At 59.1% G+C, this 57,671-nt stretch carries 47 protein-coding genes and 1 pseudogene (1 of these 48 cut by a window edge); 28 read left to right on the top strand and 20 right to left on the bottom strand.

Features of this window, described 5'->3' with window-relative positions:
• The 10 genes from tssH to GYA95_RS10315 form a co-directional block, all read right to left on the bottom strand.
• Positions 1-615, bottom strand: the 5' portion of a protein-coding gene (tssH, locus tag GYA95_RS10360) for a type VI secretion system ATPase TssH (RefSeq protein WP_015270494.1). It extends 1,983 nt beyond the left edge of the window; only the first 615 of its 2,598 coding nucleotides appear in the window; the start codon lies at positions 613-615; its stop codon lies off the left edge, out of view.
• Positions 612-1,682, bottom strand: a complete 1,071-nt coding sequence (tssG, locus tag GYA95_RS10355) for a type VI secretion system baseplate subunit TssG (protein ID WP_015270493.1) — start codon at positions 1,680-1,682, stop codon at positions 612-614. The genes tssH and tssG overlap by 4 nt, the downstream gene beginning before the upstream one ends.
• Positions 1,646-3,466 carry a type VI secretion system baseplate subunit TssF gene (tssF, locus tag GYA95_RS10350; protein WP_161551386.1) on the bottom strand — a complete coding sequence of 607 codons (1,821 nt, stop codon included), beginning with the start codon at positions 3,464-3,466 and terminating at the stop codon, positions 1,646-1,648. The genes tssG and tssF overlap by 37 nt, the downstream gene beginning before the upstream one ends.
• The gene (gene tssE, locus GYA95_RS10345; protein ID WP_013972749.1) at positions 3,466-3,948 is read right to left on the bottom strand and encodes a type VI secretion system baseplate subunit TssE; all 483 of its coding nucleotides are present in this window, start codon (positions 3,946-3,948) and stop codon (positions 3,466-3,468) included. The genes tssF and tssE overlap by 1 nt, the downstream gene beginning before the upstream one ends.
• 26 nt (positions 3,949-3,974) lie before the next feature.
• Positions 3,975-5,477 carry a type VI secretion system contractile sheath large subunit gene (gene tssC / locus GYA95_RS10340; RefSeq protein WP_015270492.1) on the bottom strand — a complete coding sequence of 501 codons (1,503 nt, stop codon included), beginning with the start codon at positions 5,475-5,477 and terminating at the stop codon, positions 3,975-3,977.
• Between the two features lie 14 nt (positions 5,478-5,491).
• Positions 5,492-6,031 carry a type VI secretion system contractile sheath small subunit gene (gene tssB / locus GYA95_RS10335; RefSeq protein ID WP_012272397.1) on the bottom strand — a complete coding sequence of 180 codons (540 nt, stop codon included), beginning with the start codon at positions 6,029-6,031 and terminating at the stop codon, positions 5,492-5,494.
• 64 nt (positions 6,032-6,095) lie between these two features.
• Positions 6,096-6,845, bottom strand: coding sequence for a hypothetical protein (locus GYA95_RS10330; RefSeq protein ID WP_043936170.1), 750 nt, complete (start codon positions 6,843-6,845; stop codon positions 6,096-6,098).
• A 438-nt stretch (positions 6,846-7,283) separates the two neighbouring features.
• Complete coding sequence (locus GYA95_RS10325) at positions 7,284-7,853, bottom strand: hypothetical protein (protein WP_015270490.1); 570 nt, start codon at positions 7,851-7,853, stop codon at positions 7,284-7,286.
• A gap of 27 nt (positions 7,854-7,880) precedes the next feature.
• Positions 7,881-8,429 carry a hypothetical protein gene (locus tag GYA95_RS10320; protein WP_015270489.1) on the bottom strand — a complete coding sequence of 183 codons (549 nt, stop codon included), beginning with the start codon at positions 8,427-8,429 and terminating at the stop codon, positions 7,881-7,883.
• Between the two features lie 197 nt (positions 8,430-8,626).
• Positions 8,627-8,929, bottom strand: coding sequence for an immunity protein Tsi6 family protein (locus GYA95_RS10315; protein ID WP_015270488.1), 303 nt, complete (start codon positions 8,927-8,929; stop codon positions 8,627-8,629).
• A gap of 614 nt (positions 8,930-9,543) precedes the next feature.
• Here GYA95_RS10315 and GYA95_RS10310 point away from each other — a divergent pair.
• From GYA95_RS10310 to GYA95_RS10235, 15 genes and pseudogenes are all read left to right on the top strand, one after another.
• The gene (locus tag GYA95_RS10310) at positions 9,544-11,397 is read left to right on the top strand and encodes a type VI secretion system Vgr family protein (protein WP_015270487.1); all 1,854 of its coding nucleotides are present in this window, start codon (positions 9,544-9,546) and stop codon (positions 11,395-11,397) included.
• Positions 11,398-11,408: 11 nt separating this feature from the next.
• A complete protein-coding gene (locus GYA95_RS10305) occupies positions 11,409-11,996 on the top strand; it encodes a DcrB-related protein (RefSeq protein ID WP_043935662.1) in 588 nt (195 codons plus the stop codon).
• A gap of 40 nt (positions 11,997-12,036) precedes the next feature.
• Positions 12,037-12,498, top strand: a complete 462-nt coding sequence (locus GYA95_RS10300; RefSeq protein ID WP_015270485.1) for a DcrB-related protein — start codon at positions 12,037-12,039, stop codon at positions 12,496-12,498.
• A gap of 4 nt (positions 12,499-12,502) precedes the next feature.
• Positions 12,503-16,738: an RHS repeat-associated core domain-containing protein gene (locus GYA95_RS10295; RefSeq protein WP_015270484.1), complete on the top strand. Its 4,236-nt coding sequence runs from the start codon at positions 12,503-12,505 to the stop codon at positions 16,736-16,738.
• A gap of 19 nt (positions 16,739-16,757) precedes the next feature.
• A complete protein-coding gene (locus tag GYA95_RS10290) occupies positions 16,758-17,549 on the top strand; it encodes a hypothetical protein (RefSeq protein WP_102096048.1) in 792 nt (263 codons plus the stop codon).
• Positions 17,550-17,652: 103 nt separating this feature from the next.
• Positions 17,653-21,566: pseudogene (locus GYA95_RS10285) on the top strand (RHS repeat-associated core domain-containing protein).
• Between the two features lie 6 nt (positions 21,567-21,572).
• Entirely contained in the window at positions 21,573-22,169 is a 597-nt protein-coding gene (locus GYA95_RS10275) for a hypothetical protein (protein ID WP_043935660.1), read from the top strand.
• A gap of 317 nt (positions 22,170-22,486) precedes the next feature.
• The gene (locus GYA95_RS10270) at positions 22,487-23,173 is read left to right on the top strand and encodes an SMI1/KNR4 family protein (protein ID WP_145994174.1); all 687 of its coding nucleotides are present in this window, start codon (positions 22,487-22,489) and stop codon (positions 23,171-23,173) included.
• 66 nt (positions 23,174-23,239) lie between these two features.
• Positions 23,240-24,085, top strand: coding sequence for a hypothetical protein (locus GYA95_RS10265; protein WP_137188718.1), 846 nt, complete (start codon positions 23,240-23,242; stop codon positions 24,083-24,085).
• A gap of 192 nt (positions 24,086-24,277) precedes the next feature.
• Complete coding sequence (locus GYA95_RS10260; protein WP_137138408.1) at positions 24,278-24,862, top strand: imm11 family protein; 585 nt, start codon at positions 24,278-24,280, stop codon at positions 24,860-24,862.
• A gap of 207 nt (positions 24,863-25,069) precedes the next feature.
• On the top strand, positions 25,070-25,438 hold the full coding sequence (locus GYA95_RS10255; protein ID WP_015270480.1) for a hypothetical protein: 369 nt from the start codon (positions 25,070-25,072) through the stop codon (positions 25,436-25,438).
• Positions 25,439-25,844: 406 nt separating this feature from the next.
• Positions 25,845-27,020: a M20 aminoacylase family protein gene (locus tag GYA95_RS10250; protein WP_015270479.1), complete on the top strand. Its 1,176-nt coding sequence runs from the start codon at positions 25,845-25,847 to the stop codon at positions 27,018-27,020.
• Between the two features lie 82 nt (positions 27,021-27,102).
• Positions 27,103-28,413: a citrate-proton symporter gene (locus GYA95_RS10245; RefSeq protein ID WP_015270478.1), complete on the top strand. Its 1,311-nt coding sequence runs from the start codon at positions 27,103-27,105 to the stop codon at positions 28,411-28,413.
• Complete coding sequence (locus tag GYA95_RS10240; protein ID WP_161551473.1) at positions 28,413-29,867, top strand: amidase; 1,455 nt, start codon at positions 28,413-28,415, stop codon at positions 29,865-29,867. The genes GYA95_RS10245 and GYA95_RS10240 overlap by 1 nt, the downstream gene beginning before the upstream one ends.
• A gap of 65 nt (positions 29,868-29,932) precedes the next feature.
• Complete coding sequence (locus GYA95_RS10235) at positions 29,933-30,706, top strand: IclR family transcriptional regulator (protein WP_015270476.1); 774 nt, start codon at positions 29,933-29,935, stop codon at positions 30,704-30,706.
• A 147-nt stretch (positions 30,707-30,853) separates the two neighbouring features.
• Here the strand turns inward: GYA95_RS10235 and GYA95_RS10230 are convergent, their stop codons facing one another.
• From GYA95_RS10230 to GYA95_RS10220, 3 genes are all read right to left on the bottom strand, one after another.
• The gene (locus GYA95_RS10230; protein ID WP_003260483.1) at positions 30,854-31,765 is read right to left on the bottom strand and encodes a LysR family transcriptional regulator; all 912 of its coding nucleotides are present in this window, start codon (positions 31,763-31,765) and stop codon (positions 30,854-30,856) included.
• Between the two features lie 178 nt (positions 31,766-31,943).
• Positions 31,944-32,600, bottom strand: coding sequence for an HAD family hydrolase (locus GYA95_RS10225; protein WP_024087169.1), 657 nt, complete (start codon positions 32,598-32,600; stop codon positions 31,944-31,946).
• Between the two features lie 225 nt (positions 32,601-32,825).
• A complete protein-coding gene (locus GYA95_RS10220; protein ID WP_015270475.1) occupies positions 32,826-33,071 on the bottom strand; it encodes a DUF2790 domain-containing protein in 246 nt (81 codons plus the stop codon).
• A 219-nt stretch (positions 33,072-33,290) separates the two neighbouring features.
• Between GYA95_RS10220 and GYA95_RS10215 the strand changes: the two genes are divergently transcribed.
• The 5 genes from GYA95_RS10215 to GYA95_RS10195 all read left to right on the top strand — a co-directional run bounded on the left by GYA95_RS10215 (position 33,291) and on the right by GYA95_RS10195 (position 40,804).
• Complete coding sequence (locus GYA95_RS10215) at positions 33,291-34,340, top strand: alpha/beta hydrolase family protein (RefSeq protein ID WP_015270474.1); 1,050 nt, start codon at positions 33,291-33,293, stop codon at positions 34,338-34,340.
• Positions 34,341-35,966: 1,626 nt separating this feature from the next.
• The gene (locus GYA95_RS10210; RefSeq protein ID WP_015270473.1) at positions 35,967-36,665 is read left to right on the top strand and encodes a hypothetical protein; all 699 of its coding nucleotides are present in this window, start codon (positions 35,967-35,969) and stop codon (positions 36,663-36,665) included.
• A 113-nt stretch (positions 36,666-36,778) separates the two neighbouring features.
• Entirely contained in the window at positions 36,779-38,575 is a 1,797-nt protein-coding gene (locus GYA95_RS10205; RefSeq protein ID WP_137188717.1) for a hypothetical protein, read from the top strand.
• Positions 38,572-39,486 carry an ATP-binding protein gene (locus GYA95_RS10200; RefSeq protein ID WP_080604879.1) on the top strand — a complete coding sequence of 305 codons (915 nt, stop codon included), beginning with the start codon at positions 38,572-38,574 and terminating at the stop codon, positions 39,484-39,486. The genes GYA95_RS10205 and GYA95_RS10200 overlap by 4 nt, the downstream gene beginning before the upstream one ends.
• A complete protein-coding gene (locus GYA95_RS10195) occupies positions 39,476-40,804 on the top strand; it encodes a hypothetical protein (RefSeq protein WP_144050974.1) in 1,329 nt (442 codons plus the stop codon). The genes GYA95_RS10200 and GYA95_RS10195 overlap by 11 nt, the downstream gene beginning before the upstream one ends.
• 45 nt (positions 40,805-40,849) lie before the next feature.
• On the opposite strand, the gene GYA95_RS10190 is transcribed toward GYA95_RS10195, so the two are convergent.
• From GYA95_RS10190 to GYA95_RS10165, 4 genes are all read right to left on the bottom strand, one after another.
• On the bottom strand, positions 40,850-41,941 hold the full coding sequence (locus GYA95_RS10190; RefSeq protein ID WP_015270469.1) for a site-specific integrase: 1,092 nt from the start codon (positions 41,939-41,941) through the stop codon (positions 40,850-40,852).
• A gap of 797 nt (positions 41,942-42,738) precedes the next feature.
• The gene (locus tag GYA95_RS10175) at positions 42,739-43,644 is read right to left on the bottom strand and encodes a plasmid partitioning protein RepB C-terminal domain-containing protein (RefSeq protein WP_015270467.1); all 906 of its coding nucleotides are present in this window, start codon (positions 43,642-43,644) and stop codon (positions 42,739-42,741) included.
• Positions 43,641-44,534, bottom strand: a complete 894-nt coding sequence (locus GYA95_RS10170; protein WP_015270466.1) for a ParB/RepB/Spo0J family partition protein — start codon at positions 44,532-44,534, stop codon at positions 43,641-43,643. Before GYA95_RS10170 ends, GYA95_RS10175 begins: the two co-directional genes overlap by 4 nt.
• On the bottom strand, positions 44,534-46,087 hold the full coding sequence (locus tag GYA95_RS10165; RefSeq protein ID WP_080604877.1) for a recombinase family protein: 1,554 nt from the start codon (positions 46,085-46,087) through the stop codon (positions 44,534-44,536). The genes GYA95_RS10170 and GYA95_RS10165 overlap by 1 nt, the downstream gene beginning before the upstream one ends.
• 122 nt (positions 46,088-46,209) lie before the next feature.
• Between GYA95_RS10165 and GYA95_RS10160 the strand changes: the two genes are divergently transcribed.
• Positions 46,210-46,563: a hypothetical protein gene (locus GYA95_RS10160; RefSeq protein ID WP_015270464.1), complete on the top strand. Its 354-nt coding sequence runs from the start codon at positions 46,210-46,212 to the stop codon at positions 46,561-46,563.
• Positions 46,564-47,123: 560 nt separating this feature from the next.
• Here the strand turns inward: GYA95_RS10160 and prpR are convergent.
• A complete protein-coding gene (prpR, locus tag GYA95_RS10155; RefSeq protein ID WP_015270463.1) occupies positions 47,124-49,076 on the bottom strand; it encodes a propionate catabolism operon regulatory protein PrpR in 1,953 nt (650 codons plus the stop codon).
• Positions 49,077-49,278: 202 nt separating this feature from the next.
• Here prpR and GYA95_RS10150 point away from each other — a divergent pair, with 202 nt between their 5' ends.
• The 7 genes from GYA95_RS10150 to GYA95_RS10120 all read left to right on the top strand — a co-directional run bounded on the left by GYA95_RS10150 (position 49,279) and on the right by GYA95_RS10120 (position 56,454).
• Positions 49,279-50,337 (top strand): phosphotransferase family protein, encoded by a 1,059-nt coding sequence (locus tag GYA95_RS10150; protein ID WP_161551385.1) that lies wholly within the window; start codon positions 49,279-49,281, stop codon positions 50,335-50,337.
• Complete coding sequence (gene lvaB / locus GYA95_RS10145; RefSeq protein ID WP_015270461.1) at positions 50,334-50,690, top strand: 4-hydroxypentanoyl-CoA kinase subunit LvaB; 357 nt, start codon at positions 50,334-50,336, stop codon at positions 50,688-50,690. The genes GYA95_RS10150 and lvaB overlap by 4 nt, the downstream gene beginning before the upstream one ends.
• Before the next feature lie 53 nt (positions 50,691-50,743).
• Positions 50,744-51,916, top strand: a complete 1,173-nt coding sequence (locus tag GYA95_RS10140; protein WP_015270460.1) for an acyl-CoA dehydrogenase family protein — start codon at positions 50,744-50,746, stop codon at positions 51,914-51,916.
• Positions 51,916-52,683, top strand: a complete 768-nt coding sequence (locus GYA95_RS10135) for an SDR family NAD(P)-dependent oxidoreductase (protein WP_015270459.1) — start codon at positions 51,916-51,918, stop codon at positions 52,681-52,683. The genes GYA95_RS10140 and GYA95_RS10135 overlap by 1 nt, the downstream gene beginning before the upstream one ends.
• 83 nt (positions 52,684-52,766) lie before the next feature.
• Positions 52,767-54,419, top strand: a complete 1,653-nt coding sequence (locus tag GYA95_RS10130) for an acyl-CoA synthetase (protein WP_043936168.1) — start codon at positions 52,767-52,769, stop codon at positions 54,417-54,419.
• A 56-nt stretch (positions 54,420-54,475) separates the two neighbouring features.
• Complete coding sequence (locus GYA95_RS10125) at positions 54,476-54,799, top strand: DUF485 domain-containing protein (RefSeq protein WP_015270457.1); 324 nt, start codon at positions 54,476-54,478, stop codon at positions 54,797-54,799.
• Complete coding sequence (locus tag GYA95_RS10120) at positions 54,796-56,454, top strand: cation acetate symporter (protein WP_015270456.1); 1,659 nt, start codon at positions 54,796-54,798, stop codon at positions 56,452-56,454. The genes GYA95_RS10125 and GYA95_RS10120 overlap by 4 nt, the downstream gene beginning before the upstream one ends.
• A 49-nt stretch (positions 56,455-56,503) precedes the next feature.
• Here the strand turns inward: GYA95_RS10120 and GYA95_RS10115 are convergent, their stop codons facing one another.
• Both GYA95_RS10115 and GYA95_RS10110 read right to left on the bottom strand, forming a co-directional pair.
• Positions 56,504-56,656 (bottom strand): hypothetical protein, encoded by a 153-nt coding sequence (locus tag GYA95_RS10115; RefSeq protein ID WP_043935652.1) that lies wholly within the window; start codon positions 56,654-56,656, stop codon positions 56,504-56,506.
• A gap of 66 nt (positions 56,657-56,722) precedes the next feature.
• Positions 56,723-57,631 (bottom strand): NAD(P)-dependent oxidoreductase, encoded by a 909-nt coding sequence (locus tag GYA95_RS10110; RefSeq protein WP_015270455.1) that lies wholly within the window; start codon positions 57,629-57,631, stop codon positions 56,723-56,725.
• Between the last annotated feature and the right edge of the window lie 40 nt (positions 57,632-57,671).

The raw sequence follows: 57,671 nt of genomic DNA, 5'->3' as shown, positions 1-57,671 counted from the left end.
GCGGCCCAGCACCGGGTCGATGCGGCCTTCGCGGGCGCTCTGGGTGAGGTTGACCGTGTACTGGTCCAGCGCCGGGGTCTTGCCGCCGGCCTTGCTCGCACTGTTCACTGGCGCTGCCGGGCTGGCCAGCGGGCTGGCCTGCCGGGACTCGGCGCTGCCTTCCACCAGCGCGGCAAGGTTCAGGCGCAGGTCATCGGCGTTGATTTTCTCCAGCTCCGGCGCCGAGGCGATCACCACGCGACGCAGTTCGGCATCGTCGAGCAGGGCCTGCAGCAGGTGAGCGCTGCGCACCTGGCCGACGCCGTATTCGATCGACGCCAGCAACCAGGCCTGTTCGATCATGCGGGTGATGTGCGGCGACAGCGCCGGGGTGCGGGTATTACCTTTCTTGAAGGTGCCCAGGGCCGTGACCAGCTGCGCCTGCAAGCGCTCGGCGACTACTTCGTAGTGGCGCAGGATCGGCGCCAGGTCGCTGTCGCTGTTATCGAGCAACTGCAGCAGCAGATGCTCCACCTCCACGTCGTAATGGTGCTCCGACAGGCACAGGGCCGCCGCGCTTTCCGTGGCCGTGCGGCTGGTTTCGTTGAGCTTGGCGAACAGAGACTTCAGGTTCACAAGGCGACCCCATCGTAAGGAATGTGGAAGACGGCGCAACGCGAAGGCTCCGCGTCACGACCAGGGCGTTTGAGCCAGCCCAGCCAGCCCAGGGCGACATTGCCACTGCGGCCCAGCTGGGCGCGTGGCACCGCCTCGCGCTTGAGGCGCGGGGCAATTTCGAAATCCAGTTCGGCGCCTATATAGAAGCGCACCAGCTCGACCAGCTTGCGGTAGCACGCGGTGCCCGGCTGGAAGCGCTGGTAATCGGCCAGGCTCAGCGGCCCCAGCTCGATGCGGATGCACGACTGGTAGTCCCAGACCCGGTTGCCGGCTACGGCGCTGTGGCCGAGCTGGGCATTGCGGCGGCCAAGCTGGGTGCATTGTTCGGGCTGCAGGTGCAGCCAGCGCCCGGCGAACTGGCGGACCTTGATCGGCAGCGAGAAATAGAAGCCGAGCATGCGTTCGAGGTTCAACGCGTTGCGCGGCTTCTGGCTGAGCAGGCCGGCAAAGTAGCTGAACAGCTCGCGGCGCAGCGCGGTTGGTTGCTGCTCGAACTTGAGTTGCTGCGCGCGCGGGCCGAGGCCGACCAGGTTGAGCAGGTAGCCATCGAAGCCCGAAGTGCCATTGCGCTCGTGCTCGATATGAAATTTGTACTTCTGCCAGGCCTCGTAGAACAGCGTGGTCATGCGGTGCGAGAAGATGTCGAGAAACGCGTGGGCGGCATCGTCGCGATACTGCACGTGGCGCTCCAGCAGCAGCTCGGTATACGGGCGCGGCAGTACGCCCGACGGCCCGACCAGGCCCATGAAGGTGACCTGCACTTCCGACAGCGGCAAGCCGGCCGGCGACACCTTGCCTTCGCGCTCGAAGTGCAGGTCGCTGACCTCGCTGGCCGGGAACGCCAGCGAAAGCTGGGTACGAAAACGCAGCGGGTCTTCGTGCGGCCGGGTTGCCAGGTCCATGCGCCCGGTACGGCTGTAGTGCAGGCGGAGCAGGCGCACCAATTGAAAGAATTCGAATCGGTGCGGCTCGGCTCGGGCCTGATCGATCAGACCAGGGGCTGATCGCCGGTGCGTGCTGGCCATTGGACGACTCTCTTTTCTCGTTGTTGGGTGCGCAGGGTCAGTTGGGTGAAGCTGTTCATCGAGCAGTACTGGCCGAAGAAGTGGTCCAGCACCATGCCGAACAGGTACACGCCACTGCCGATGAACTGGCTTTCATCCAGGGTCAGCGTGATGCCGACGCCACGTACGAAGTTCGGCCGCGGGTGGCCGATGCGTGCGACCACCGGCTCGCTGCTGATCGCCTTGATGCCGTTGATCTGTTTGCGAATGGCGGAAACATTGCGGTAGTTGTACAGCGACAACAGCTCCAGCAGCACTTCGCGGCCCTGGCTGACCAGCGACATATGGTTCAGCGACAGGTGGGCGATCAACCGCCAGATCAGGCCCTTGCCCAGGGGCACACGCACCGTGGCGGTGGGCTTGCGCAGGCAGCGGATATCCTTGATCACCGAGTTGGCGGGAATGTTGAAGTCACCACGTTCGCCCCCGAACGGCAGCATCAGCGGTACATCGCGGTTGCTGCAGGTAAGGCCGATGCTGAGGGTGTCGCTGCTGGCGTCGATCAGCTCCAGGTCGCGGTCGACCACGCGGATGCTCATGGCGGTGGCGTCACCCTGGATGCGCCGGCGCGCCACCCAGAAGCTGCTGTGCGGGTTCTGCTCGCCACGGGGTTCGAAAAACGGGTGGCAGGTGGCGACCTGGTCGATGCCGCCGAGTTTGCGCACCCGCCGTACGCGGTCGATCGAGACGACTTCGGCAGCGTTGTGCAGCCGTGTATCGGGAGTGACCGGGTATTCGTGCTGGGTGTGGGTCAGCTTGATCGGCTCGGCTTGCTGGCGGAACAGGTTGATGATCGGTGTGCAGTTGAGCTTGAAGTTGTTGCGCCCGATGTTCTGGGTCAGCCGCGCCAGGCGCTCGCTGAGGTCGTAGTCGGAAAAATAGAAGTTGATCTCGACCTGCTCGATGGCCTTGCCCTGAAGAATGCGGGCAAAGCCGTTCAGGTCGAAGAACATGAACTTGTCGGGGAAGGTGAAGTACTCGTGCAGCAGGCGGTAGCCCAGGAACGAGCGCTCGGAGTAGTCCACCAGGCCTTCGTCACGGGCGTAGCCCACGGCTTTCAGGGCATCGGCCGGCAAGGCCACTTCGCGGCTGCGGCCCTGGTCCTGGAAGCTCAGGGTGGCCTTGGCCAGGTTGTTGAACAGCAGCTCGTACAGCTGCAGCATCAGGGTCGCCTCGCCGTCGAGGAAGAACCGCAGGCGGTCCAGTTCCATCTGCCCGAACAGGGCATCGCCGGTGGCTGCCAGGCGGATGCGCAGGCGTGCGACCAGGTCGGCGCTGTGGCCGTTGAAGGCCGAACGCTCCAGTTCGGCGAACGAGGCCTGCTGCACGGCAATCGGCCACAGCTCTACCGGGTAGCAGGTGCGGAACTTGCACACCACACCTTCCACGGCATTGGCATGCATCTCGGTATGGCGCGCCACCCGGTAGGCTTCGGTGACTTTCTCGTGCTTGCCCAGGCTCAGCTCGGCAATCGACATCGATGGGGTAGGGCGCAGGTAGTGTGGGTACAGCACCTCAAGGAAGGATTCGACGATTTCCGGAAACTCGTCATCGAGCTTCTTGTGCACCCGCGCAGACAGGAACGAGAACGCTTCGATCAGGCGCTCGGTGTGCGGGTCTTCGCAGTTGTCACCCTCGATCAACAGCCGCGAAGCGATTTTCGGGTACTGCGCGGCAAACTCCTGGCCGAGGAAGCGCAGGTGCGACAGTTCCTTTTCGTAGTAGGGCAGCAGTTCGTCGAGCATCAGTTGAGGTTCTGCACTTTGTATTCCTGGGTGTTGACCTGCAGCACGGCGTCGAATGACACCTGGCGGCTGATGTCCTGCAGACGCAACACGGCGTCCACGCGGAAGGTCAACATGCGGTGGCCGTTCTGCTGGGCCAGCAGCTGCACGCGGACACGGCGAAAGCGCCGGTCCCCTGTGCTGATCGCCCGCTCCAGTTGCTGCTGGATCAGGCGCCGATCATGCGGGTCGAGCACGCTGCGGCTGATGAAGTCGGGCATGCCGTATTCGAGGATGGAGCCACCGAGCTGGCTGTAGCCCTCCAGCTCTTCGGCGACCAGGCTCTGGCGAGTGTTCACCAGTACCTCCAGGTCACGGACGATGCTGGCCTTGTACTCGCTCAACGAGCAGGTGCGTTGCACGGCTGGCTCGGCCGACTGGTACGGACGGTCGTCCAGCAGTCGGTCGAGCAGCGAGGGCAGCAGGCGGGCCTGGTTACTCATGTGTCATCCCTGTACACACCGGCCTGTCAGCCGCGCGCGCCCTGTGGCAGCTCGGCAACCAGGCGCAGCGAAGCGGTCAGCTCATCCAGCTGGTAGTGCGGGCGCAGGTAGGTCACGGCCTTGTACACACCTGGCTTGCCCGGCACTTCGAACACCTCGGCGCGGGCTTCGCGCAGCGGGAACTTGGCCTTGGCTTCCTGGCTGGCGGTGTCGTCGAGCAGCACGTAGCTGGCCAGCCACTGGTTGAGGAAGCGCTCCACATCCATGCGCGAGGCGAAGCTACCGATCTTGTCGCGCATGATGGCCTTCATGTAGTGGGCGATGCGCGAAGTGGCGAAGATGTACTGCAGTTGGGCCGACAGGCGCGCGTTGGCGTTGGCGATGTCGGTGTTGTACTGCTTCTGCTTCTGCGCCGACTGGGTGCCGAAGAACGCGGCATAGTCGGTGCCCTTGCAGTGCACCAGGGGAATGAAGCCCAGGTCCGACAGCTCTTTTTCGCGGCGGTCGGTGATGGCGATTTCGGTCGGGCACTTGAGGGCGATTTCGCCGTCGTCGGTCTTGAAGGTGTGGGTTGGCAAACCTTCGACCAGGCCGCCACCTTCCACGCCGCGGATGGCCACGCACCAGCCGTAGCGGGCGAAGGCATCGGTAACGCGGGTGCCGAGGGCATAGGCAGCGTTCATCCACAGGTACTTGTTGTGGTCGCGGCCATCGACGCTTTCGACGAAGTTGAATTCCTCCACCGGGGTGGTGTCCGGGCCATACGGCAGGCGACCGAGCACGTGCGGCAGGGTAAGGCCGACGTAGCGCGAGTCTTCCGAAGCGCGGAACGACTTCCACTTGGCGTATTCCACGGTGTCGAAGATCTTCGCCAGGTCACGCGGGCCGGACATCTCGGTGAACGAGTCCCAGCCGAACAGCTCGGGGGAGGCGGCCGAAATGAACGGGGCATGGGCTGCTGCGGCGACGTGCGAGATCTCCTCCAGCAGGTACATGTCTTCGGGGTTGCGGTTGAACTCGTAATCACCGATCAGCATGCCGAAAGGCGCGCCGCCGAAGGTGCCGTACTCTTCTTCGTAGACCTTCTTGAACAGCGCGCTCTGGTCGAATTCGCTGGCGGCCTTCAGGTCGCGTACCAGGTCTTTCTTCGAGGCATTGAGCAGGTGGATCTTCAGCGTGGTGCTGGTCTCGGTCTGGTCTACCTGGTATTTCAGGCCGCGCCAGGAGGCTTCCAGCTGTTGGAACTCACGGGCGTGCATGATTTCGTTCATCTGCTCGGAAAGCATCGAATCGATCTCGGCGATACGCGAATCGAGCACGGCGATCAGGTCCTTGCTCGGGGTCATCTCGCCCTCGAGCACCTGGTTCACCAGTTCGCCAATCAGGTCGCGGGTGCGGTTGCGCTCGGTGTCGGAGCGGGCCACGCGGCTTTGCGAAATGATGCTGTCGAGCAACGATGCCTGTGGCGCGAAGTTTTCCACTTCGACCAGGTCGCCGGCCTGTTGCGGTGCGGTTTGCTTGTCGGTCATGTTCGGGCTCCTGCTCAGGCGCGATCGCTGCTGGATGGGTCTTTCACTTCGGCTTCACGGCCGAATTCCTTGCCCAGGGTCTTGAGCTTCTCGGTGTTCTGCAGCACGTCCATCAGCAGCTCTTCGAGCTTGTCGTTGCCGCCCATCTTGTTGCGCAGGTCGGCCAGCTTGTTGCGCACTTCCAGCAGCTTGCGCAGCGGCTCCACCTGCTTGACCACGTTCTGTGGCTCGAAGTCTTCGAGGCTGTTGAAGTTCAGCTCCACGCCCAGCTGGGTGCCGTTCTTGGCCAGGGTGTTGTCGACGCGGTAGGTCAGGCGTGGCTTGATGCCCTTGAGCACGCCGTTGAAGTTGTCGCGGTCGATGAACACGAACTTGCGGTCCTTGAGCTTGGGCAGGGGCTCCAGCGGGTTGCCGGAGAAGTCGCCCAGTACGCCGACGACGAAGGGCAGCTCCTTTTTCTCGATGGCATCGCCGATGTCCACGTCGTAGGTGATATGGACCCGAGGCGCGCGAACGCGGTCGAGTTTGTGCTGAGTGCTTTCCTTCTTCGCCATCGTGTTCTCCAGTGCGAGCAATTCGCTGCGAATCATTGCGCGGCCCGTTGCCGGGCGCTGCGCGTTACAGTCCTTCGATCGTCAGCAGCAGGCGCTGACGGATTTCGTCGTTCATTTCCAGGATGTTGTCGCGGCCCACCAGCTCTTCGAAGCTGGTGTTGCCGGCAATCTGCGTGCTGCTGCGGATGACCGAGTCGTCGGGCAGTTCAGAGCGCACCGGCGAGCTGATGACGCAGAACGGCAGGTCGCCAAAGCCCTTGAGGCGCTCGAAGCTGAGGTTGTAGCGCAGGCCCTCGAACAGCCGGCCAAGGCCAGGCGACTTGCTCAGGCAGTAGAACAGCACCAGGTAGTGCACCACGAAGCGGTACAGCTCGGCGCTGCTGCGGTTGGGGTCTTTGATGACGTTGCGAAACCGCGCCAGGTCGAAGGCGTGGAAGCCCACCACCCAGCGGGTCGGGCTGGTGATGCGGATGACCTGGCCGCTGTGCTCCAGGGCCTTGTCGTATTCCAGCGGGAACAGTTCGGGGGTGGTGCTGATCAGGTTCAGCGGTACTTCCAGCTCGGTGACCAGCTGGAACGGCGCGGCCGAGCCGATACGTTCGTAGAGTTCGACCAGGGCCTGGAAGTGGCCCTGGGTTTCGCGCCCGCTGCTGCGCTGGGCGCCTTGCAGGTATTCGCCAAACAGGGTTTGCGGACGGATCAGCGGTGCCACGGTGGCGAGGTAATCCGCCGCCTGCGCCTTCAGCGCATCGGAGATCGCCCGCGTCTGGCTACGCAGCTTGATCAGTGCTTCGACATCGAATGTCTGTGTCATCGGTGCATCGTCCATGTGCCTGCTTGATCGTCCTGAAACGCCAATGGCGTGGACCTGAAATTGCGCCTCTCGACGGCGGCAAACTTGAGTGCTGGCACATGAATATCGTGTTGCCAGCAATGCCGAGTAGGGCACCTCGCTGCGGAAGAAGTTCCCGCGAGGGGGGCGATTTTTTCCCTGTTTTGTGATGTGACGCAATGATGGCGCCATGCCATTGGTGAAGGGTTTCGAGTACGGGAAATGGGACTTTGGCCCCTAAAGTCAGGGGGCGGAAGTACTAAAAGGTCGGTAAAAATTGGCGTAAAAAGTTTTTTTCAAAAAGTGAAGCGGGTCTCATTTTTTGGCGTCGAGGTGATGGCATTCGACTGTCATCGCGACACGTTTCAATGATGGCAATGCGACGGAATATGCCGCGTTAAAGCGGTTTGGCATGGGTTGCTACAGCGGCTTTGCAGCGGCCATGCGACCCTCGATTCCCCACTCCCGCAACCACCCGAGCAAGGCGTGTAATTCATCGGTGGCCTCGATCAAAAGCGAGCCGTTTTCATACAGGACGGCATCGCTGAGCGTGCCCATGCCGTAGGGCATTTCGAAAACGCTCAAACGGACCTGCTCGGGGTCGCTGTGCACCCGTGAGTGGTAGCCTAGGAGCGTGTTGGCCCAGCTTGAGTAACCACCATCGCGCAGCAGCAAGGTTGCTGCTCGTGCCAGTACCGCCGAGATTTCGGTCAGATCCCAGGTGCAGGGGGCAGCCGTGCCTCGCTGGGTGCCAGGTTGCATCATCAAGAGGTGGTCCAGTTCGCGGCGGCGGCATCGGACGACCATGGGCAGTGCAGCCGATGGATCCTGTAGCCATGCCGTGTATCGGGCCTTGTCGATACAGTAATACTCTTCGTAATCGGCCAGTGCGTTGCTGACCGGGATCGACAGGTAGCACTGCTGTGAAGTCAGTTCTATCCCTAGCGAAAAGCGGTGCTCGCGGCTGGTGTAGGTGTCGTTGAATTTCATGCTGGGAAGCGCCTTCGAGGTAAGCAGCTAGCGGCCATCCACCTGGACGCAGATGTTCTGCTTGCCCACGATCTTGCATGGCCAGTTATCGTTGATGTAGCTGTCTGGCGTGAAGCACACGCGCTCATCGTTAACCCAGAACATTTGCCATCCAGAACCCGAGATGCGCAGCTTGGGGCACGACCAGTAGCCTTTGGCGGAGAGTGTGGCAGTGGTCAGCGCGATCATGACAGGCGCTACGACCATGAGTGCACCCGTCAATTGCATCGAGCGTAGTTGGAACGCGTAGAGCCAGGACTTTTTGGGCGGGTCGAATTTCTGACCGGTCCAGGCGGCGATCAAGCATCCCGCCACCATTATCGGCGTGAACGGCAATGCCGCGATCGAGAAGAATGACATCAGGGGCGTTTCCACGACCGGTGCATGCCTCCAGATACGACCGTAAAGCGGGACGATTTCAGTCCAGAGCACGTAGACGCCAAGTGCCCCTACGGCCAGTAGGCAAAGGGCCAGGCCAATGCCCGCCAGTTTGAAAAGGAACGGGGATCGTACATGGAGTTCGGCATGATTCTTCACGGTAGCCTCTGCGTTCCTTTCTGCATCGGTCTAGTCTCTGCTGCTGCCTGCACGGGGCGTTGTCAGTGAGCAACCGGTTCAGCAGCAGGCTTTTTGCTGTCAGAGCGAACGGCGAGTGAGGAGTATTAGCGCTGCGCTGATGGATTGAGAAAAACACGAAGCCTGAATGCTTTTGGCGGTCCGCGTCCCCTCGGTAGTTATTTTTCTCCAGGCAGGCGAATCTTCAGGCCGTTGGCGGATTGCTTTGCAATGTAATAAACATGAAGCAATGCCTCGGCGAGGGCTTCGTCCGTGGGTTCAAATTCTTTAGCCGCGATAGCACCAATCGTCAGTCTGTGCAGCTTCGATTTATCCTTCTCCGTACCGTCGAACACGGCCCTGATGTACTTCAGTTGATCGATGACGGTGGCGTAGACAGTAAAGCCAGGGGGGCGATTTTGGCGGTCAATGGCGAGTGCGAGCGCTTTGTCTACATACTCGAGTGGTGTAGTAGGTTTCATGTTAATCACCTGGGCTTACCAACTTGAATGTAGTGATCCGGCTTGAAGCACACCCGGTCATCATTGACCGCGTCCCGCAAGTGCCATTACGGCCGCGTTCGCGATGGCCATTTGCCGGAATTGGCCAGTGGCGAAAAATTTGAACCAATCCACGTTATGAAACATTTTTCTCCGCCAGTGGAGCTGATGCGTCAGGTAGCGAGACAGTTCGAGTTGGAGCTGTCAGGCATGGGCTCTGATCGACACCTCAAGGACCTTCTGCGACGGGCCGTTCGGCGATAGCCGGGGCGCTTCCGGGCGCCAGTGAGGAATATCAAAGATGGCGATATGACATTGCCTTGCAGGGCGGTATTGCCCGGTTTTCTAGGCCTGTAGTGAGTTGACAGGGCAGCTTTTGCCGGTGTTTCCTTTGGGCCTTTCTGCCTGCCTGGCATTCGGGAATGTGAACCATGTCGCATTAATTTCAATGCATGATGGCACTTTCCTTTCTGCAGGCAGTCGCATGATTCCGCAGAGCACGCGCGTTATGCGCGCATGCAGAATACGCCCGCAAGATCAGGGTTGCAGCTGAGCATCGCAAGCGCGTGCTGGCCGTGTTTTCAAGGAGATTTCGCATGATCATGGACCTGGCCTCCGCGCTGCTGTCGCCGCAGAACCGCCGCCTGTTCAAGTTTCACAACCTGGCCAACCCCGAGCAGGAACTGCTGCTGGAAACCTTCAAGGGCACCGAAGCCCTGTCGCGGGCGTTCAACTACGAACTGCTGCTGGTCTGCGAAGACTCCGGCGTGCCGCTCAAATCCATGATGGGCCAGCATGTCAGCATCGAGATCGAACTGGCCGAAGGCGGCCCGCGCTACATAACCGGCTACCTCACACGCTTTGCCAGCATTGGTAGCGACGGCGGCATGGCGCGTTATACCGCAACCCTCAACCCGTGGTTCTCGATGCTGAAGAACCGCTTCGACACGCGGATCTTCCAGGGCAACACGGTCGAGGAAGTGGTTACCGAAGTGTTCGCCCTGTGCCCGGCGTTCTCTCGTCACGAGTTCCGCCTGACCCGTCCGCAGAAGCGCTACACCTACATCACCCAGTACCGTGAAACCGACTTCAACTTCGTCCAGCGCCTGCTGGAGGAAGAGGGGATGTTCTACTACTTCGAGCACACCGCCGAAGGCCACACCATGATCATCTGCGATGACTCCAGCACGCTGGTGGACATCCCCGAGCAACCGCAAATCCGCTTCCACAGCGCCTCGGTCACCGAGACTGCCGACTCCATCACCCAGTGGAGCGGCAACCGCCAGTTGCAGTCCGGCAAGATGGCCACGCAGACCTTCGACTACCGCCAGCCCAACAACCGCCTGCCGGTGGCGCTGAACAGCGTGAACAAGCAGGGCGATGTCGAGAACTTCGAGATCTACGACTTCCCCGGCCAGTACACCCACGGCACCTACGACGAGGGCGAAACCCTGCTGCGCCTGCGCATCGAGGCGCTGGAGCTGCGCGGCAAGAAGTTCGAAGGTGCCAGTAACTGTCGGGCCATGAAGCCGGGCTACACCTTCGAGCTGCTGCAGCACTACATCCACGACCAGGGCCCGGTAGAAGACCGCCAGTTCCTGCTGATGAGCGTGGAAAGCGAAGGCCACAACAACTACCTTACCGGCCAGCAGGCCAGCTACTTCAACACCTTCAGTTGCGTGCGCAAGAAGATCCCGTTCCGCCCGCAGCTGAGCACGCCCAAGCCGACCATCGCCGGCCCGCAGACCGCGATCATCGTCGGCCCACCGGGTGAGGAGATCTTCACCGACGAACTGGGCCGGGTGAAGATCCAGTTCCACTGGGACCGTAATGGCAAGTACAACGACCACAGCTCGTGCTGGGTACGCGTCGCCCAGTCCGGTGCCAGCGGTGGCTTCGGCAGCATCCAGATCCCACGTGTAGGCGACGAAGTGGTGGTGGTGTTCCTCGACGGCAACCCCGACCGCCCGCTGATCATGGGCAGCCTGTACAACAGCACCAACACCCCGCCATGGTCGCTGCCGGCAAACAAGACCCAGAGTGGCTTCCTGACCCGGTCGATGAAGGGCGACGGCGGTACCGCCAACTTCTTCCGCTTCGAGGACAAGGCCGGCGCCGAGCAGATCATCATGCATGCCGAGCGCAACATGGATACCGAGATCGAGCTGGATGAGACCCATGATGTGGGGAACAACCGGACGATTACAGTAGGTGGCACGCACACGGAAATTATCAAGAAAGATACGGTGGTGAACGTCAAGGAGGGGGCTTACACCTTGCAGGTGGATAACAAGTTCATCCAGGTGAGCGCCAAAGAGAGCATCCTGCTGCAAGTCGGCACTAGCAAGATAACCCTCAAACCGGATGGCATCACTATCGAAGCAGACAGCATCGACATTCTGGGCAAGAACACCTTTGTCAAAGGTGACCGGGTCGACATCAACGAGTAGGGCGAAGCGTGATGATCAGGGGAAATATCTACGACAGACTTTCGCAGAGGCGAGAGGCCGCGGAGGCGCTTGCCCGGCAACAGGCTGAGGAAGCACGCATTGCAGTGCAAGCTACGCTAGAGGTTGCACCGCCGCCGCCGCAACTACCAATGGATGTAGAGCAGAACGCACTGCGTATTGCCGGCTTGAATTTGTTGATGCCTCAAGGTTTCGCTTTTCGTGATATTGAGACAACGCTGGAGTTTGCCGGTTGTTATGTACAATTCAGCGCCCGCCGCCGCCCTGCCCCAGAGGGGCTTGAAATTGATAATGCGGTCGAGTTGTTTATTAAAAAGCTGCGTGAGCGCCATGCAGAATTGACCTTGGTGCGTCAAGCCGAAGCCTTGTTGGCTGGCCACCCGGCAATCAGTCTCGACTACCAGTTCAACGCAGGCCAGGAGCGCCGTCACGGCCGTGCCGTGTGCATGATTATCGCTTCGGCGGACGGCAACAAACGGCAATGGCTAAATGTGTCTACGGTAATCAACCCGGACCAATCGCAACTGGCCGATTGGCTGATCGCATTCGACGCCATGCTGGCCGGAGTGACCGCTCAGTAAGGCTCATATCTTTTTCACGTTTTCATGGAACACTCAGACAATGGACTATCAGCTGCAGGAAGGATCTATCACGTTGCCGGAAGGCTTCCAGGATCGCACGGTCAATATGTTTATCCTGGGGGACAGTATCCCAGCCCCGCTGAATATTACGCTCTCGCGTGACAACCTGATGCCTGGCGAGGACCTCAAAGCCTATATCGAGCGACAGGTGAAGTTGATCGCATCCAAATTGCGCGGCTACACCATCCTCGGCAAGAAGCCAGCCAGCCTGTCTTCAAGCCAGCCCCAGGCAGGTATTCAGGTCGATGGCTACTACCTCAAGGATGGCAGGCCGGTCTATCAACGGCAGGCGGCTTTCGAGGTCGCGCCTGGGCGCATTCTGGTTTTCTCCACGACCAGTCAGGCCGACTTCAATGGCAAGCAGAACGACAGTTGGCTTGGGCTGTTGAACAGCTTCGAACCACGCCAACCAAGCTCCCCAGAAAACACCACGCAGGGTTGAACCTATGTTCGAGGCTGCGCGGCTGCACGACGAGATTGAACACACCAGTGCCCTGGCAGGTTTTCTTGCTGGCGCAGTGATTGGCCTGGCAATCGCTACGGCTGCTGCCTTCACTATCTGCACCGCCGGCCTCGGCGGCTTCTTGCTGGGGGCATTGATCGGCATTGGTGCCGGCATGCTGCCGATGTTGGGGGAGAAGATAGGCTCGATGTTCAGTTCGCCCGCTGGACAGATAGAGCTACCCGGTTGTTCGACAGACGTATTCATCAACAATCGCAATGCGGCCCACGCCACTTTGAGTACCGCCAAATGTGACAAGCATCCGGCGCCGGTACTGGTTGCAGAAGGCTCCACCAACGTATTCATCAATGGCGTTGCAGCGGCCCGCAAAGGTGACAAGCTGACGTGTGGCGCAAAGATTTCGGGCGGTTCGAACAACGTCTACATTGGTGGCGGTACTCAGCGGTACTTGCCCGTCGATGATGAGGTACCGGAATGGCTGCGCGTCACGGTCGATGTGTTGATGATCGTTGCCTCGATGGGGCGATCGGTACTGGCAGTCGGTCGCCTGGGGCTTCAGGCCGGCCTCAAGGCCGCTGGCCCGTGTGCACTTCAGACTGGCGCTACCATTGCAGCAAGCTACCTCGCCGGGCGCTTCATCATCGGCCCGGCTGTAGGGCGAGCGATCGAAGGCTTTACCGGTAACCCGGTGGACATGACCACCGGCCGCAAGCTGCTGGTCAATGAAACAGACTTTGTACTGCCTGGCCTGATGCCAATCGAGTGGTCGCGTTTTTATGCCAGCGACCTTACCGCCGAAAGTGCTCTCGGCCAGGGCTGGATACTGCCTTGGGAGCAAAGCCTGCGTCGTAGTGGTGGGTTCGTCTATCTGACTGACAACCAGGGCCGAAGCGTCCCATTCGTCGATCTGGAGCCTGGCGAAAGTATCTACAACCCCAACGAGCGTATCTACCTCGTGCGTACCGAGGGCGGCCACTACCTTCTGCAAACGCTCGACAACCAGTTCTTCTACTTTGGTGAAGTGCCGGATGGCAATACCCATGTGCCTTTGCAGCGTCTGGAAAATGCGCTGGGCCATTACCTGCACTTTACCTACAGTGCCGAAGGGCGGCTCACGGACATCACCGCGCCAGGAGCCGTGCGTGTCCACCTGCACTATGACAACCCGCTCGGGCGTTTGACGGACGTCAAGCGCGTGGTCGATGACACCGCTGTCGAAACGCTGGTGCGTTACCGCTATGACGATAACGGCCAGCTCACTGAAGTGATCAACCGCAATGGCGATTCTGTTCGTCATTTCAGCTACGCAGATCACCTAATGACCCGGCACAGCAATGCCTTGGGCCTGATCTGCGAGTACCGTTGGGAATCCCAGAATGGCAAGCCGCGCGTGGTCGAGCACTGGACCAGCGACGGCGAGCATTACCACTTCCGTTACGACCCTGCCAAACGCACCAGTTGGGCAACCGACGTGCTGGGCCGTGAACTGGAGATCCAGTACAACGAGGACAACCGCGTCATCGCCAGCTGCGACTTCGGTGGTGAGCGCTACGGTATGGATTTCGACGCCACTGGAAATCTGATCGGCATCGATCTTCCCGATGGCAATCACTTGGCGCTCAAGTACGACGAATTCTCCCGGCTGATCGAGGAAACCGACCCACTGGGCCGCAAGATCAGCTACAAGTATCACCTCGCCACGCCACTGGTCACCGAAACCCGCTTCCCCGACGGCAGCGTCTGGCAGTCTCGTTACGACGACAAAGGCAACCTGATCACCGAGATCGACCCGCTGGGCCACAAGACCCAGTACTTCAACAGTGACGATGGCCTGCCGCACACGATCATCGATGCCAACTTTAAGTCCAAGTATCTGTGGTGGAATGCCTATGCCCAGATCGAACGTTTCCAGGACTGCTCCGGCAAAAGCACTTACTACCGTTATGACGAGCGTCAGCACCTCATTGCAGTGACCGATGCACTGAACCAGACCACCACGCTGGAACGTAAACCGGATGGCGAAGTGCTACGCATCGACCACCCGGACGGCACTGCGGAGACCTTTACTTACAATACCCTCGGCCAGGTGTTGACCCACACCGATGGCAAAGGCCAGACCACACGCCTGCAACGCACTTCACGTGGCCTGCCGAGCAGCCGTCAGGATGCCAAGGGCGAGTGGGTTCGCTATGAATACGACAAGGCGCTGCGTCTGACTGCACTGGTCAACGAAAACAGCGCGGCGTACCGCTTCGCCTACGACGCATCGGACCGCTTGAGCGAAGAAGTGCGGGTCGACAATTTGACCCGACGCTTCAGCTACGACGCGGGCGGGCATCTGGTCCGGCTGGACGAAATCGGCTACGGCGAAAGCGGTGAGCGCCCCGAGCGCAGCACGCTGTTCGAGCGCGACGCAATTGGCCGTTTACTGGCCAAGGTCAACCGCGATGCGCGGCAAGACTTCGCCTACGACGATGCTGACCGCTTGCTGAGCATTCAGCGCCAGCCGACAGCTACTGGCAAACAGTTGGGCATCACCGATGAAAAGCTCTGCTACAGATATGACCTGCTGGGGCGACTGACACAGGAACTGAGCCCGAGCGGCGCGCTGGACTATGAGTACGATGCTCTCAGCAACCTGACCACACTGACCCTGCCGGATGGCCGCAAGCTCAACCACCTGTACTACGGCAGCGGCCATTTGCACCAGTTGAACCTGGACGGCCAGGTGATCAGCGACATGGAGCGTGACGACCTGCACCGTGAGGTCTACCGCACCCAGGGCAAGCTCACCAGTTGTTTTGGCTACGACGCCATGGGGCGCAAGGCCTGGCAGTTTGCCTCGACCTTACCCGCCGACAAGCTCTCGCAGGTGCACAACACTGGCGTGAATACATCGCTGCTGGTGGAACATGCCTACAACCCGATTCACCGACGCTACCAATACGACCCGGCGGGTGAACTGGTACGCACGCTGGACAAGCTGCGTGGTGAGATCAAGTATGAGTACGAAGCCAACGGCCAATTGCGCAGCCGTGATACCGGCTCGCTGGTAGGTAGCGAAGAATTCCGCTACGACGCGGCGGCCAACCGGCTGGACTTCAATGCGCGGCAGTTTGCCAAGGTCAAGGACAATCGGATCAAGCAGTGGCGGGACCAGGAGTACCGCTACGATCCGTGGGGCAACCTGATTGAGAAACGCTCGGGGCACAGCAAGCTGCAGACCTTTGCTTATGACTGCGAGAACCGCCTGGTACGGGCCGAGACACTGGTCAATGGCAAGCTGGAAAGCCGGGGTGAGTATCGCTACGACAGCCTGGGGCGGCGGGTGGCCAAGCAGGCGGAGATCAATGGCCAGGTCGAACAGAAGCGCTTCCTTTGGCAAGGGCTGAGGATGCTGCGGGAAGAGACGCCTGGGCAGAGCATCTTGTATGTGTATGAGCCGGGTAGCTATGCGCCGTTGGCACGGGTTGACCAGACAGAGGGAGAAGAGCAGAAACTCTACTACTTCCATACGGATCAGATTGGTACGCCGCTAGAGCTGACGGACAGTGATGGGAAGATCGTTTGGCAGGCGACGTATCGTTCGTGGGGATCTGTAGAGCAGGTAGCCGTTAGTGAAGTCGATCAGAGTTTACGCTTTCAGGGGCAATATTTCGATTCTGAAACAGGGCTTCATTATAATACATACCGTTATTATGCGCCTGATGTTGGTCGCTTTATGTCGCCCGATCCGATAGGGCTTCGAGGTGGATTTAACCTATTTAGGTATAATCTCAATCCGATTATGTGGATTGATCCTGCCGGCCTCGCGCCATGCCCGGTACGGGTGGTTAATAACACAAAAATTCATGGGCGTGGTCAAGTAGATGGCACACCGGGTCATGATCAGTTTTCTGAAGCAATTGCAAATAAGCTGGCAATGAGTGGAAAATTTACAGATGTTTACCTAAATAGGTCTTATAGTTTCGCTAGCGGTCGCGGCATTTCTGCAAGAAGGCCCGATGTTATGGCTGTTGATGTCAATGGCAAGGTTCACGCGATAGAGTTGGCATCGAAGACGGACATGGGGAAAAAACTACCCACCCTGACCTCTCGAAATAATTCTGCCATGAACAATCTACCGAGCAGTAAACGAGGGGAGGTTGTGGTTCTTGAACACCCGTATAGTGCATCTGACATGAAAGCTATACTGGACGATTTTATTTCGGGTATATAGGTGCTTTATGTGCTTGGCAATGGCTTTATACGGTACTGAAAATATTTCGCCTGAGTTGGCTTTGAAGCTGGGAATGGCATATTTCTCACTTATTAATTTGCCGATCACGGGCGCTGCGTACTACGAGTACCTTTCTGATGGTGACCACCTTGGTGATCATGACTTAGTCGAGGTGTCGCTGGGAGATCTAGCTGAAAAAATTGCTGCCGGCTCCGCGTCTTCTTTCAGGCTTTACAATGAGAGTAATGGTGTAGTTCCGTGGTATGCGTCTTATGGTTATAATACCGACAGCTTCTCAAATTTTCCTCATATAGATGCTCAATCAAGCAGTGAGCGATCCTCGCTTGATTTCTATGTCGATTTTCTCAAGGAGATTGTTCGGGAGTCGCCTGAGTCTTCGTTCTATGGTATTGCTTACCAGTGCGCGAGTGTAAGCAAGGGTTTTAATTATGCCGCGGGAGAGAATTTTATCTCGATTTATCCGTTTGAGAACTCCGGGGTATTCAAAAAAGAGGTGCCTGGTCGACATGGTGGTCAGGAGAGATATAAGGGGCGGCTTCTTCGCATGGTTTATGAAGTCAATCTTCTCAATGCTTCTCATATCGAGCTGGATGTGTCAGGAGTGAAATTGGGGGACTGGATTCTTCAAGATCGAAATAACGGTGTGCTAGAGAGAGTTTCCGAATCGATATTTGTCTGGGTGGTTCAGGCGGAGAGCCTTAATGCCATTAATGAGAAGTTTGGGAAATTAGGTTTGTTATTGTCTTGGAAAGCAACTGCTACGAAGGTGTCGGCAAAAAAGATTCCTTAATTTGCCATCTGTGTAACAGGACTGGGCCACTCTGCTGGCCAGCTTCACGCCGCGAGCCCCGTCCGTAACCAGCGCCGAGTCCGGCGAACAGGAGTAATCCCTCATGTTCGAAGCGGCCAGGTTCGGCGACGAGATATCGCACAGCAGCGCGCTGGGGGGCTTCCTGATCGGGGCCGCCCTGGGCATCGCACTGGTGGCGACGGTGGCCATCGCCACCTTCACCTGTGGGTTCGGCGTGGCCTTGCTGGCCGGCCTCGCTATCTGCCAGTGGATGACGAGATCCCGGAGTGGCTGCGCACCACCGTGGATGTGCTGATGGCCATCGCCGGTGCCGCGGGTGGTATCGCGCAGTTGATCAAGGCGGGTACCCAGGCCGGCATGAAAGCCGTCATGCCTTGCGCCCTGAAGTTCACCGCCGGCTTCGTCGCTGGCGAGGTAGCCAGCCGCTACGTGGTCGAACCCGTCGCCCGCAGGGCCATCGGCGGCCTGGTCGGCAACCCGGTCGACCTCACCACCGGCCGCAAACTGATCCCCGACGAAATCGACTTCAGCCTGCCTGGCCTGATGCCGATCGAGTGGTCACGCTTCTACGCCAGCGACCTGACTGTCGATAGCGTGCTCGGTCGCGGCTGGGTGCTGCCTTGGGAGCAGAGCCTGCGCCGCCAGGGCTCGTTCATCTACCTCACCGACAACCAGGGCCGCGAAATCCCGTTCGTGACCCTGCAACCGGGCCAGCGCATCTACAACCCGCACGAACAGGTGTACCTGGTATGCACCGAGGGCGGCCACTACATCCTGCAAACCCTCGACAACCTGTTCTTCTACTTCGGCGAAGTGCCAGACACCAACAGCGAAGTGCCACTGCAACGCATCGAAAACGCCCTCGGCCACTTCCTGCATTTCACCCGCACGGCCGACGGTACGCTGACCGACATCAGCGCCACCGGCGGCACCCGCGTGCACCTGCACTACGACAACCCGCTGGGTCGCCTGACCGACATCAAGCGCGTGGTGAACAACGAAGCGGTGGAAACGCTCACCCAGTACCGCTACGACGAACACGGCCAACTGAGCGCGGTGATCAACCGCAACGGCGACACGGTGCGCAGCTTCAGCTACGCCGAAGGCCTGATGGTGACCCACAGCAACGCGCTGGGCCTGGGCTGTCACTACCGTTGGGAAACCCTCGGCGACAAGCCGCGCGTGGTCGAGCACTGGACCAGCGATGGCGAGCACTACCACTTCCGCTACGACCTCGACGCCCGCACCAGCTGGGCCACCGACGTGCTTGGCCGCGAGCTGGAAGTGCAGTACAACGCCGATCATCGCGTGGTCGCCAGCCGTGACTACGGTGGTGAACGCTACGCCATCGAGCTGGACGAACAGGGCAACATGACCGGCCTGGACTTGCCGGACGGCAACCGGCTCGCCTTCAAGTACGATGAATACGCCCGCCTGCTGGAAGAAACCGACCCGCTGGGCCGCAAGACCACCTACGAATATCACCACCTGACCACGCTGGTGACCCAGGTCAGCTATCCGGACGGCAGCACCTGGCGAGCGCGCTACGACGACAAGGGCAACCTGCTCGCCGAATACGATGCCCTCGGCCAGATGACCGAGTATCTGAACAGCGATGACGGCCTGCCGCATACGATCATCGACGCGACCTACAAGTCCAAGTACCTGTGGTGGAACACCCTGGCCCAGGTCGAGCGTTATCAGGACTGCTCGGGCAAGAGCACCTGGTACCGCTACGACGAGCGTCAGCACCTGGTGGCGGTGACCGATGCGCTGAACCAGACCACCACGCTGGAGCGCAAGCCCGACGGTGAGGTGCTGCGCATCAGCCATCCGGACGGTACTGCGGAAACCTTCACCTACAACGTCTACGGCCAGGTGCTCAGCCACACCGACGGCAAGGGCCAGACCACACGCCTGATGCGTACGGCGCGTGGCCTGCCGAGCAGCCGCCAGGATGCCAAGGGCCAGCGGGTACGCTACGAGTACGACAAGGCCGTGCGCCTGATCGCGCTGGTCAATGAGAACAATGCCACGTACAGCTTTGCCTACGACGCTTCGGACCGGCTGACTGAAGAAGTGCGGGTGGATAACCTGACCCGGCGTTTCAGCTACAACGTCGGAGGCCATCTCACGCGACTGGATGAGATTGGCTACGGTGAAAACGCCGAACGCCCGGAACGTCATACGCTGTTCGAGCGCGATGCCATTGGCCGGTTGGTCGCCAAGATCAATCGCGATGCGAGCCAGACCTTTGCGTACGACGACGGCGACCGGTTGCTGAGCATCGAGCGGCAACCGACCGGGATCGGCAAGCAGCTTGGGATCACGGAAGAGAAGCTGGAGTACGCCTACGATCTGCTGGGGCGGCTGACCAAAGAAATCACCCCCGACGGCACGCTCGGCTACGAGTACGATCCGCTCGGCAACCTGACCACATTGACCCTGCCGGATGGTCGCAAGGTCAACCACCTGTACTACGGCAGCGGGCACCTGCACCAGCTGAACCTGGACGGTCAGGTGATCAGCGACATGGAGCGCGACGACCTGCACCGCGAGGTGTACCGGACTCAGGGCAAGCTCACCAGCTGCTTCGGTTATGACGCGATGGGGCGCAAGGCCTGGCAGTTTGCCTCGACCTTGCCGGCCGACAAGCTCTCGCAGGTGCACAACACCGGTATCAATACCTCGTTGCTGGTGGAGCATGCGTATAACCCGATCCACCGTCGCTATCAGTACGACCCGGCGGGTGAACTGGTGCGCACGCTGGACAAGCTGCGGGGTGAGATCAAATACGAGTACGAAGCCAACGGGCAGTTGCGCAGCCGCGATACCGGCTCGCTGGTGGGCAGCGAGGAATTCCGCTACGACGCGGCGGCCAACCGGCTGGACTTCAATGCGCGGCAGTTCGACAAGGTCAAGGACAACCGGATCAAACAGTGGCGGGATCAGGAGTACCGTTACGATCCGTGGGGCAACCTGATCGAGAAGCGCTCGGGGCACAGCAAGCTGCAGAGCTTTAGCTATGACTGCGAGAACCGGCTGGTGCGGGCGGAGACATTGGTCAATGGCAAGCTGGAGAGCCGAGGCGAGTATCGCTATGACAGCCTGGGGCGGCGAATAGCCAAGCAGGCGGAAATCAACGGCGAAGTCGAACAGAAGCGCTTCCTCTGGCAAGGCTTGCGGATGCTGCGTGAGGAGACGCCGGGGCAGAGCATTCTGTACCTGTATGAGCCGGGTAGCTATGCGCCGTTGGTGCGGGTTGATCAGGCAGAAGGGGAAGAGCAGCAGGTCTACTACTTCCATACTGACCAGATTGGTACGCCGCTGGAGCTGACGGACAGTGATGGCACGATTGTTTGGCAGGCGACGTATCGCTCGTGGGGGACAATTGAAAGGCTGGTAATCGATCAGGTCGAGCAGAATCTGCGCTTCCAGGGGCAGTACTTCGATTCTGAAACAGGGCTGCACTACAATACGTTCCGTTTCTACGACGCAGAGGTAGGACGGTTCCTTTTGCAAGATCCGATAGGACTTGCAGGTGGAATTAATATTTATTTGTACGCTGCAAAGCCTACCTTAGAAATTGATCCGCTGGGGTGGTGTTCTACTAAGCTAGGTCAAAATATGGGGCATAGAACAGGTGGTGGGATGGCTAATCACCATCTCATACCTGAGCAATTGATGAATAAGCCTATATTTGGATCTATGTTTAAGCGTTTAAAGGGTTTGGGTTTTGATGGTGACGGCGCATCAAACGGAATTTTTTTGCCAGACAAGAAAAACGTTCAGTATATTGATTTGCCTGGGCATTGGACGAATCATGATGCGTATACAACGGCAGTGGGTAAAAAGCTACTTGAGCTTAACAAACTGGCTCCTCAATTGAGCGATGCGCAACTAATTTTGGGTATAAAAAATATTCAGGATTGGGCAAGGTCAGGTCTCCAGAATGGTCTATTTAAAGTCGATCCTGTTTCGGGTAGGTTGTTGTGAGGTGTTATGAAAGAATTTTATATGATTAATGCTGATGAAGGTCATGGGGTTCCGCTTTTTTTTGATATTGAATGGACTCCTAAACTGCCGGAGTTTAATCAGGTTTCAGAGAATCCCAGTAGAGATATGTTTGGAGATGCATATCAAGCTAAAATTGATCTGGATGTATTTTATGGCGATGCGTTCTTTGAACAATACATCGTGTCTTTAGATTTTGTGAGTCTTTGTGATTTGTATAATTGCAAATATTTTAGTGTGCCTTTGGCGATTGAGTTGCGCAAAGGGCGTGAGGCAAGTAAGGGTTATAGTCTGTTTTTTGTCCAGAGCAGATGTTCAATTCTAGATGTGGGCAAATCCAAATTTGCTCTCATGGATGAGGGGCTGTTGAGGCCTGAGAGCGAGCGCCAAGGCATGCCTGTGGTTTATGATAGGATCGAGAAGTTTGTTATAAGGGGGGGTGTTGATGAGGATCTTTTTTATTGTGTGGAGATAAAACAAATGGTCTGCTCTTCAGAATTCAAACGCGGTTACTTGGAGAGAAATCTTGCAGGGCTAGAGTTCACGAAAATTGATGGCGATTTCATTTATGCCCCTTGGGGCTGATTCTTGGTTGGGTTGTATTTTGCTTCTTGCGGTTTTTAGTGCTTGGCCAAAAAACTATTCAATAGCATAAGGTTCTTTAACATTTCGGTTTGTGATGGCTGCCTGCTGTACCTCAGTCGTCTCATTTCCAATTGATCGAACTGGGCAATCGTAAGCAGCCGTCAGGATGCCAAGGGCGAGTGGAGCTGTACAAGAAGGGGAATATATCTGTTGATCCGGCGTTTCGTTCCGCCATGATGGATAAGGCCGCTAAATTGGAGCCGGAATTACAGCAATATATCAATGGTTTGCTTTTGGGGTATTGAGGTGATATGAAAATGGATTGGTCTGATTCATTAAAGCTGCGTATTGCAAGCGAGCTAAAGGGTTATGATGTGTATTTTTCAGCTGACGATGTTCCTCTTGAAGTCGACTTTCCCGAGCAGTGGCTTGGGTTTGGTTTTTTAGATAGTGGAAAAAATCATATTCCTGTGGAATGGGCTGATTTTTCTGAGTTTTTGCCTTGGGTAAGCGCGTGGCTCGACAAATGTGTGTTAGGAACTGTTTTGGCAGTGAGTGATAGGCCGTATCTCATGTATGTATATGGCGAGGGTGGTGATTTGTATTTCTATATGGGGGGGGCTCCGCTAGGCGTTGAAGGGTCAGATCTCGATGGTTATCCCAGCCTTCCTGCGAGCTTCAGGCAGTTCTATTCAAGATTGCATAATGGCTTTGGGTTTTATATTGGTTGTACTATGGGGCCATCAAGGTTGCAAGATTTTGTTCCAATCAAGGATTTGTGCGATGAAGATTATCCGGCGCTTCCTGATATGCTAGGAGTTTTTTCTAGCGGGGCTGGTGATTATTTGGCTTTGGGTGATGGCTCATTCAAAGGCGAGGCTTTTATCTGGTGGCATGAAAAGCCAGAAAGTCCCACAGAAGGAATCGATTTATGGAATGTGATGGACTCATGGATGTCAATTTTTTTGGAGAGCTCTGACTCTAACGAGTATTGTCAGGTATGAATTTTTGCGAGAAGATTGAATACAGGCAGTGCATGCCGTAAGCCAGCGAGCCCAGGGGAAGTGGCTTTGCGCGAAGCTTTCAGGCTAGATGATGATTCGAAGACTATTTCTCGGCTAGCAATTTTCGGTCGATTTCGCTTTCGCGACCTGATCGCCATAGGGCATGAGGGCGAGACGATGAATGAGGTTGGTATGTTCTCTAAAGATGACTTATTGCAGTCCTTTGCTTGCGTGGATGAATACGCTGGTTGCTATTTTTTTCAGCACAAGCTTCCAAAAGTGGTTTATGAATATTGTTTGAAAAGTACAGATAGGAAAGATTTGCTGGTTATATCTGAGGGCATAAGTGACAGGGCGTTTTCTGTGGAGGTTGTTGAGCGGGCGCCTGACTCTTTGAGCCAAGATAAGACTACAATATTCGATATTGCTCCGAATAAGTATGGCTTTACTCATGTGTTGGTTGTGCCCAATACTTATCACGGAAGCTTGAAAGGACGACTGGACGGTAAGCGAGAGAACTTGTATCTTTGTATTCCTATACATCGGTGTGAGTTTTCGGGAAGCGAATCTGAGGGTGAATTTAAAGAAATTATTCAGCGTATGATTCCTATCTTTCATTGGAGTAGGAGCGTTTGTCCTAAAATTAAAGTGTATTTTGATAATCCGGGGACTGAAGCCGGCACTGATGAGGCTGGCGTGTTGATGAAGTATCCTACACTCCTATCGGAGATAGAGAATCTCAATGGTGTAGTTAGTGGGTTTGTTGAGGTTACAAACTATAAGGGCCAGGTGGTAGAAGTCCTTTCTCCAAAAAAAGATGTGTTTACTCTAGTTCGCAACCGGAAAGATGAAGAAGTGCTCACGCATTCTAAATTGGTCGAGGCTTTGAATGGTTTTGTTCTTGCTGGATGATGGAGTTTACTAGGCAGAAGGTTCTGAGCTTGGCGGTCATTAAAATGAAAATTCTAGGTGACGACCGCTGGCTTTGAGGCGGTCGTATGTATTGCTTTCTATTTTGACACTGGCCCTGGCGAGATTGCCGATACGATTACGAAATACAGATCTTAGGCCAAAAGGCACCCGCTTGACATGCTAGGAAGAAAGATGAACTATTATTCAATGTGTCATGAAGTGGTGAAAGGTGGGTATACAGATGGAGATGTAGTGTTCTACCCAACCCTATCTGATTATTATCAGGTAGGGATGAGTCTCTCCTTGATTGGCGTGTCGGTTTCTGTGATTTTGGATAAAACGGTTCGTGCTCTTAAGTCTGATTTTTTCTTGACAACTTCCGGTGCTTTTTTTGTGTCCCAAGATTTTAAGGATGTTCTTGGGGGTCTAAATACTAGCCTGCAATTTTCCCCTGCGGATGTAAAACACTTTAATGGAAGGCCTGCGGTCAAAAAGTATTATTTTATTCACGTTAATGACAGGTGCGCATGCTTTGACTACGGGCTTTCGGAGTACTCTGGTAAGTCTTTGGTTATGAGTAAGATTCAGGCCGGTGAGCTGACTGCTGATTACAAGGTCCGAGGCGTAAAGAAGATGTGTATTGATGAGGCAAAAACTGGTTCGCTGGACCTTTTCTTTGTGGCAGGTGTGATCTGGATCGACCCTATTGTCTCAGAGGTATTGGTGCGCAAGGTTGAAAGCAATAAATTGCTGGTCAGGTTCAGTGCTATTGGGTGATTGAAAGCTGATAGGTTACTTGTGCGTGATTTTTTATATGAGTCGTTTTTAGTTGGGTGGGATAACATACAACTCGGGGTGACTGAGTAGACGCCGGAGTACGCCTGCGACCTGCTGGGGCGGCTGGCCAAGATCGTCTGGCAGGCGAGGTATCGCTCATGGGGCGATTCAGCCGGCTGCGCGGTTGCCAGGATGAAGGGGTATCGATTGAAGGACCTGATAACATTCACACATCTGATTTATGGCAAGGGTTTATTTGAAGCCCTTGCTGCGAGCGTCGAAAATTGGGAGGAGCTCCTCGATAGCCGAGAGCGACCATCTTTTGACAATGCTTGGATAAGCAATTTTAAAACGCTGCAAGGGATTAGCTATCAGGAACCAAATAGCGAAGCTAATGTAACCGTGCTTAGAGAGTTTGCCTTCAAGGAGATGTTTCGTCTCACTGCGGATGCCGAAATTGCAGGTTACATATCTGACGATATCGGCTTGCTTGCTGAGGCGCTGGCAAAAGGTCACCTGACGACATGGTGTGAAAAGTTGCTTGCCAGTTACCAATCTGGGCATTTCCCGTGCTAGCCGAGGTTTTCTGAAGCGATATTCGGCTTATCGAGTAGAGCTCACGCGTGCGTGCTGAATGGTAAGTACCGTGGTGGATGGCACAGGCTTCGCCTGTGTTCGCGGGTAAACCCGCTCCTACAGGGATTGCCCATGCCTTGGGGGTTCAAAAGTGGCGCGGCGCTTCAGCTGGAACACTGGCGGCCTTCTCGTGCGTCTGGATGAGATGGTTACGGCCAGCAGGTAGGGCCGCCAAAGTGACTGCCTCCCCGGCAAGCCACGTTTCGGTTCCACCGTGCGAAACCAGATTCGATTGTGCTTCATCGCTCCTCGCGCTTATCTGTCAGCCAAGCACGACCTGCCTCACCCGTCGTGACCTCAAGGCGAACAACAAGAACGGGAAACCACCCGCGCGAGGAGACTCTACATGTCCCGACATCAGCACATCCTGGCCTGGCTGAACGATGTGGCCAGCGACCTGCACGCAATCCGTCACGATATCCACGCTCACCCGGAACTGGGTTTCGAAGAAAGCCGCACTTCGGCGCTGGTCGCCCGTCTGCTCGAAGAATGGGGCTATGAAGTGCACACCGGTATCGGCAAGACCGGCGTGGTCGGCGTACTGCGCAATGGCAGCAGCCCACGCCGCCTGGGCCTGCGCGCCGACATGGACGCGTTGCCCATCCACGAGGCCACCGGCGCCGCGTACAGCAGCCAGCACCAGGGCTGCATGCACGCCTGCGGCCATGACGGGCATACCACCATGCTGCTTGGCGCCGCACGCTACCTGGCGGCGACCCGGCAGTTCGACGGGACGCTGACGCTGATCTTCCAGCCGGCCGAGGAGGGCCAGGGTGGCGCCGAGGCGATGCTTGCCGACGGCCTGCTGGAGCGCTTCCCTTGCGATGCACTGTTCGGCATGCACAACATGCCCGGGCTGCCGGCCGGGCACCTGGGCTTTCGCGAGGGGCCGATGATGGCCTCGCAAGACCTGCTCACGGTGACCCTCGACGGGGTTGGCGGCCATGGCTCGATGCCGCACCTGACCGTCGACCCGCTGGTGGCGGCGGCCAGTGTGGTGATGGCCCTGCAAACCGTGGTGGCGCGCAATATCGATGCACAGGAGGCGGCGGTGGTTACCGTCGGCGCCTTGCAGGCCGGCGAAGCGGCCAACGTGATCCCGCAGCAGGCACTGCTGCGCCTGAGCCTGCGCGCGCTGAACGCCGAGGTGCGGGCGCAGACCCTGGAGCGGGTGCGGGCGATAATTGTCAGCCAGGCCGAGAGCTTCGGCTGCCGCGCCACCATCGAACACCGCCCGGCCTACCCGGTGTTGGTCAACCACGCCGCGGAAAACGCCTTCGCCCGGCAGGTGGGGGTAGAACTGCTCGGTGCCGAGGCTGTGGATGGCAACACCCGCAAGCTGATGGGCAGCGAAGACTTCGCCTGGATGCTGCAACGCTGCCCGGGCGCCTACCTGTTCATCGGCAATGGCGTATCGCGGCCGATGGTGCACAACCCGGCCTACGACTTCAACGACGAGATCCTGCTGACCGGTGCCGCCTACTGGGGCGCGCTGGCAGAGCGCTGGCTCGCGCCCGCCTGACCTGTCCTTTTGACGACTGCCGCTGGAACCCGGGCGCGACCGCGCCTGGGCGATCACCCAATCATTGTGTGGAGTGTTTCCTATGCAGACTTCGAGCACCGGCGTGTCGCGTACCCGGCAAGTGGTCGCCGCCGTCATCGGCAACGCCCTGGAGTGGTATGACTTTATCGTGTACGGCTTTCTGGCCAGCATCATCGCCCGGCAGTTCTTCCCCTCCGACGACGAATACGCCTCGCTGCTGATGGCCCTGGCCACCTTCGGCGTCGGCTTTTTCATGCGCCCGGTGGGCGGTGTGCTGCTGGGCATGTATTCCGACCGCAAGGGCCGCAAGGCGGCGATGCAGATGATCATCCGGCTGATGACCGTGTCCATTGCCATGATCGCCTTTGCCCCCGACTACCTGGCCATCGGCATGGCCGCGCCGATGCTGATCGTGGTGGCGCGCATGCTGCAGGGTTTTGCTACCGGCGGCGAGTACGCCAGCGCCACGGCCTTTCTGGTGGAGAGCGCGCCGGCCCACCGCAAGGGCCTGTATGGCTCGTGGCAGCTGGTGGGGCAGTGCCTGGCAGTGTTCTCCGGGGCGGCGATGGTGGCCCTGGTCACCCACTTGTGCACGCCTGCGGCGCTGGACAGCTGGGGCTGGCGTATCCCGTTCGTGCTTGGCCTGCTGATCGGCCCGGTGGGGCTGTGGATTCGCAAGCACATGGAGGAGCCCGAGGAATTCATCGAGGCGCGCCGCCAGGCCAAGGGCCAGTCGCCCAGCCTGTGGCAGGTGCTGCGTGAGCATCGGCGCAGCCTGTTGGTATCGATGGGCCTGGCCTGTGGCGCGACGGTGTCGTTCTACGTGGTGCTGGTGAACATGCCGACCTTCGCCCACAAGAACCTCGGCCTGCCGCTGGACCAGGTGCTGCTGGTGCAGATGCTTGCGGTTGGGCTGATGACCGTGGTGATCCCGCTGTCCGGGGCGTTGTCTGACCGGCTGGGGCGGCGCCCGGTGCTGATGGCCTTCACCCTGGCGTTCTTCGTCATGGTCTACCCGTTGTATGTGTGGGTGGCTGCCGCGCCGTCGCTGGAGCGCCTGCTGGTGATGCAACTGCTGCTGTGCACCGCCATCGGTGGCTTCTTCGGGCCGGCGCCCACGGCCCTGGCCGAGCAGTTCCCGGTCGAGGTGCGTTCTACCGGTGTGTCGGTGGCCTATAACGTGGCGGTGATGGTGTTCGGCGGCTTCGCCCCGTTGATCGTCACCTGGCTGAGCAAGGTGCTCGGTACCCCGGTGGCGCCGTCGTTCTACGTGCTGTTCGCCTGCCTGCTGACACTGCTGGGCACCTATTGCCTGAAAGAAGCCCCACGCGCGGGCAAGCCTGCCGCTTTCAACCTTGGAGTGAAACCGTGATGCCGCTAGCCATCGACCCCATCGTTGCCCTCGATGCCGAGGCATTGTCCCGGGCCATCCATGCCCGCCAGATATCGTGCCGGGAGGTGATGCAGGCTTATCTGGCGCACATCGAACGCTTCAACCCGCAGGTCAACGCGCTGGTGTCGCTGCGCCCGGCCGAGGCACTGCTGGCCGAGGCCGATGAGCGTGACCGCGAGCTGGGCCGTGGCCATTCGCGCGGCTGGATGCATGGCATGCCCCAGGCGATCAAGGACCTGGCCGCCACAGCCGGGCTGCGCACCACGTTGGGCTCGCCGCTGTTCGCCGAGCAGGTGCCCGAGCAGGACGCGATTAGTGTGGCGCGGGTGCGGGCCAGTGGTGCGCTGATCGTGGGCAAGAGCAATGTGCCGGAATTCGGCCTTGGTTCGCAGACCTACAACACCCTGTTCGGCACCACCACCAACGCCTACGACCCGGGCAAGGTGGCCGGGGGCAGCAGCGGTGGGGCGGCGGCGGCGCTGGCCATGCGCCTGCTGCCGGTCGCCGACGGCAGCGACATGATGGGCTCGCTGCGCAACCCGGCGGCGTTCAACAACGTGTATGGCCTGCGCCCGTCGCAGGGCCGCGTACCCCACGGGCCGGCGCCGGAACTGTTCGTGCAGCAGCTGGCCACCGAGGGGCCGATGGGCCGCAGCGTGGTGGATGTGGCGCGGTTGTTGTCGACCCAGGCGGGCTTCGATGTGCGGGCGCCGTTGTCGCTGGGCGATGGCCGGCGCGATTTTGCCGCCGGGTTGCAGCGCGATTTCCGCGGCGTGCGGGTTGGCTGGCTGGGCGACTACGACGGCTACCTGGCGATGGATGACGGGGTGCTGAGCCTGTGCGAAGCGGCCCTGGCAGACTTCGCCGAACTGGGCTGCCGGGTCGAGGCCTGCCAGCCGGCGTTCGACATGGCGCGTTTGTGGCAGTGCTGGCTGACCCATCGCCACTTCCTGGTGCACGGCAACCTCGCTGCGGCCTATGCCGACCCGGGCAAGCGCGCGCTGCTCAAGCCCGAGGCGCAGTGGGAGGTGGAGGGTGGCCTGCAACTGAGCGCGGCGGCGGTGTACCAGGCTTCGGTGGCCCGCAGCGACTGGTACCGCGTGCTGGGCAAGCTGTTCGAGCGTTACGATTACCTGCTGTTGCCATCGGCCCAGGTGTTCCCATTCGATGCACGGCAACCGTGGCCAACGGTGGTCGGAGGGCGGGCGATGGACACCTATCACCGCTGGATGGAAGTGGTGATTGGGCCGACCCTGGCCGGCTTGCCGAGCATCAGCGTACCGGTCGGTTTCAACGCTGCTGGGTTGCCCATGGGCCTGCAGATCATCGGCCCGGCCCAGGCCGACCATGCGGTGTTGCAGCTGGCCCATGCCCATGAACAGCTCACCCGTTGGGTAGCGCGGCGCCCACCCCGGAGCCTGCAAGCGCCATGAAACCGCTGGGCAGGCGCGGATCTTGCTGGCTATCCTGACCATCCAGTTACAGGGAGGTCACACTCATGGGCATCACGGCAGACAGTGGCGGCGTGCGTTCGGTGGAACGGGCGCTGGCCATCGTCGACCTGCTTGGCGAACACCAGGCGCTGGGCCTGGAAGAACTGCATTACCTGACGGCGCTGCCCAAGGCCACGGTATCGCGCATGCTCGCCACCTTGCAGGAGCAAGGCTGGGTTTACCGCGGCCTCAGCGACAGGCGTTACCGGCTGTGCGCGCGGCGCCTGTTCGGTGACCGCCAGCTGCGTTTCAAGCGGCGCCTGGTGGAACACGCCGCGCCCATGCTGCTGGAATTGAGCGAGCGCACCGGGCTGGTGGCCGACCTGTCGTGTTTCGACGGCGAGCGGCTGGAGGTGATGGAAAGCGCTGTGCCCCAGGTATTGCGCAAGCGTTACCCGCACACCTGCCAGATCGTCGGCCATCATGCCAGCCTGTTCCACTCGGCGATGGGGCGGGCATGCCTGGGTGAGTTGGCGGTCGATGAAGTGCAGCGCCTGGCGGCCCATGAGCGGGTGGGCGACGAGACGGTGCTGCGCGACATCGAGGAGGAAGCGAACAAGGGGTTCGGCCAGCGCACCGAAGGGCACTGGGAGTACCCGGTGCGCTTGCCGTTCCTGATCCGCGCCATTGCCCTGCCGGTGCATGCCGAAGGGCGCCTGGCCGGGAGCATTGCCTTGCACTGGCCGCTGGACCAGGCGCCGGTGGAGCGGGTGTTGAACCTGCACCTGAACAGCCTGGCTACAACGGTGGGGGAGGTGCAGCGGGCCTTGGTGGTTTAGCGGGGACCTGTACTGGCCTCTTCGCGGGCTTGCCCGCTCCCACAGGTACCGAGCAGGTCTCAGGCAATGCACCATCCCTGTGGGAGCGGGCGAGCCCGCGAAGAGGCCAGTGCAGCAAACAACAAAAGAAGCTGTGTCCGCAGCCCTTCAACGTTCCAGGCTGTACATCCGGCACTCCGCCAGCAACGCCAGCAGGTTCGGCTCCCGCTCCCGCGCCTTGAGGAACACCACGCCAATATGCTGCTGCAAGCGATATTGCGGCTTCAGGGCAATCAGCCTGACCCGGTTTTCGTACACCGCTGCGATCCGCCCAGGCAGCAAGGCAAAGCCCACGCCCGAGCTGACCATGCTCAGCAGGGTGAAGATATCGTTCACCTGCATGGCCACCTTGGGTTCGAAGCCAGCCTGCTGGAACACCCGGGCACCATCGCGGTGGGTGGCAAAGCCCTGGGTCAGGGTGATGAAGGTGGAGTCGGCCAGGTCGGCCAGGTCCACCTCGGCCTGCTCGGCGAAGGGTGAATCGATGGGCACGGCAAGGAAGATGTCGTCGGAGAACAGCGGCAACTGCTCGCAGGCCGGGTCGCTGACGCTTTCGTCGAGCGACACGAGGATGGCCTCCAGCTCGTGGTTCTTCAGGCGCTGCAGCAGGTCGACGTTGGAGCCCAGGGTCAGGTCGATGTTGAGTTCGCTGCGGCGCAGCTTGAGGCCCATGACCAGCTTGGGCACGGTTTTCACCGTCAGCGAGTAGAGCGCGCCCAGGCGGAAGCGCTCGGCGTAGAAGCCGGCGGCCTCGCGGGTAAGGCGGACCATCTGCTCGGCGTCCTGGATCAGCTGGCGGGCTTTCTTTTCCAGCACGTAGGCGCTTTCCAGCGGGATCAGCTGGCGGCCTTCGTGCTTGAACAGCGGGCAGCGCAGTGCGCTTTCCAGCGAGTGGATGGCGCGGTGCACGCTGACGGCGCTGGTGGCCAACTCGGCGGCGGCGCGGCCGAGGTTGCCGGTGCGCATGAAGGCGAGGAAGGTTTCCAGCTTCTTGAGGGTCAGTTCTTCGTCGATCAGCATGGGTTGACCTGGGTGTGCACAATGGCTGGGGCATGCATATTGCCTTGAAATTTTGGGGCCGCTTCGCAGCCCATCGCCGGCAAGCCAGCTCCCACAGGGACAGCGCACGGCTTGAGGCCGATGCGGTCGAGGTGGGAGCTGGCTTGCCGGCGATGGGGCGCGAAGCGGCCCCGTATGCTCATTGCATGGATCCGATCAAGGTCCACAACGCTGGGTCGTTGAAGTCACGGACAACCAGCTTCGCCCCCGCCGCCAGCAACCGCTCCGGCGTCTGCGTAGTGGCCACGCCCACGGTAAAGATCCCCGCGCCACTCGCGGCCGCCACCCCCGGCAGCGAATCCTCGAAGGCCAGTGCCTGCCCGGCCTCGGCACCCAGCCGCTGCAACCCGGTCAGGTAAGGCAGCGGGTCCGGCTTGGGCCGTGCCAGTTCCTCGGCCACCAGCACGTGCGCGAAGCGCTGGCCCAGGCCCATGGCGTTCAACATGTGTTCGGCGTTCAGCCGCGGTGCATTGGTCACCACGCACATGCCGATGTCACGAGCCTGGGCATGTTCCAGCAGGCGCACTAGGCCCGGCATCGGCTCAAGAGCCGGCGACATGTCGCGGAACAGCGCCTCCTTGCGGTCGGCCAGCACCTGGCACTGCTCGGCACTGGCGCCGGCAAACAGCTCGGCGAACAGCTCGCCGTTGGCGCGGCCGCTGACCTGGGCATCGAACTGCGCCTGGCTCAGCTCGCGGCCGTCATGCTCGCGCAACAGTTGGCGAAAGGCCTGCAGATGCAAGGTGTCAGTGTCGGTGAGGGTTCCGTCGAGGTCGAACAGCAGGGCAGTCAGCATTGGGTATCCAGGTGCAAAATCATGGGCGGGCCAGAAGGGAGATTCTTTGCCTTTGGAGTCACGTCAACTACGCGACTTCCTGAGTGTACTGGAGTACGGCAGCCTTGGCAGAGCTGTGCTCGAACGCGAGGTTGACGCCTGCGCGTCGAGTCAGCAACTGCCAAGGCTGGAAAGCCAACCCGAGAAACCGGCCGTTGGCACGCTCCGGCTTTCGAAGCTTTGTCATCAGTTCTGGTTGGCGGAGGTGGCTGGGCGCAGGTAGCTGATCTTCTGCACCTTGCCGTCGCTGTCACGGTAGGTGAGGGTGGCGGTGTCGGCGTGGTCGGTGGCGTGGCCCGAGGCCTCCACCGCGATCACTTGGGCGATGTCCAGGTTCATGCCGTACTGGTACGGGGAGGCGGTCTGGGCGAAGGCGCCGACGCTGCTGCCGAAGGTCAGGGTGGTGATGGCGATTGCTTTGATGAAGGTCATGATCATGCTCCGTTAGCTTGGGTAGTGGGATCAGCAACTGCTTGCTGTCTGGGCTGAATATTGCGCGATAATATTTAGTGCGCAAAATATATTTCCGCTATCTGGTCTATTGGAGCGCTGCATCGCCGGAAAGATTGTGTGGGTCGCGGCGAGGGCTGATATGTTTCCCGCGTACCGGTTTGCATCTGATCGACGCTGACCTATCAAGGAAGAAAAACAATGAAAACAGTGCTCGGCTTGTTGTTTTTTATCTGTCTGGACATACCTGCATTCGCTGGCTACAAGACCATTGGCTTCAAGACCTCGACATTATCGGACAGGCAAACTGACCGTCCGCTGGAGCTGGTCGTCTGGTACCCGAGTACGACCACTGCGCCACCACAGTTGATCGCTGATACCCCGGTTTTCAGTGGTGACCTCGCTGTGCGCGATGCACCTCCAACTGCAGGCACATATCCATTGGTGGTGTTTTCCCACGGCTTTCGCGGCAATTGGGGAAACCAGTCGTGGCTGGCCAGTGCACTGGCTCACCAAGGCTACATCGTGGCGGCGGTCAACCACCCCGGCACTACTACCCGCGATCGCAACCCTGAAGCCGCGGCACAGTTGTGGCGGCGTCCCATTGACTTGCAGCGGGCCATCAATGCGGTCATGGCCCAGGCGGATCAGTTCGGGCGGGTGGCGAAGGGCCAAGTTGCAGTGGTCGGCCACTCACTGGGCGGCTGGACCGCGCTGGAAATTGCCGGCGCCCGCTTTGATCCCAAGCGTTTTGCCCAGGACTGTTCCATCCATCCGCAGCTGTCGAGTTGCAGCGTCTACAAGCAGATCAATGCCGACAGCGCCCCGGCATCGAAAGCTCGACTGGGTGGCGATTTGCGCGACAGTCGTGTCACCGCCATCGTTACCCTGGATCTTGGCCTGTCACGTGGCCTGACCGATGAAAGCCTTGCGGCTTTGCCAGTGCCGACGTTGGTGATTGCGGCCGGCGCGCCTTCTGAAGACCTTCCCGCGCAGCTGGAATCTGCTGACCTTGCCAAGCGTCTGCCTTCGGCGACGAGTCGTTATGTCGAGATCGAGGACGCCAGCCATTTCAGCTTCTTGTCGACGTGCAAACCAGGCGCGATGGCGTTGCTCGAAGACGATGCTCCAGGGGATGGTGTCATTTGCCGGGACGGCGATAACGCCCGGTCTCGGGGGGCGATCCAGTTGCAGATCGCCTCGCTGGTGACTGAGTTCCTGGAGCAGCATTTTGGTCGTTGGTCTATGTAACGACGCAGCGATGGGGCGGGAACGGTCTGCTGCGACTGGCTGTTACCGACCCACAGCGGGCATCTGTAACCGGGGCCGCTTCGCGCCCCATCGCCGGCAAGCGCGGCTCCCACAGTGTCCCTGCTGATTCAATTCGCCATGTGCAGTCAGGTTTGGGACCAGCCATATAGCCTTCAGCATCATTGCGGTAGTTTCGCGGATCGCAGTCATCTTAACTAAACCTTCCAATTTCTGGCTAGTCGATAATCTCGGCATTTCAATGGTTTGCGTTCCTGTCAGCTCGCGGATTTTAATATTTACTTGGTGCTTTCGAGGTGAGGGTTTAGTTGAGCTGGAGCGTTGTTACTAAAAATTGGCGAATAAGCTTGCAGTTACGCAATAAGGATTGCTGTTTTAGGTTCTTGAGGATATATAGCTTTCTGCTGATCGGGTGTAATGGCTCAAGATGGTCGTCAGGACCCTATCTATTGGTAAGTCCTGTCGATTGCGTCCTTGTTTTTGGAACTCCTTTTGAAGATGCCGAATGTGCTTTCTCCGATACTGGGGTAAGCACTGCGTGATGTCCGCTGCTGACCATCCACAATCCAGCAGAAAAGCCAGTAATCCGTTTCTCCACACAATCGGTCCTTTTAACGCATCAGGTGTAATGCGCTTTGCTCGGGACCTAAAATAATTTTGTAGGTTAGTTGCGGGCGTGTCAGCTAGTAGTTCGCCCGCTCTAATGTCTGGGAACAGGAGTCCCTCGCTAATTTTGCAAAGTCCTAACCAAGCGTGAGTTGCTCGCACTGGACATAGCTGAGGTAAATAACCCATAGTCAAAAGCTGGGGAGGCGACTTATGGGTCTTTGGGGTTGGGCGAACTGTTATCTGTATTCTTTTTGGCGTCACCACCACGTCCTCCAGGCTCAGTGCGCAAGTCTCATTCATCTCCAATCCGTACCAGTAAGAAACGAGCAATATCGCTCGATTACGCACTGATTTGAGGAGTTTATGATGTATCAGGTGTGCTCTGTCATGGTTCAGAAGGGCGCGGGCTTTTTTGAGCTCGTGTCGGTGGCGAGCGATCTCGCCTTTTAACATTTTAGTCAGTTCGGAGACACAATGAAATGTAGGAGTCGTTTGTGAAGATATAGGTGCTTGTAAGCATGTTACGTTCTCGAACTCTCTGCAGAGCCTTAACACGGAGGGGCATTGGGTAGGATCTGCAAGTCCGAGTGTTCGATGATAGCGAGAGAACGCTGTTAGGATCCGACCGATTTTGGTAGGGGTACCTCGGAAGCTATGCAGGAGATAGAGGCACAACTCTTCAGCTGTACAGGGAAGGCCGCCTTCATAGTAATTTTGGAAATCGCGTATATAATCAATTGTTTGACGGTCAAATAGGGAGGGTGTGAGACCTGGCATGGATAACGTTTTCATCGCGTCGCTTCCTCTATGCTTGTGATTTCGTAGCGGCTTATTATCTTTCTTACGTTATGCGGTGCCTTTTATTCCCAATAGGCATCATGGGTGTGGGGCAACTGTGCGATTATCACATTGTGGAATCCGCCCCCATTCGTCATAGAAGACCTCCGCGAGGGGTTGGCATATCTACCTAAGCATGAAGTCTATGTTGAGGGTGTAGATATGTCTAAAAAAAGTACGAAGCAAGCGACGCCCAGCAATGCCTTGATTGCTCAGATGCGTAATCGCGGATCTGTACGCAGCAGTATTTGGCATGTTTATAGTTTGAAAGCCAATAATGACCTGATTCTGGAAAGCCATCGTGAAGTCGCGCACTGGCTAATCTATCTTGAGTTTGACCCATCAATAGTAGCTTTCTGGAAGCCACAAGGCGAAGAGTTCAATGCAGACCAGCGAGGCGGGCGCAAGGTAAAACTTGATGCGATTGCGACGAATGTCGAGGGCCTTATCGAGTGGCATGAGGTGAAGCCGGGATACATTGATGATCTAGAGGCGCATGAGCAGCTGAAGGTTCAGAAGGAGTTGGCGCAGGCTGCCGGTGCTCTTTACCGACTCTTCGATGAGTCAACACGCGACGCCCGTCATTATCAAGTTATGCCCTTGCTAAGATTGGCAAATTTCGTGGCGTTGACGCGTTGGAGTGTGGATATCAACGCAACGGAAGCGCTTCTTTTTCAAACCGTCGGGCTAAATAGAACCGGTACCATTGGCAGCTTGGCGCAAATACTACCCAACCTAGACATGACGGAGTTGGTCGGCGGACTCAGCCGTTTGGCAATCAAAGGGCAGGTAGAGTTAACCATTGATGCTTTCACCCCAAACCTGCAGACCACATGGTCTTGCAAAGTTGAACGGCCATGAAGCGGGTTGTGATCCCCCAGACCGTGCAAGCCGGGAACTGGCCGAGATTACCAGCCTCGGCAGTCCCCGAGGAGCACTGGCAGCTGTTCTGTCGGCGTCGCACCGCAGTGCAGATGTACATTGAAGGTCACGCTTTGCGCGCAATCGAGCAGAGGACCCACCTAAAAGGCTGGGAAGTTAATCGATTAGCGTCCCGCTTTCTCACTTTGGATGACCAAGGCCAGTGTATTGGCGAAAGAGCGCTGCTTCCCCATATTCATCTCAAACCCTACGAACGACGCAAACCATCGGGCAATAAATACAGTGGCCAGCAGGGGGGGATGTCAGGCTGCCTTCAGCAGTTACTCGAGACATACCCCGAAATTGAAGAGCGGATGGTCGCAGTTCTTAAAGACTCTGCACAGATGCTCGATGATCATAGGAATGCTATAGCGTTCCTCACCAAAAAGTTCATGCAGGTTTTGCACGCCATAGCCCCCGATCATCGTGGTTGGCCTTATACGACTAAGTATCAGGGACGCGTGAGCATACGCCGTTATATTCTCGCTCTGCGTAACCATGTTCCGGGCTCGTACATCAATGCGCATGGCAGTTCCGAGGCGAGAGCGCATATTGTCACCGGTACCGGGCACCGGCCTTACCTAGCCGCGCAGCGCCCGTTCGACATTGTGGAGTTGGATGGCCATTTTATCAGTGCTTTTTTTGTTTTGTTGGTGGAGCAAGTAAATGGCTTGATGTTCCCGATTCCGTTAGATCGCATGTGGTTACTCGCTGCTATTGATCAATATTCCCATGCCGTGCTTGCCTACAAATTGGTCTTACGAAGCCAGCCTGGGGCCAGTGACGTTCGCGAAGTGCTTGTGCGGGCAAGTTTGGGAGGGTGGAAGGCGCAAACACTGGAAAACACAAATTTTTCCTACAAAGTCGATGCGGGTTTTCCTTCAAGCGTGATTGAGGAATGTTGCGGTGTCATGTTTAGTGTGCTTAGTGTTGACTCGCATCTTTCCAATATTGCTAAGAAAATTACGCTTCAAGCTCGGCAGGATTTTGGCTTTCACCATTATTTAGGCCCAACCGGGCGTTTTGAAACGCGCGCAAAGATCGAGCGACTTTTTGCGGAGGTGGTACGACACACAGCTTTATTACCGTCGACAACCGGTAGTCACCCTCGCCATGGTAGAGCGGATGGCGCACAGGAAAAAGCCGTTGAGTATCAGTTGGATCTGACACGATTTATCCAAGCATTGGACGTTGCGCTAGCCAATTATAATACGGAACCTTCGGAAGGTATTGGCATGTTTTCGCCGTTGGGCTTGATTCGACAGTATATGAGTCAAGCCGCCATACTACCACGCATTGCCGTTGAACGCCGTGAGCGGCTGAAAGTCGACTTGATTACTAAGTATGTGACGGTGCGCGGAAGTTTGGCGGAAGGGCGACGGCCATACATCATGCTGGATCGGGTCAGGTATACCAGTGAGCATTTGGCGGCCAACTTTGATCTGATCGGGTTCAAATTGTGTGTGGAAATTGACGAGCATGATTATCGCGCTGTCAACGCTTTTCTACCCAATGGTGCAGCAATAGGTGTACTCCACGCCTGCGGTTGGTGGGCGACCTTTAGGCATACTCCGTACATTAGACGTTTGGTAAATTCATTGATTGGTCAACGAGCGTTGACTATCACAGAGGACCTTCCACCCAGTCAACAGATCTGTGACTATTTTATTCGCCACAACGAACCCAACCGGGCGCTGCTGGTTAAGCAGGCCGAGGATCCGAGCCTGTCGACACTGCCACGCGCCGTCGTACCTGTGAAGAAGCCAGTTAAGGACTACTTGCTTCAGCCGGATCAGGAATATCCCGGTCTTCCCGCAGCAGGACAAGCCGATAATCGGGGGGGGTCATGAATATAACGCATCCCTTAATCAGCAAGCAGGCACGTATCATCACGCCAGCGTTAAATTGGGCGGTGCGGTTGTGCCTTGATCGGGTTGCAATGAGGCGTTCCGCAGTGATGTTTCGTGGGCAATCACGGGTTGGCAAAAGTCGTTGCGCCGTGTTTGTGGCCGAGCAGCTAAAAAAACAGTTTCCTGAATGTCATGTTGCTTTTTATATAGCGCTGAAGCGTAAGACACGACATCCTAATAATCTTTGTCGTGAGCTTTGCTATGCTGAAAATATTCATCCAAAGGAGCGCGTGGATTTGCGTTATCATTTGGTAGCTCATGTGGAATCATTGTTGGTCGGGCAGCAAGCCGGGCAGTATCTTTTGGTGATTGATGAGGTTCAAAGATTATTGCCGGTGGACTACTTCGACTTGGCGGATCTCTACAATCTGTTACAGGCGAAGAGCATCTGCATGACGCTGATTGCCTTTGCCCAGCCGGACATTGACGCACAAATCACCATGATTAAGGCGACACGTGAGCAGCAGTTGATGGCGCGGTTTTTAACCGAAGTATTGACTTACCCTGGTTGTCGCGGCGTGGATGAGCTCGGCGTGATATTGAATGCCTATGATACAGGCTCCGAGTTCCCCTCGGGTTCTGGGACGAGCTATACCGCGCATTTCATACCCAAGGCCTTCTCGGCAGGATTTCGTTTAGCGCGTGTCACCGAGCCGCTTTGGCTCGAGTTGTCGTCCAGTACCTCCGGACCTTATATGAACAACATTCCCATGGAGCATCTGTGTGAGTCGATACTTAATCTATTGCTCAGTCTCGCAGCCAAGGACAGCACCTCCATGGAGCTTGATCCTCGCTGGGTGAGTGAAGCAGTGCAAAAAAGCAACCTACGGGCTTTTTGTGATGCATTATAACCGTGGCTATTTCTTTCCTGATGGGTTTCCCACCCCCTTCGAAGCGGCCTTTGCTACTGTGCAAAGAGCTGCGGTCATCAACGGGGTACCGGCACGCGCTTTGTTGCTGGCTTTCAGTCCTGGCGAAGGCGACCATCGGTGGCGCCACGGCAGCGTGGCCAGCGCAACGATTCAGGGGTTGTATGCGCCCGGGCGTCCCTACCTGGCGAATACGCACTTCATTGGCAGCGTTGCACAATTTTTTGCCCCGCGTGTCATGGATAAATTGCAGTACTGCCCACTGTGTGCCGCTGACTCAGGCTACCTTTCGCTCTTTTTCCATTTGCGATGTGTCCGGTGGTGTCCATGGCATCGGATTGAACTAAAATCTTTGTGCGCGCAATGTGCTGATGCTGCGGACTTTTGTCCCGATCGGAACAGTCAGCCGTGTGCTACCTGCGGTTATGCCGTGCCCAGCTTGAAAGTGATCCTCGACAGCTTGCGCTCGGGTCTCTGTGCTCAGCGTGCCGCTCATAGTTTGCGGCTATTTAGCACCTTGGCGCGTCTTCAGCGTCTGGGAATTTTAGACACCATGCGGTTGGAGGAGGGTCCTATAAATCCTCCCGTTCTGATTCAACCTCACAGTTTTTATGACGCGTTCGAAGAAGACTCGACCCTACGACGATACCGGGTGGCATTAGACATGAGAGGGGGCGAGGATAGCCTGACACAACCGCGGCAGGTGGATGTGGTCTATCGACGGTTTGTGTCATTCTGGAAGTCGAGGCTACTTCGGCGCCATCGTCATTGCCTGCATAACGCCAACAGTTCCCTAGGGATCCGCGAACGGGGATCGTGCGTGTTCGCGCTCACGCTGATGCTGTTTCGGCAGAAATTTGAAACATTGCCTATTTCAAATACTCGCATTTGCATGTCTGACGGGGCTCTGGAGTGCCTAAGTGAGTTGGGCTTCACGCGTAGTAGCCTACGCAATTATTTCAAAGTAATGTTTTATCGGTTGCTTTCCCGGCTGTGGTATCGCTGCGCCCATAGCAACGGTTTTTCTGTCCGTGTGGATTCTCGCTTCTTCTTCACGCCCTTTCTGGGCAGAACGCCATCGCTTAGCGACTACCTCGGTGAGACCATCCGAGGACGGGTCCATGAAATCATCATCGACTTGCCTGCCGGACTGCCGGTGCTGCGCAAGCTCATGAGCCACGGGCGCACCGATGCGTTGCTGCGGATTTCCCATGCTGCCGGCACCGTTTCAGTTCATACCGACGCCCAGCCAAAGTTCTTGTTCGGTTTCGAAATCCTGGCGAGCGCCTTTGTATTTTGAGTTCAGTGCATTGTGCGGGATGACGGTTGTCACTGATCGAGGCAATTATTCATCGGAGGGCGCGCTGGCACTCGCTTGAGGTGTGAGGGCCTGGCCAAGTAGCTTGGTCGCACGACTGCCCAGCAGCGATCCTGCCTGGAAATAGCCCATCACCGTAGTGATGCTGCGGTGCTCGGTCATCGCCATCACCTCTCCCAGTGGCACACCTTGACGCCCGGCCTCAGTGACAAAGCCCGAGCGCAGGCTGTGCGCTGCCCAATCCCCTTCAAGGCCGGCCAATTGCGCTCGACGCTTGACGATACGCGCCACCTGATCGCCTGATAGTCCGGTGCTACTGACCCGGCCGCCTCTGTACAGCCGACGAAACAGTGGTCCGGTCTGCGCGGGTGCCGCCTCCAGCCACGCCTGCAGTGCGTGGGCCGCAGGCCCTTGCAGGGGCTTTTCCCGCCGCTCGCCACCGGTGTCAGTCTTCGTCGCCCCCAACGCGTAGAGCCAAGTGTCTGCGTCCAAGCGACGGAGGTCCTGAACCTGCAGGCCAATCACTTCTGAGCGCCTGCGTCCGCCGCCACTCCATGCCAACAGCAACAGAGCACGGTCGCGGAGGCCGCGAATACCATCGGTACAGGTAGCAAGCATCGCCTGCAGCGGTTCCAACACCACGGCGGTTTTCTTGCGCACAGAGACGCCGTGGCGAGCCTGGGCCTTACGGGCTTCACGCAACAGGGTTTTCACGACCTGACTCTCTGCCGGGTTTTCCCACTGCTGCAGGCGATGCCACTTGGCCAGGACGGCCAGGCGGTGGCTGACCGTGCTGAACGCCAACGGGCCTGGTTTTCCTTTGACGCCGGCAGCGACCAGCGCAGCATCGAGGTCCGCTGGCAGCAGGTGGCTCCAGCAGCCTGCATCGTCGGGTCGGGCAAGGTGGTCGACAATGAACTGCACCGCCACCTCCGGCGGCAAGGGGCCATCACCGAGTGCGCGCCGGTAGCGCAGTTGCAGCCAGGCGGACCAATAGGCGAGGGCGCTCTGATAGCTGCGCACGGTGTTGGCCGCGGTACCGGCGGCGATGAATGCGTCGGCGGCGGCACGGGTGCTGGCGGCCAGTTCCGCCAACACTAAAGGCGAGGAGGAGGGCATCGCTATCGGTTCTGTCAATGTCTTCTCGCTCAACGGTGCAATAGGTGCGGATAACCGGGTGCTTATCAGACCTAATATAACGAAGAGGTCGGCATGACGATATCCATGATCGTGAAGGGCCGTTATCGACCCATAGCTGCCCTTCGCAAAGTGCCGCAATCGGCAAAAGCTGCTAGTCACGAACGCTGCCTTCGGCCCAGCGCAATCCTTCATCACGTTCGACTACAGCTGACGCTGATCCTTGAATTCCGTAACGCTTGCATCAGTGCACCGCTGTACCCAAACCGGCTGGATACCGCAAAAACCTGTTCGCTGCTAACGGAACTCGAGGGCGGCTCACGGCTATCCGTTAAAAGCGAAGAACCGGAAACACCAGACCTATCAGCGCTTGATATAGACCACATTTTGCCGCGTAGTTGGCACGTCCCGCTGGACGCAGAAAGATGGCAGCGTGGCAGCCGACAGCGACGACTCGGATATCGAAGTGATTGTGCGCTCTTGCGGCACATTGACGCCCTGGCAGCTCCTGATTCGTGAACGGCATGAGAGCATCCCAATGCTAGGCAACTTGACGTTGCTGAACCTTGGCGTCAATAGGACGGCGCAACCCTGCAATTTCGCGACGAAACGCGACAAGCTGATGCCATTGCTAGCCTTGGTCTCAATGCCCCACTGATTGCCACCTCTGCACGGGACGAAGCCGCGATTCCAGCCAAAGCCCATGCCCTCGCCAACATAGCACTGACGATCTGCCCCCGAAACGAATGATGTCCTCCCACTAAGCACAGCAGGTAGGTCTATTCACGCTCCAGACTACGAGCATCTGCGGTGACCGCCTCCACAACCCCCGCCAGCTCCCGCACTAGGTCAGGCTCGAAACGCTCCAGGTAAGCTGCGATAGTCTGATTGCGCAGCATGCGAGACACATAGCCCTTGGCAACCACGAGTACCAGCATGGTTTCGCCGAGGGTGTCCTCGACCAACCGGTAATCGTGGTAGAGTTTTTCCATCTCTCGCTCCATGCGTGCAATGTCTTCAGCAGTCACGCCCTCACTGACTTTCTTTGCCTCAACCAGCTGTTCAGGACGCGTTGCGGCTAATACCATTTCGGCGTAGCGACCAGTAAAGCAGTTGGCGGAAATCATCATCTCGACTAGTTCTACCTGGCGCATCGGCTTCATCTTACGCAACACGCGAAAGACCGCCTGACTAACCATTCGCGTTTTCAGCATCTCAGCGACTTCCGGCGCAATCCCCCGCAACAAATGCTGGCGCTCGCGGATGCGTCCGACGTTGACGCTCAAGACTTCGGCAATCCGCTCGGCAGTCGTTCCTTTGCGTATCGCCTCCAGAATCATCTTGTGCTCTTGAATCGGGGTAAGTCGGTTGACCTGCCGGTTGTAGGTAAAACCTTCGTCATCTGTCGCCAACAGGCACAACGTGTCTTCCGCCCCCAACTGTGCGAGCGCAGCTAGCCGCAAATGACCATCCAACAGTAGATAACGAGGCTCCCCTCCCGTCCCGTGAACCGGCTCGGGATAAACCGCGAGCGGCTCGACCACGCCCAATTCACGGATGGAGGCTAAAATCGCTGCGAATTTGACGGACGTCAGCATGTCGTGGGTGACTTGGCGAGAGGGCAAGATCAGCGGTAAGCGGACGGTAATCAACTCGGGGGCAAAGGCACGCTTGACGACAGTCATGCGTCCCCCTGAATTCGCTCGGCCAATACCTGCGGCATATCATCAATACCTTCACTGCGTAACATTGACCGGAAAAATTCATCGGCCAACAACCGACGCAATGCAGTCACGACGAAGAGCAATCTTTGCTCACCGATGTCCGCCTTCTTTACCATCAGGCGCTGACGGCGCACCTCAGTCTGATAGGCAGTCAGCAACTGGCGAGGAGTGGTCATGCGCTCGCCTCCATGCTGCCTACCATAGCCCTTGCCAAGAACGCGTCTTCGGTCGATCAGGCGGCGCACCTTGATGAGTTCATCTCCTTTTAACAATCCACTTTCATAGGCTTCGACCATGGCGGCCTGGACCTGGGCATCGTCGGACCGTGCCACATGGATCGCGACTTTAATCGGTAGCCAGCCCTTTTCGACGGCAGCGATCAGGCGCTCCTCTCCCTGCCGCAACAAGATCAAAATGCCGCCAACATAGGCACGGTCCAAGCAGGTTTTCTGGGCAATCTGCCTGATGGAGTAACCACGCTCGTGCAGTACGTTGATCGCCATCAGCAAGTCGCGGTTCGAATGCTTACGTCGCGCCAGATTCTCTACCAGGCTGATGAGATAGCGGTCTGCCTCTGCCGCCGTCACCACGACCGCTGGAATGGCCGACTCCCCCAGGACCTTGAAGGCTTCGAAGCGCCCCTGCCCACAGATCAGGTCGAAACTCGAACCGTTACGGGTCACCGTGATCGGTCGTTTCAACCCCAGACTCGCAATGTTTTCCACCAGGCGTGCAAACACTTGTTGATTGCGACTACGCGGATTGAGCACGCGAATATCCGCGAGTGGGATCTGCGCAATAGGCGCCGCCTGCGCCACATGAAGTGCAAGATGCTCTTCCGATGTGGCCATTACGCAGCGCTCCCCAGGGGTATACGTCGACTCAGGGCCGCTAGGATATCCAAGCTGTTGAACCGGTAGAGTTCCAATTCGCGCGGATTAGTATCTCCCAGACGCAGGTGAGGTGCCGCCAAATCGATCATGGGAAAGAGGTAGTAATCAAGCACCTCCTGCTCACCTGGGAGCATGCGAACAGCGACAGTAAGGTCAGGTAACAAGCCGAAATCGAAGCGTAGCTGCCAACGCCTGCGCACTGACTCTGAACATTGACAGCGGCAAAGCACCACCGAAATCGAGAACTCATCATTAACCCAAACCAGCTGGGTCTGGGGATCGACCGAGATGTGTCCACCGACAAGACGAATGCGCTCCTGTGTGTCGACCAAGATGTGCGGATACAGCTCTCGCAGCCGACGATTGGCCTCCAGAAAGCTGTAGTCCCGTCCGGGGGAATAGCCAATTAGGCTGTAGCTGCGTAGCAGACTACCAAAGCGCTGGCGATAACAACTGCTGGAGGGGCAATCCTCTTGCTCATCAATGATCAACCCAGACAGACAACCTCGCTCCGCAAATAGTTGTTTCAGCGTCGCCAGCATTTGCTCGTCAGTCCAGTGCCGTGACCGCGCTCGGATGATGGCCTGCGCCGCGAGAAACAAAGCGTGGTCGACCACAGAGGAGAAGGCACCGTCGGACCGCACCAACTGATCAACTGGATTGGATGTTCGGGGCTGTTTCAGCTTGCCAGACGTGCGATTCCAAACATTGTTACCGATGTACTTTTCGTTGATCAGGACCTGATGCACCACTCCCCGTGACCAAGGTCGCTGGAAGTCTGTAAGCAGTCCACGCCGATTCAGTTGAGTTGCAATTTCAGCTTCGGTTCGACCTTCCCTGACAAATGCCTGGTAAATGTCTTGAACGACCTGTTGTTCGGACTCAGGACCAGGCGTGAGAATCACCCGATCCGTCTGAAGGCTTTTGTACTCTCCCCGATCCAAGATTGCTTTAGGCTGCCCTGTCTGATCTATAAGTTGACGACGCAATCCATATCCAGCCGGGCCACCTTGTCGGTATCCCAGCTGGATCAAGCGCGACTGCCCCGCAAACACCTTGACGGACAGCTCACGACTGTACTCACCAGCCATCATGCGTTTAACACTCTTGATGATGCTGGATACCGGTGAGCCATCGTTAACGAACTGTTCGGCGCAATATTCGACCCTGACACCCGCCTGCCGACATCGAACTTCGTAGCTGGCGCTCACATCAGGGTCCTGAAAGCGCCCCCAGCGACTTACGTCATAGACCAAAACTACAGAGAACTCGGACTGACCAGCGTCGACATCTAGAAGTAGCTGTTGGAGAGCTTCCCGACCATCCAGGCTCAAGCCACTTTTACCCGCATCGGTGTATACCCGGACGATCTCCAGCTCATGTGCTGCCGCATAAACGCGAATGGCATCCAGCTGATTTTCAGTGGAGTACTGCTGGTGCTCCGTCGACATGCGGACATAGGCAGCAGCTCTATTGCTGCCTTCGGTCGTGGATAGATGTGCTCGTCTCATTTGTAGATCGATGCCCCCTTAGCGACTTGGGGTCTACACCCATGCCAAGCCGTAGACCGCACCACACCTACCGGCCTACATCAGATGCGCTACTCACGAATATAAAGAGGAGATACGGAAAGATGATCACTAAAATGGGTAATTCATTTCCAATCTGCGCCCAAACTTACGCCGGTGCCCTAGCTGCTGCCTTGCGCACCGAATTAGGCACGTCACATCGCGCAATCAAGACGCTGCGCCATTGGACCGATGCCAGTGAACGTACGGCTAAGCATTGGCTGGCGGGCAGCCATGGTCCGAGTGGCCTTCATTTGATTGAATTAATGCGGCATTCCGAACATGCCCTTCAGGCGGTGCTTGAGTTGGCGCAGCGGAACTCGTCCGTAGCAGTGGTCTGGCTTCCCGCTTTGCGCGAGCGTTTGCTTGACGTCGCGGAAATGATCGATGTTTGCCTGGGTCCTGGCAGCGCTCACTGACAGCCATTTGAGCGGTCTCCGGCCTCTCTATCGCTGTAGCCTGAATCCTCCGTGCTCAGAAGATTCCAACCCATTTAAAGTATGAGGATCCAGCATTTGAAGAGTGCAGGATGTCCAAGTCTAAAAAACTGGTGGCGGGACTACTGTTCAGCTGAATGTCCGTAGTTGGCCGATTGCTGCCGCTCTCCACAGGCAGCTTTGGGTCGAAAGCGGTCAGTCGCGTCCAGACCGGCTGAATATGCACATCGCGAAAACGCACCTCCGGACGCCATACTGTCCTACTCCGACTGCTCCGACTGCATCAGCATGGTCCTCAGGCGACTGAGCAAGAATGCCGGACGATACAGTACACCGCGCATAGTCGCCGGATCTGATAGAGGGCAAGCGCTCGCAGAATGAGTATCTCAGGTAACTAAACAGGTTGAGCGCCCCCACAACAAAATCGCTAGCAACCCGGCGATGTACGTCGAGCCAGTCAGTTGGCGGATGATTAGACGGTATCGGGCCTTGAGACTGTCCAACCAGACGTCATGGGTTGAACATGGGATTGGGGCTTTCATTCAATTGGCAGATCGCAAGCGCCGCCACAAGGTTGTGCGGCTGATGCCGAGACGGCGGGCGGCTTCGTCGAGGTTGCCGTGGCAGCTTTCCAGCGTTTCCTTTACATGGCGCAGTTGCGCGATCTTGCCGATGGTGTGCAGGTCCGTTTCGCCTGGCGACTTTTTCCGGGCGGGTGAACGGGGAGGGCCTTCGCACAGTTCAGGTAGCACGCGTGCCAGGTACTGCTCTTTCAAGCGGTGTTCCTCAAGCAGTTCGCGTGCCGAGAGCATCGCGCGCTCGATCACATTCTCCAGTTCCCGGACATTGCCCGGCCAGGCATAGCGTTCAAGGTACGGCAGCAGCGCGGCGGGGATGTCTGCAGCTCCCGGTGGTTGCCCCTGAACAAGCAGGCGCTGGCTAATGACCCGGCAGATCAGGGCAATGTCCTCAGGGCGCTCTCGCAGCGGGGTGGTCTGCAGACGCAGGATGTTGAGCCGGAAATACAGGTCGGTACGGAAATCGCCATCGTCCATGGCGCTGCGCAGGTCCTGGTGGGTGGCGGCAATGATGCGCACGTCGATGGCAATCGGTTCGGTGCTGCCCAGGCGCAGGACTTCGCGCTCTTGCAGCACGCGCAGAAGGCGTGTTTGCAGCGAAACCGGCATGTCGCCGATCTCGTCGAGGAACAGCGTGCCGCGGTGTGCCGCTTCGAACAGGCCTGGCTTGCCACCTTTGCGCGAGCCGCTGAAGGCGCCTTCCTCGTAGCCGAACAATTCACTTTCCAACAACGACTCGGGAAACGCCGCGCAATTGATGGCGACAAAGGGGCCCTGCCGGCGTGGGCTTTCGTTATGGATTCCCTGGGCGAGCAGTTCCTTGCCGGTGCCGCTTTCACCGGTAATCAGGATGGTCGAATGGCTGGTGGCAAAACGCTTGGCCAACTGCAGCATCTCGCGGTTGGCCTTGCTGTTGCCGTTGAGCTGGTCGAGCCGGTAACGGGCAGTGAACGCACCGGGGCGGCGGGTGGATCGGATGCGCTGGTCGGCACGTTGCACAACAGTGATGTCCTGGCAGGTCAGGACCAGGCCGGTACGTTCGCCGTTCTCCAGGATAGGCAGTAAATTGCTCACCACGACGTGCGAGCCGAGCCGCATCACACGGTTTTCTTCACCCGTGCCTTCCTGCAGCGCCTGCTGCATGTCCAGTTCCGGGCACAGCTGCTGCAGCGGCCGGCCCAACGCTGCGCTAACCGGCAGGTCCAGCAGCTGCGCAAGGGCCGGGTTGAGCGACTGCACCACGCCTTGGTTGTCGACCGCTGCAACGCCGGCGGGGATATGCCGCAGCACGGCATTCAGATGCCGCCGTTTGGCGATCTCGACGCGCTGAGTGTCGAGAATGCCCAGGGCTTCCTCCAGCGCTTTGCGCGCGGTTTCTTCGCTCAGCGACAGCACGCCATGCAGCCCTGCCTGCTCCGCCAGCCCCACCACCGTCGACGAGCCGATGATGCTGCGACAGCCTAGCTGGGCCGCCTGTTCGACGGCCTGGCGGGCCTCTTCCAGGGAGGTGTAGGCGGCCTGGTGAACCTGGACGGTGAAGAGCGCGGCCATGGCTTGCAGGTCGTGGTTGATGTGGTTGTAGCTGAGCACGGCCACTTGGGAGGAGCGTTCGCGGGCCTGCCCCAATGCCCGTAGCAGATCGCCGCTGCCCACGCGCATCGCCAGTACCGGGCGTGTCAGGTGTTTGCGCAGGTAGGCGGCGGTCGCCCCGGCGCAGACGAACACATCGACCTTACCTGCCTGCTCCAATTCTAGGGCGGTCTGCAGTGCTTCAGCCACCGAGGTGTCGAGGACTTCGATACGGGTATCGGGGTAGTCCGTCGTGAGCCCGGCCACCACATGGGCGAGCCGGCTCCGTTGTTGGGGGCGCTGCAAGTGGCTGATCAACACGACGACCTGGGAGGCAAGAGCATCCATCACGGGGCCTATTCATATTTGAAATGTTTCGATATTGAATCAATACCTTGCAAATATGCAACGAGCAGCCTGACTTTCGCTCGGCGGTGAGGCGTCAGAACCCAGGCTGTATGCGGCCTGTGGCTGACTTTTGAAGAGTTGGCCCAGGCCTTGCTCTTGGGCTTGTGCCAACCCAGAAACCAAAGGCAGGGCCTACAGACCCATGAGCAGTTCACCAACGATTTCCCCGGCCAGCGATACGTTCGCGGCCATGACTGACGATCACCGCCTGGCCGAGTTCATCCGAGAGCAGGCCTCGGCAACGCGGGTGGTCATCCAGGCGCGCAAGCGCCTGAGCGGCGGTGCCATCCAGGAAAACTGGCTGCTGGACCTGCTGATCGAAGGCGGCCCGTGGGCTGGTGTCCGGCGTTGGGTACTGCGCAGCGATGCGCTTTCAGCGCTACCCGCCAGCCTTGACCGTGCACAGGAGTTCGCCGTGCTGCAGGTGGTTTACCAGGCCGGCGTGAAAGTGCCACGCCCGCTCTGGCTGTGCCGCGATGTGCGCGTGCATGGGCGGGTGTTCTTCGTGATGGAGTATGTGCCGGGTAGCGCTACCGGCCGCGCGCTCAGCACCGGCGCCGGTCCTCAGGGCCGGGCGCAACTGGCGGCGCAGCTTGGCGCCAACCTGGCGCGTCTGCATCAGGTCCGCCCGCCGTGCGCCACGCTGGGCTTCCTGTCCGTTCCGGACAGCTCGCCGGCCCTGGCGACCATCGACGCCTACCGCCGCTACCTCGACACCCTCGCCGATGCCTATCCGGTGCTGGAATGGGGCCTGCGCTGGTGCGAGCTGCATGCGCCGCGCAGCAGCACCCTGTGCTTGTTGCACCGTGACTACCGCACCGGCAACTACCTGGCCAGCGAAGAAGGGCTGGAGGCCGTGCTCGACTGGGAGTTCACCAGCTGGGGAGATCCTTGCGAGGACCTCGGCTGGTTCACCGCCCGCTGCTGGCGTTTTACCCGTCCAGACCTCGAAGCCGGCGGCATTGGCCAGCTGGAGGATTTTCTGCGTGGTTATCACGAGGTGTCTTCGCTGTGCATCGAACGCAGTCAGCTGCACTACTGGCAGGTCATGGCCACCCTGCGCTGGGCAGTCATTGCCTTGCAGCAAGGGCAGCGCCATCTGTCCGGTGAAGAACCGTCGCTCGAGTTGGCACTGACAGCCCGGCTGTTGCCGGAGCTCGAACTCGACATCCTGCACATGACTGGAGCCGAAGCGCCATGACCCAACCCAACGCCCACCAATTGCTCGAGATCGCCCGCGCGACGCTTCTGGAGCAGCTGTTGCCAGCGCTGCCCGGCGAGTTGCGTTACCCGGCCTTGATGATCGCCAACGCCATGGCCATTGCGGCCCGCGAAAGCCGCCTGGGTGCTCAGGCCGAGGATCAGGAGCAGGCGCGTCTGGTCGCCTTGGTCGATGACGCGCCGTCGACATTGCCCGACCTGCGCCGCCAACTGGCTCGCGCCATTCGCCAGGGCAGCCATGACGCCCCGCAAACCCGGCGCACCCTGGTCGAGACATTGCGCCAGATCACCGTTGCCCGATTGGCGATCAGCAACCCCAAGGCCTTGCCCTGAAACTGCATCGACCACCCCATTCCTCCGATAGACAAGAACACACAAGGACAGCCATGAACTTCACTCTCCCGGACGAACTGCTCGCCTTGCAGGCCAAGACCCGAGACTTCATTGCCGAACAGGTCATCCCGTTCGAGAACGACCCCCGCCAGGACAGCCATGGCCCCAGCGACGCCCTGCGCCAGGACCTGGTGGCCCGCGCCCGCGCCGCCGGCTTGCTGACGCCTCACGCCAGCCGCGAAATGGGCGGCCTGGAGCTGAGCCATGTGGCCAAGGCGATCGTTTTCGAAGAGGCCGGTTACTCGCCGCTGGGCCCGGTAGCGCTGAATATCCATGCGCCGGACGAAGGCAATATCCACCTGATGGACGTGGTCGCCACCGAGGCGCAGAAGGACCGCTGGTTGCGCCCGCTGGTCCAGGGCCATGCCCGTTCGTGCTTCGCCATGACCGAGCCTGCTCCGGGCTCCGGTTCGGATCCGTCGATGCTGCGTACCACTGCCACCCGCGATGGCGACGACTATCTGATCAATGGCCGCAAGTGGCTGATCACCGGGGCCGAAGGCGCGGACTTCGGCATTATCATGGCGCGCATGGAGGATGGCACCGCGACCATGTTCCTGACCGACATGAAGCGCGACGGCATCATCCATGAACGTCAGCTGGACTCGCTGGACGGCTGTTTTACCGGTGGTCACGGGCAGCTGCGTTTCGACAACCTGCGTATCCCGGCGAGCGATGTCCTCGGCGAGATCGGCAAGGGCTTCCGTTATGCCCAGGTGCGCCTGGCGCCCGCACGCTTGACTCATTGCATGCGCTGGCTCGGTGCCGCGCGCCGCGCCCACGACATCGCCTGCGACTATGCGCGCACCCGTGACGCCTTCGGCAAGCCGCTGGGCGAGCACCAGGGCGTGGGCTTCATGCTCGCCGACAACATGATGGACCTGCACGTGGTGCGCTTGGCGGTCTGGCACTGCGCCTGGGTGCTCGACCAGGGCCGGCGTGCCAATGTCGATTCGAGCATGGCCAAGGTGATCAGCGCCGAGGCGCTGTGGCGGGTGGTCGATCGTTGCGTCCAGGTATTGGGTGGCCGCGGGGTGACCGGGGACACCGTGGTGGAGCGGATCTTCCGCGACATTCGCCCGTTCCGCATCTATGACGGTCCGAGCGAAGTGCACCGCATGAGCCTGGCGAAGAAGCTGCTCGACCAGCGCCTGGGGGCCCACTGATGCAGCCGAACCTTGTCCGACTGTTCGCCCTTGACGGGCGCCGCGCCCTGGTGACCGGGGCCTCCAGCGGCCTGGGCCGTCACTTCGCCATGACCCTGGCCGCTGCAGGCGCCGAGGTGGTGGTGACCGCCAGGCGCCAGGCGCCGCTGCGGGCGTTGGTGGAGGCCATCGAGGTGGCTGGAGGGCGGGCGCAGGCCTTTGCCCTCGATGTGACCAGCCGTGAGGACATCTGCCGGGTGCTCGATGCCGCCGGCCCGCTGGATGTCCTGGTCAACAATGCGGGGGTGAGCGACAGCCAGCCTTTGCTGGCCTGCGATGATCAAACCTGGGACCACGTGCTCGACACCAACCTCAAGGGCGCCTGGGCCGTGGCCCAGGAAAGCGCCCGGCGCATGGTGGCGGCGGGGAAGGGGGGCAGCCTGATTAATGTCACCTCGATCCTCGCCTGCCGTGTGGCCGGTGCCGTAGGCCCTTACCTGGCGGCCAAGGCCGGCCTGGCCCACCTGACCCGCGCCATGGCGCTGGAGTTGGCGCGCCATGGCATCCGGGTGAACGCCCTGGCGCCCGGCTACGTGATGACTGATTTGAACGAGGCCTTCCTGGCCAGCGAGGCCGGTGACAAGTTGCGTTCGCGTATCCCCAGCCGACGCTTCAGCGTGCCGTCGGACCTGGACGGCGCCTTGCTGCTGCTCGCCAGCGATGCTGGGCGGGCGATGAGCGGCGCCGAGATCGTGGTCGATGGCGGCCATCTGTGCAGCAGCCTGTAACGCGCCCTGGCGCAATAATAACAAGAACAGGAGGTAGGTATGTGCGTGCAAAACCTGAGCAAAGTGTCGATGAGGTGTCTGCCATGATGGTTCCAACCCTCGATCACGAGCTTGCCCCCAACGAAGCCAACCATGTGCCGCTGTCGCCGCTGTCGTTTCTCAAGCGGGCCGCACAGGTATATCCGCAGCGAGATGCGGTGGTCTATGGTAGGCGGCGTTACAACTATCTTCAGTTGCACGAGCGCAGCCGTGCTCTGGCCAGTGCCCTGGAGCGGGTCGGTGTGCAACCGGGCGAACGGGTGGCGATACTGGCCCCGAACATCCCTGAAATGCTCGAAGCCCACTATGGCGTGCCCGGTGCCGGGGCGGTGCTGGTATGCATCAACATTCGGCTCGAGGCACGCAGCATCGCCTTCATCTTGCGGCACTGCGCGGCCAAGGTATTGATCTGCGACCGCGAGTTCGGTGCCGTGGCCAGTCAGGCGCTGGCCATGCTCGATGCGCCGCCCTTGCTGGTGGGCATCGACGATGATCAGGCCGAGCGCGCCGACCTGGCCCACGACCTGGACTACGAAGCGTTCCTGGCCCAGGGCGACCCCGCGCGACCCTTGAGTGCGCCACAGAACGAATGGCAGTCGATCGCCATCAACTACACCTCCGGCACCACGGGGGACCCCAAGGGCGTGGTGTTGCATCACCGCGGCGCCTACCTAAACGCCTGCGCTGGGGCGCTGATCTTCCAGTTGGGGCCGCGCAGCGTCTACCTGTGGACCTTGCCGATGTTCCACTGCAACGGCTGGAGCCATACCTGGGCGGTGACGTTGTCCGGTGGCACCCACGTGTGTCTGCGCAAGGTCCAGCCTGATGCGATCAACGCCGCCATCGCCGAGCATGCCGTGACTCACCTGAGCGCCGCCCCGGTGGTGATGTCGATGCTGATCCACGCCGAGCATGCCAGTGCCCCTCCGGTGCCGGTATCGGTGATCACTGGCGGTGCTGCCCCGCCCAGTGCGGTTATTGCGGCGATGGAGGCGCGTGGCTTCAACATCACCCATGCCTATGGCATGACCGAAAGCTATGGCCCCAGCACATTGTGCCTGTGGCAGCCGGGGGTCGACGAGTTGCCGCTTGAGGCCCGGGCGCAGTTCATGAGCCGCCAGGGTGTCGCCCACCCGATGCTCGAGGAGGCCACGGTGCTGGATACCGATACCGGCCGCCCGGTTCCAGCCGATGGCCTTACCCTTGGCGAGCTGGTGGTGCGCGGCAACACCGTGATGAAAGGCTACCTGCACAACCCAGAGGCCACCCGGGCCGCATTGGCCAATGGCTGGCTGCACACGGGCGACCTGGCCGTGCTGCACCCGGACGGTTACGTGGAAATCAAGGACCGGGCCAAGGACATCATCATCTCCGGTGGCGAGAACATCAGTTCGCTGGAAATCGAGGAAGTGCTCTACCAGCACTCAGAGGTGGTTGAGGCGGCGGTGGTGGCGCGCCCGGACTCGCGCTGGGGTGAGACACCCCATGCGTTCGTCACCTTGCGCGCTGATGCGCTGGCCACGGTTACGGAGGCCGACCTGATCCGCTGGTGCCGTGAACGCCTGGCGCACTTCAAGGCGCCGCGGCATGTGTCGCTCACGGAACTGCCCAAGACCGCCACCGGCAAGATCCAGAAGTTCGTCCTGCGCGAGTGGGCCCGGCAACAGGAGGCGCAGACCGCCGACGCCGAGCATTGATCGAGCTGCAACAGCTGCACACCCCATAACAACAAGTACATTGAGCGAGGTGTCCCATGTCCAGCCTGTTATACGCGCGCGTTCGCGCCAGTGCCCGGTTCCAGCAACTGGTGACGCGCAGAAACCGTTTTACCCTGAGCCTGTTCGTGCTGATCCTGGCCTTGTTCTATGGCTACATCGCATTGGTATCGTTCTGGCCCGAGCTGATCGCCAGGCGCCTGGTCGAGGGGTCGAACATGACCTTCGGCGTCGCGGCCGGCGCTTTCCTGTTCGTGTTCTTCTGTGCGCTGTCGGCGTTCTATGTGTACCGGGCCAATGGCGAATTCGATCGCCTGACGCAGACGCTGGTCGCCGGGCTGGAAGAGGAGTGGGGCGCATGAAGAAACTACTGCCTCTGGCTTTGTTGCTGCACTCCGGCCTGCTGTTGGCTTCGCCTGCGCTCGGCGCGGGCCAGCGTCAGCCGCTCAACCTGCATGCGATAGGCATGTTCATGGTGTTCGTGCTGTTCACCCTGTGCATCACCTGGTGGGCAGCGCGGCGCACCCGCTCGACGGCGGACTTCTACAGTGCCGGTGGCGGCATCCTGGGCTGGCAGAATGGCCTGGCGCTGGCCGGTGACTACATGTCCGCCTCGACGCTGTTGGGGATCACCGCGCTCATCTACACCTCCGGCATGGACGGCTACATCTACCTCATTGCCTTCTTCGCGGGCTGGCCGGTGTTGCTGCTGTTGATGACCGAGCGGCTGCGCAACCTGGGCCGCTTCACCTTCGCTGACATCACTTCGTACCGCCTCGACCAGGGCAAGGTGCGCACCATGGCCGCCATCGGTTCGCTGACCGTGGTGTGTTTCTACCTGGTGGCGCAGATGGTCGGGGCCGGGCAGTTGATCAGGCTGCTGTTCGGCCTGGACTATCACATCGCCTTGGTGATCGTCGGTGCGCTGATGATGCTGTATGTGACCTTCGGCGGCATGGTGGCGACCACCTGGGTGCAGATCATCAAGGCATTCCTGCTGCTGGTGGGCGGCTCCGTGGTGCTGTTCCTGGCGATGCGCGAATTCGACTTTAGCTATGACACCCTGGTCAGCAAGGCCATGCACACCCATGCCCTGGGCGAGCGCCTGCTGGCGCCCGGCAGCCTGCTGGCTGACCCATTGACAGCGCTGTCGCTGAGCCTGGGGCTGGTGTTCGGCACCGCCGGGCTGCCGCATATCCTGATGCGCTTCTTCACCGTCAGCGATGCCCGGGAGGCACGCAAGTCGGTGCTCTATGCCACCGGGTTCATCGGCTACTTCTTCAATGTCATTTTCCTGCTGGGCCTGGCGTCGATCGTGATCGTCAGCCAGCAGCCGCAGTTCTTCGAAGGCGGGCAGGTGGGTGGCAAGCTGGTGGGCGGGGGCAACATGGTGGTCATGCACCTGGCCCAGGCTGTAGGCGGCAACCTGCTGCTGGGCTTTTTGTCTGCCGTGACCTTCGCCACCATCCTGGCCGTGGTGTCAGGCCTGGCCCTGGCCGGGGCGTCCGCCATCGCCCATGACCTGTATGCGCGGGTGATCATGAAAGGCGCGGCCAGCGAGGCCCAGGAGCTGCGGGTGACCAAGCTGGCGACCCTGGGCCTTGGCCTGGTGGCGATAGCCCTGGGCATCGTGTTCGAAAACATCAACGTGGCCTTCATGGTCGCGCTGGCCTTTGGCATCGCCGCTTCGGCCAACTTCCCGGTGCTGTTCCTGTCGATGTTCTGGTCGGGGTTGACCACGCGCGGCGCGTTGGCCGGTGGCTACGTGGGGTTGGTCAGCGCCATGGGCTTCGTGGTGTTTTCCAAGCTCGTGTGGGTGGATGTGTTGCACTTTCCCGAGCCGCTGTTCCCTTATACCCAGCCTGCGCTGTTCTCCATGCCGCTGGCGTTTGCGGTGGCGTATGGCGTTTCCCGGCTAGACCGGACTGCGCGAGCCAAGGCAGAAAGGGCGGCGTTCGCCGACCAGTTCGTAAGGGGCCAGACCGGCCTTGGTGCCAGCGGTGCGGTCGATCATTGATTACCTGCGGCCGCTGGCGGATGCGTGCCAGCGGCCAGGTGAAACCTCGTTAATACCCCCTGAAAATCTCGCCGATGCTGGTGATCGGATGCCCCATGCGCTGCGCCGCCGCTCGGTTGACGAGAGAAGGCCTGGGGGCAAGCAGGGCACTCAGGAAAACGGCCAGCGTCAACACGGCCAGTAGAAAACCAAATCGGCGCATATGATCCTCCAGCGATTTTTATTGTTGTTGTCTTCAGGTTCGATCCGAAAGGCCAGTATCACGCGGTTAGTGCCCGGGCGCTTTGTCGTGGGCGAATGACAGGGTGATGGCTGCAATGTCCTGGTTGCCATAGCCCATTGATGCCGCGCGCTGCGCGACTTGGCATACCGCGTCGAACACTGGCGTCCAGGCCCCTTGTGCATGCAGGGATTGGGCAATGTGCGCGAAGGCATCTACATGTACATCGAGCCTCGCCTGGTCGCCTGCGAAATCCTGCGCTTCGAGCCGGCGTGCCGCTTCCTCGAGTGCGTCGGCGACGAAAAAGCGTGACGTGTCGAGCAGGAGCCTGGCTGTCTTCGAAACCGACAGGCCAAACCGTTCGCTCGCACCCACGGCCTCGAAGAACGCAACCATCGCGGCAAACGCATGGGCGTGGAGCACGCTCGCGAAGGCCAATGCTTCGCCCCAGGGAAGGAACACCGTATGGCCGGCGAGCCCTTCAAGCAGCGACCGGTGCTGCTCGAAGGCCTCACGATCGCCGGTATGAATACTGTGGCTTTCGCGATGGCCGACGTTGCGCGGGTAGGCCACGATCATCCCTTTGACGTAATGGCCGCCCGCCCGATTGACGAGGCCCTGAAGCGCCGGTCCCTCGTCCTGGGCGTTGGTGGTGTAATCGACGATCGTACGGTTGGCCAGTGCATGCATCACACCTGGCATCCCGAGCACCTCGTGGGTCGCGTGGTTGTCCAGGAGCACGAAGATCGTGGCCGGGCTTGCAACCAGCGCGGTTTCAACGCTGTCGCACAGGTGAGCGCCAGCGGCGACGAGCGACGCAGCCTTGCCGGGTGATCGATTCCAGATCGCCACGCGTTTGCCTTGCTTGAGCAACGCGTGTGCCATGAGCGTTCCCATCGCACCGAGCCCGACCACGGACACATCAAACTCGAAACTTTCATCATTTTGTTCGCGCACGTTCAAAGCCTCTTGATTGTTGTTTTATGTGATGCCCCAC

The sequence above is a fragment of the Pseudomonas asiatica genome, assembly GCF_009932335.1.
Classification (GTDB): domain Bacteria; phylum Pseudomonadota; class Gammaproteobacteria; order Pseudomonadales; family Pseudomonadaceae; genus Aquipseudomonas; species Aquipseudomonas asiatica.
The sequence above is the reverse complement of the archived record's forward strand: the minus strand, read 5'-3'. Positions and strand labels throughout refer to the sequence as shown.

Coding starts and splice junctions, on each gene's coding strand:
- tssG (WP_015270493.1), bottom strand. CDS start 1,682: ATGGCCAGCACGCACCGGCGATCAGCCCCTGGTCTGATCGATCAGGCC.
- tssF (WP_161551386.1), bottom strand. CDS start 3,466: ATGCTCGACGAACTGCTGCCCTACTACGAAAAGGAACTGTCGCACCTG.
- tssE (WP_013972749.1), bottom strand. CDS start 3,948: ATGAGTAACCAGGCCCGCCTGCTGCCCTCGCTGCTCGACCGACTGCTG.
- tssC (WP_015270492.1), bottom strand. CDS start 5,477: ATGACCGACAAGCAAACCGCACCGCAACAGGCCGGCGACCTGGTCGAA.
- tssB (WP_012272397.1), bottom strand. CDS start 6,031: ATGGCGAAGAAGGAAAGCACTCAGCACAAACTCGACCGCGTTCGCGCG.
- GYA95_RS10330 (WP_043936170.1), bottom strand. CDS start 6,845: ATGACACAGACATTCGATGTCGAAGCACTGATCAAGCTGCGTAGCCAG.
- GYA95_RS10325 (WP_015270490.1), bottom strand. CDS start 7,853: ATGAAATTCAACGACACCTACACCAGCCGCGAGCACCGCTTTTCGCTA.
- GYA95_RS10315 (WP_015270488.1), bottom strand. CDS start 8,929: ATGAAACCTACTACACCACTCGAGTATGTAGACAAAGCGCTCGCACTC.
- GYA95_RS10310 (WP_015270487.1), top strand. CDS start 9,544: ATGATCATGGACCTGGCCTCCGCGCTGCTGTCGCCGCAGAACCGCCGC.
- GYA95_RS10305 (WP_043935662.1), top strand. CDS start 11,409: ATGATCAGGGGAAATATCTACGACAGACTTTCGCAGAGGCGAGAGGCC.
- GYA95_RS10300 (WP_015270485.1), top strand. CDS start 12,037: ATGGACTATCAGCTGCAGGAAGGATCTATCACGTTGCCGGAAGGCTTC.
- GYA95_RS10295 (WP_015270484.1), top strand. CDS start 12,503: ATGTTCGAGGCTGCGCGGCTGCACGACGAGATTGAACACACCAGTGCC.
- GYA95_RS10290 (WP_102096048.1), top strand. CDS start 16,758: ATGGCTTTATACGGTACTGAAAATATTTCGCCTGAGTTGGCTTTGAAG.
- GYA95_RS10275 (WP_043935660.1), top strand. CDS start 21,573: ATGAAAGAATTTTATATGATTAATGCTGATGAAGGTCATGGGGTTCCG.
- GYA95_RS10270 (WP_145994174.1), top strand. CDS start 22,487: ATGGATTGGTCTGATTCATTAAAGCTGCGTATTGCAAGCGAGCTAAAG.
- GYA95_RS10260 (WP_137138408.1), top strand. CDS start 24,278: ATGAACTATTATTCAATGTGTCATGAAGTGGTGAAAGGTGGGTATACA.
- GYA95_RS10250 (WP_015270479.1), top strand. CDS start 25,845: ATGTCCCGACATCAGCACATCCTGGCCTGGCTGAACGATGTGGCCAGC.
- GYA95_RS10245 (WP_015270478.1), top strand. CDS start 27,103: ATGCAGACTTCGAGCACCGGCGTGTCGCGTACCCGGCAAGTGGTCGCC.
- GYA95_RS10240 (WP_161551473.1), top strand. CDS start 28,413: ATGCCGCTAGCCATCGACCCCATCGTTGCCCTCGATGCCGAGGCATTG.
- GYA95_RS10235 (WP_015270476.1), top strand. CDS start 29,933: ATGGGCATCACGGCAGACAGTGGCGGCGTGCGTTCGGTGGAACGGGCG.
- GYA95_RS10230 (WP_003260483.1), bottom strand. CDS start 31,765: ATGCTGATCGACGAAGAACTGACCCTCAAGAAGCTGGAAACCTTCCTC.
- GYA95_RS10225 (WP_024087169.1), bottom strand. CDS start 32,600: ATGCTGACTGCCCTGCTGTTCGACCTCGACGGAACCCTCACCGACACT.
- GYA95_RS10220 (WP_015270475.1), bottom strand. CDS start 33,071: ATGACCTTCATCAAAGCAATCGCCATCACCACCCTGACCTTCGGCAGC.
- GYA95_RS10215 (WP_015270474.1), top strand. CDS start 33,291: ATGAAAACAGTGCTCGGCTTGTTGTTTTTTATCTGTCTGGACATACCT.
- GYA95_RS10210 (WP_015270473.1), top strand. CDS start 35,967: ATGTCTAAAAAAAGTACGAAGCAAGCGACGCCCAGCAATGCCTTGATT.
- GYA95_RS10205 (WP_137188717.1), top strand. CDS start 36,779: ATGTACATTGAAGGTCACGCTTTGCGCGCAATCGAGCAGAGGACCCAC.
- GYA95_RS10200 (WP_080604879.1), top strand. CDS start 38,572: ATGAATATAACGCATCCCTTAATCAGCAAGCAGGCACGTATCATCACG.
- GYA95_RS10195 (WP_144050974.1), top strand. CDS start 39,476: ATGCATTATAACCGTGGCTATTTCTTTCCTGATGGGTTTCCCACCCCC.
- GYA95_RS10190 (WP_015270469.1), bottom strand. CDS start 41,941: ATGCCCTCCTCCTCGCCTTTAGTGTTGGCGGAACTGGCCGCCAGCACC.
- GYA95_RS10175 (WP_015270467.1), bottom strand. CDS start 43,644: ATGACTGTCGTCAAGCGTGCCTTTGCCCCCGAGTTGATTACCGTCCGC.
- GYA95_RS10170 (WP_015270466.1), bottom strand. CDS start 44,534: ATGGCCACATCGGAAGAGCATCTTGCACTTCATGTGGCGCAGGCGGCG.
- GYA95_RS10165 (WP_080604877.1), bottom strand. CDS start 46,087: ATGAGACGAGCACATCTATCCACGACCGAAGGCAGCAATAGAGCTGCT.
- GYA95_RS10160 (WP_015270464.1), top strand. CDS start 46,210: ATGATCACTAAAATGGGTAATTCATTTCCAATCTGCGCCCAAACTTAC.
- prpR (WP_015270463.1), bottom strand. CDS start 49,076: ATGGATGCTCTTGCCTCCCAGGTCGTCGTGTTGATCAGCCACTTGCAG.
- GYA95_RS10150 (WP_161551385.1), top strand. CDS start 49,279: ATGAGCAGTTCACCAACGATTTCCCCGGCCAGCGATACGTTCGCGGCC.
- lvaB (WP_015270461.1), top strand. CDS start 50,334: ATGACCCAACCCAACGCCCACCAATTGCTCGAGATCGCCCGCGCGACG.
- GYA95_RS10140 (WP_015270460.1), top strand. CDS start 50,744: ATGAACTTCACTCTCCCGGACGAACTGCTCGCCTTGCAGGCCAAGACC.
- GYA95_RS10135 (WP_015270459.1), top strand. CDS start 51,916: ATGCAGCCGAACCTTGTCCGACTGTTCGCCCTTGACGGGCGCCGCGCC.
- GYA95_RS10130 (WP_043936168.1), top strand. CDS start 52,767: ATGATGGTTCCAACCCTCGATCACGAGCTTGCCCCCAACGAAGCCAAC.
- GYA95_RS10125 (WP_015270457.1), top strand. CDS start 54,476: ATGTCCAGCCTGTTATACGCGCGCGTTCGCGCCAGTGCCCGGTTCCAG.
- GYA95_RS10120 (WP_015270456.1), top strand. CDS start 54,796: ATGAAGAAACTACTGCCTCTGGCTTTGTTGCTGCACTCCGGCCTGCTG.
- GYA95_RS10115 (WP_043935652.1), bottom strand. CDS start 56,656: ATGCGCCGATTTGGTTTTCTACTGGCCGTGTTGACGCTGGCCGTTTTC.